43 protein-coding genes (1 of these 43 running past the window's edge) are annotated in these 57671 nt (G+C 71.5%); 12 read left to right on the forward strand and 31 right to left on the reverse strand.

Going from position 1 to position 57671, the window contains the following annotated elements; genetic code table 11:
• Positions 1–593: 593 nt before the first annotated feature.
• The 3 genes from ACIBD9_RS24005 to ACIBD9_RS24015 form a co-directional block, all read right to left on the reverse strand.
• Entirely contained in the window at positions 594–1223 is a 630-nt protein-coding gene (locus tag ACIBD9_RS24005; RefSeq protein ID WP_396721016.1) for a hypothetical protein, read from the reverse strand.
• Positions 1224–1237: 14 nt separating this feature from the next.
• Positions 1238–3016: a DUF4012 domain-containing protein gene (locus ACIBD9_RS24010; protein ID WP_396721017.1), complete on the reverse strand. Its 1779-nt coding sequence runs from the start codon at positions 3014–3016 to the stop codon at positions 1238–1240.
• A gap of 94 nt (positions 3017–3110) precedes the next feature.
• Positions 3111–4367: a glycosyltransferase family 4 protein gene (locus ACIBD9_RS24015; protein ID WP_396721019.1), complete on the reverse strand. Its 1257-nt coding sequence runs from the start codon at positions 4365–4367 to the stop codon at positions 3111–3113.
• A gap of 168 nt (positions 4368–4535) precedes the next feature.
• Here ACIBD9_RS24015 and ACIBD9_RS24020 point away from each other — a divergent pair, with 168 nt between their 5' ends.
• A complete protein-coding gene (locus ACIBD9_RS24020; protein ID WP_396721020.1) occupies positions 4536–5090 on the forward strand; it encodes a low molecular weight phosphatase family protein in 555 nt (184 codons plus the stop codon).
• On the opposite strand, the gene ACIBD9_RS24025 is transcribed toward ACIBD9_RS24020, so the two are convergent.
• Entirely contained in the window at positions 5071–6534 is a 1464-nt protein-coding gene (locus tag ACIBD9_RS24025) for a polysaccharide biosynthesis tyrosine autokinase (RefSeq protein WP_396721022.1), read from the reverse strand. The two genes, ACIBD9_RS24020 and ACIBD9_RS24025, sit on opposite strands and share 20 nt — an antisense overlap.
• Positions 6535–6872: 338 nt before the next feature.
• On the opposite strand from ACIBD9_RS24025, the gene nhaA reads away from it, so the two are divergent.
• Positions 6873–8240, forward strand: a complete 1368-nt coding sequence (nhaA, locus tag ACIBD9_RS24030; RefSeq protein WP_396721024.1) for a Na+/H+ antiporter NhaA — start codon at positions 6873–6875, stop codon at positions 8238–8240.
• A gap of 69 nt (positions 8241–8309) precedes the next feature.
• Here nhaA and ACIBD9_RS24035 read toward each other — a convergent pair whose 3' ends face one another.
• From ACIBD9_RS24035 to ACIBD9_RS24080, 10 genes are all read right to left on the reverse strand, one after another.
• Positions 8310–8507, reverse strand: coding sequence for a hypothetical protein (locus ACIBD9_RS24035; RefSeq protein WP_396721026.1), 198 nt, complete (start codon positions 8505–8507; stop codon positions 8310–8312).
• A gap of 4 nt (positions 8508–8511) precedes the next feature.
• A complete protein-coding gene (locus ACIBD9_RS24040) occupies positions 8512–8835 on the reverse strand; it encodes a hypothetical protein (protein WP_396721028.1) in 324 nt (107 codons plus the stop codon).
• Positions 8832–9194 (reverse strand): DUF1622 domain-containing protein, encoded by a 363-nt coding sequence (locus tag ACIBD9_RS24045; protein ID WP_387169570.1) that lies wholly within the window; start codon positions 9192–9194, stop codon positions 8832–8834. The genes ACIBD9_RS24040 and ACIBD9_RS24045 overlap by 4 nt, the downstream gene beginning before the upstream one ends.
• A 39-nt stretch (positions 9195–9233) precedes the next feature.
• Complete coding sequence (locus ACIBD9_RS24050; RefSeq protein WP_091397848.1) at positions 9234–9821, reverse strand: TMEM165/GDT1 family protein; 588 nt, start codon at positions 9819–9821, stop codon at positions 9234–9236.
• A 217-nt stretch (positions 9822–10038) separates the two neighbouring features.
• Positions 10039–11004 (reverse strand): L-histidine N(alpha)-methyltransferase, encoded by a 966-nt coding sequence (gene egtD, locus ACIBD9_RS24055; RefSeq protein WP_396721031.1) that lies wholly within the window; start codon positions 11002–11004, stop codon positions 10039–10041.
• A complete protein-coding gene (gene egtC, locus ACIBD9_RS24060; RefSeq protein WP_396721032.1) occupies positions 11001–11801 on the reverse strand; it encodes an ergothioneine biosynthesis protein EgtC in 801 nt (266 codons plus the stop codon). The genes egtD and egtC overlap by 4 nt, the downstream gene beginning before the upstream one ends.
• A gap of 43 nt (positions 11802–11844) precedes the next feature.
• Positions 11845–13191, reverse strand: a complete 1347-nt coding sequence (gene egtB, locus ACIBD9_RS24065; protein ID WP_396721202.1) for an ergothioneine biosynthesis protein EgtB — start codon at positions 13189–13191, stop codon at positions 11845–11847.
• Positions 13192–13271: 80 nt separating this feature from the next.
• The gene (gene egtA, locus ACIBD9_RS24070) at positions 13272–14507 is read right to left on the reverse strand and encodes an ergothioneine biosynthesis glutamate--cysteine ligase EgtA (protein WP_396721034.1); all 1236 of its coding nucleotides are present in this window, start codon (positions 14505–14507) and stop codon (positions 13272–13274) included.
• A 159-nt stretch (positions 14508–14666) separates the two neighbouring features.
• A complete protein-coding gene (locus tag ACIBD9_RS24075) occupies positions 14667–15491 on the reverse strand; it encodes a hypothetical protein (protein WP_396721035.1) in 825 nt (274 codons plus the stop codon).
• 16 nt (positions 15492–15507) lie between these two features.
• Positions 15508–16155, reverse strand: coding sequence for an RNA polymerase sigma factor (locus ACIBD9_RS24080; protein WP_396721036.1), 648 nt, complete (start codon positions 16153–16155; stop codon positions 15508–15510).
• Between the two features lie 517 nt (positions 16156–16672).
• Here ACIBD9_RS24080 and ACIBD9_RS24085 point away from each other — a divergent pair.
• Positions 16673–18037, forward strand: a complete 1365-nt coding sequence (locus ACIBD9_RS24085; RefSeq protein ID WP_396721038.1) for a protein kinase — start codon at positions 16673–16675, stop codon at positions 18035–18037.
• Positions 18038–18161: 124 nt separating this feature from the next.
• Complete coding sequence (locus ACIBD9_RS24090; RefSeq protein WP_396721040.1) at positions 18162–19424, forward strand: nucleotide sugar dehydrogenase; 1263 nt, start codon at positions 18162–18164, stop codon at positions 19422–19424.
• Positions 19425–19532: 108 nt separating this feature from the next.
• On the opposite strand, the gene ACIBD9_RS24095 is transcribed toward ACIBD9_RS24090, so the two are convergent.
• The 4 genes from ACIBD9_RS24095 to ACIBD9_RS24110 form a co-directional block, all read right to left on the reverse strand.
• The gene (locus ACIBD9_RS24095) at positions 19533–22007 is read right to left on the reverse strand and encodes an ABC transporter permease (protein WP_396721042.1); all 2475 of its coding nucleotides are present in this window, start codon (positions 22005–22007) and stop codon (positions 19533–19535) included.
• 147 nt (positions 22008–22154) lie between these two features.
• Positions 22155–22820, reverse strand: a complete 666-nt coding sequence (locus ACIBD9_RS24100) for a response regulator transcription factor (protein ID WP_124815676.1) — start codon at positions 22818–22820, stop codon at positions 22155–22157.
• Positions 22817–24037: a sensor histidine kinase gene (locus tag ACIBD9_RS24105; RefSeq protein WP_396721044.1), complete on the reverse strand. Its 1221-nt coding sequence runs from the start codon at positions 24035–24037 to the stop codon at positions 22817–22819. Before ACIBD9_RS24105 ends, ACIBD9_RS24100 begins: the two co-directional genes overlap by 4 nt.
• 47 nt (positions 24038–24084) lie before the next feature.
• On the reverse strand, positions 24085–24792 hold the full coding sequence (locus ACIBD9_RS24110; RefSeq protein ID WP_396721046.1) for a DUF305 domain-containing protein: 708 nt from the start codon (positions 24790–24792) through the stop codon (positions 24085–24087).
• Positions 24793–24931: 139 nt separating this feature from the next.
• Between ACIBD9_RS24110 and ACIBD9_RS24115 the strand changes: the two genes are divergently transcribed.
• The 7 genes from ACIBD9_RS24115 to ACIBD9_RS24145 all read left to right on the forward strand — a co-directional run bounded on the left by ACIBD9_RS24115 (position 24932) and on the right by ACIBD9_RS24145 (position 31058).
• Positions 24932–26377, forward strand: coding sequence for an LVIVD repeat-containing protein (locus ACIBD9_RS24115; protein ID WP_396721047.1), 1446 nt, complete (start codon positions 24932–24934; stop codon positions 26375–26377).
• A 170-nt stretch (positions 26378–26547) separates the two neighbouring features.
• Positions 26548–27759, forward strand: a complete 1212-nt coding sequence (locus ACIBD9_RS24120) for an SLC13 family permease (protein ID WP_396721049.1) — start codon at positions 26548–26550, stop codon at positions 27757–27759.
• A 162-nt stretch (positions 27760–27921) separates the two neighbouring features.
• Complete coding sequence (locus ACIBD9_RS24125; RefSeq protein ID WP_396721051.1) at positions 27922–28077, forward strand: lasso RiPP family leader peptide-containing protein; 156 nt, start codon at positions 27922–27924, stop codon at positions 28075–28077.
• Positions 28078–28104: 27 nt separating this feature from the next.
• Positions 28105–28719, forward strand: coding sequence for an ATP-binding cassette domain-containing protein (locus ACIBD9_RS24130; RefSeq protein ID WP_396721053.1), 615 nt, complete (start codon positions 28105–28107; stop codon positions 28717–28719).
• Positions 28716–29582 carry an ABC transporter permease gene (locus tag ACIBD9_RS24135; RefSeq protein ID WP_396721055.1) on the forward strand — a complete coding sequence of 289 codons (867 nt, stop codon included), beginning with the start codon at positions 28716–28718 and terminating at the stop codon, positions 29580–29582. Before ACIBD9_RS24130 ends, ACIBD9_RS24135 begins: the two co-directional genes overlap by 4 nt.
• 1 nt (position 29583) lies before the next feature.
• Positions 29584–30780 carry an asparagine synthase-related protein gene (locus ACIBD9_RS24140; RefSeq protein WP_396721056.1) on the forward strand — a complete coding sequence of 399 codons (1197 nt, stop codon included), beginning with the start codon at positions 29584–29586 and terminating at the stop codon, positions 30778–30780.
• Positions 30777–31058, forward strand: coding sequence for a PqqD family protein (locus tag ACIBD9_RS24145; protein ID WP_396721058.1), 282 nt, complete (start codon positions 30777–30779; stop codon positions 31056–31058). The genes ACIBD9_RS24140 and ACIBD9_RS24145 overlap by 4 nt, the downstream gene beginning before the upstream one ends.
• Here the strand turns inward: ACIBD9_RS24145 and ACIBD9_RS24150 are convergent.
• The 11 genes from ACIBD9_RS24150 to ACIBD9_RS24200 all read right to left on the reverse strand — a co-directional run bounded on the left by ACIBD9_RS24150 (position 31046) and on the right by ACIBD9_RS24200 (position 54122).
• Positions 31046–31507 (reverse strand): lasso peptide biosynthesis B2 protein, encoded by a 462-nt coding sequence (locus ACIBD9_RS24150; protein WP_396721060.1) that lies wholly within the window; start codon positions 31505–31507, stop codon positions 31046–31048. The two genes, ACIBD9_RS24145 and ACIBD9_RS24150, sit on opposite strands and share 13 nt — an antisense overlap.
• Complete coding sequence (locus tag ACIBD9_RS24155) at positions 31500–32441, reverse strand: nucleotidyltransferase family protein (RefSeq protein ID WP_396721062.1); 942 nt, start codon at positions 32439–32441, stop codon at positions 31500–31502. Before ACIBD9_RS24155 ends, ACIBD9_RS24150 begins: the two co-directional genes overlap by 8 nt.
• Positions 32438–33316: a hypothetical protein gene (locus tag ACIBD9_RS24160; RefSeq protein ID WP_396721064.1), complete on the reverse strand. Its 879-nt coding sequence runs from the start codon at positions 33314–33316 to the stop codon at positions 32438–32440. Before ACIBD9_RS24160 ends, ACIBD9_RS24155 begins: the two co-directional genes overlap by 4 nt.
• A gap of 65 nt (positions 33317–33381) precedes the next feature.
• The gene (locus ACIBD9_RS24165) at positions 33382–36009 is read right to left on the reverse strand and encodes a fibronectin type III domain-containing protein (RefSeq protein ID WP_396721065.1); all 2628 of its coding nucleotides are present in this window, start codon (positions 36007–36009) and stop codon (positions 33382–33384) included.
• A 341-nt stretch (positions 36010–36350) separates the two neighbouring features.
• Entirely contained in the window at positions 36351–37940 is a 1590-nt protein-coding gene (locus ACIBD9_RS24170; protein WP_396721067.1) for an asparagine synthetase B family protein, read from the reverse strand.
• A gap of 4 nt (positions 37941–37944) precedes the next feature.
• Positions 37945–38913 (reverse strand): DUF5715 family protein, encoded by a 969-nt coding sequence (locus ACIBD9_RS24175; protein ID WP_396721069.1) that lies wholly within the window; start codon positions 38911–38913, stop codon positions 37945–37947.
• 217 nt (positions 38914–39130) lie between these two features.
• On the reverse strand, positions 39131–39928 hold the full coding sequence (locus ACIBD9_RS24180) for an isocitrate lyase/phosphoenolpyruvate mutase family protein (protein WP_396721071.1): 798 nt from the start codon (positions 39926–39928) through the stop codon (positions 39131–39133).
• The gene (locus ACIBD9_RS24185) at positions 39925–40959 is read right to left on the reverse strand and encodes a cytochrome P450 (RefSeq protein ID WP_396721073.1); all 1035 of its coding nucleotides are present in this window, start codon (positions 40957–40959) and stop codon (positions 39925–39927) included. Before ACIBD9_RS24185 ends, ACIBD9_RS24180 begins: the two co-directional genes overlap by 4 nt.
• 92 nt (positions 40960–41051) lie before the next feature.
• A complete protein-coding gene (locus tag ACIBD9_RS24190; RefSeq protein ID WP_396721075.1) occupies positions 41052–41795 on the reverse strand; it encodes an ArsR/SmtB family transcription factor in 744 nt (247 codons plus the stop codon).
• 97 nt (positions 41796–41892) lie between these two features.
• Complete coding sequence (locus ACIBD9_RS24195) at positions 41893–44289, reverse strand: hypothetical protein (protein WP_396721077.1); 2397 nt, start codon at positions 44287–44289, stop codon at positions 41893–41895.
• Positions 44290–44678: 389 nt separating this feature from the next.
• The gene (locus ACIBD9_RS24200) at positions 44679–54122 is read right to left on the reverse strand and encodes a DNRLRE domain-containing protein (protein WP_396721078.1); all 9444 of its coding nucleotides are present in this window, start codon (positions 54120–54122) and stop codon (positions 44679–44681) included.
• Positions 54123–54839: 717 nt separating this feature from the next.
• Between ACIBD9_RS24200 and ACIBD9_RS24205 the strand changes: the two genes are divergently transcribed.
• Positions 54840–56807 carry a tachylectin-related carbohydrate-binding protein gene (locus tag ACIBD9_RS24205; protein ID WP_396721079.1) on the forward strand — a complete coding sequence of 656 codons (1968 nt, stop codon included), beginning with the start codon at positions 54840–54842 and terminating at the stop codon, positions 56805–56807.
• 96 nt (positions 56808–56903) lie between these two features.
• On the opposite strand, the gene ACIBD9_RS24210 is transcribed toward ACIBD9_RS24205, so the two are convergent.
• Both ACIBD9_RS24210 and ACIBD9_RS24215 read right to left on the reverse strand, forming a co-directional pair.
• Positions 56904–57290: a hypothetical protein gene (locus ACIBD9_RS24210; RefSeq protein ID WP_396721081.1), complete on the reverse strand. Its 387-nt coding sequence runs from the start codon at positions 57288–57290 to the stop codon at positions 56904–56906.
• A gap of 248 nt (positions 57291–57538) precedes the next feature.
• Positions 57539–57671, reverse strand: partial view of a 2'-5' RNA ligase family protein gene (locus tag ACIBD9_RS24215; RefSeq protein ID WP_396721082.1) — the end only. The gene runs 386 nt beyond the window's last position; 133 of the gene's 519 nt are visible here — the last part of the coding sequence; its start codon lies beyond the right edge, outside the window; it ends in the stop codon at positions 57539–57541.

The raw sequence follows: 57671 nt of genomic DNA on the forward strand, positions 1-57671 counted from the left end.
TAACGACCGGGGGCCGGGGGTCATTCCGGGGTTGGCCCACCTGCCGGGCACTCTCGTCGAGGCTGCGGCTGCGGTCGTTCGTGGGGACTACAACGACCCGGGGGCCGGGGCCATTCCGAGGCTGGCCCACCTGCCGGCACCCTCGTCGAGGCGGTGCCCGTCGGTCGTTCGTGGGACTGCAACGACCGGCGGCTGGCTCGCATTCCAACCTGCGCGACCACGCCCCCAGGGGTCGGTGGTGCTGCGATCGTCAGGGTATGTAACGACCCCGGCCCGGCCATGATTCCAGCCCACGAGTGCACCCGGCCACACCCCACAAACACCCACCAACCGACAAACCGCCTACGCCCGCCAGGACCCACAGCGCCGAACCCGCCTCACCCGCGTGATCCACTCGGGTTCACGGAAGTCGGGGCATCCCGAACTCCCGGACACCACGACTTCAGGAAACCCGAGTCGATCACGAGCGGACCGACCGCTTGAAAGCCCGCAAGACGGACATGACCCCTCGGCTCTGGACGGGCTGGCGCCCGCCGGAGTGTTCCGACGGGCGCCAGCTTCAGTGCGATCCGGGCGCAGCCCGGTGGTGTGGACTAGAGCGCCGCACCACCGAAGCGCTGGCGGCGACGCCAGGCCAGGGTCAGCAGCAGCATGATCGCTCCGGCGCCGACCAGGCCGCCGCCGAGCTTCATGGGTGTGCCGAGGCTGTCACCCGTGACGGGCAGCGGCTGCTTCTTGTGCAGCACCCGCAGCTGGGTGCTGGCGGTACGACCGGACTCCCGGCCCGTGGCGGTGAAGGTCAGCAGACCCGTCACCGACGGCGTGTAGCTCTTGGTGAAGTGGCCCTGGGCGTCGGTCTGCGCCGTGAAGTGCAGGGGCGCGCTCGCCTGGTAGGCCACCGGGGCCATGGCCACGGTGCTGCCGTCGCTGCGGCGAGCCGGAGCCGCACCGCCGGCCGGAGCGGCCTGCGGAGTGACCGTCACGTTGATGTCGACGGTCTCGTTCGGGCCGAAGTTGGTACCGGTCAGCACGACCGTCTCGCCGAGGTAGATCGTCGGACGGTTGACGGTCAGCGACGCGTTGGTCGGCGGGTACGGCGGCGGTTGCGGCGGGTCGGTGGTCGCGCTGGGCGTCGGCTGCGGCTGTGCCGCCCCCGCTGCCGTCGGCACGGCCACCACGGCCAGGCCGACCGTGAGCGCCAGGATGATGCGGGATAGCCGCATGATTTGGTTCCCTCCTACTGATCACAGCTTGGTGCGGAATGAACTTGGGTGGTCCAGGGGCTGGCGGTGGGGGTCAGCCACAGCTCGGCCTGCCCGACGCCGGTCTTGGCCGTCAGCACGGTGACTTCCAGTGCCCTCTCGGCGCCGGGGCCGACGTCGACGCTGGCCATCGCCACCTGACGGCGGCGTTCGGTGCCGCTGCCGAGCGCCGTTTCGGCCCCGTCCAGTCGGGCCTCAAGCACCGCTCCACCTGCCGGACTGAAGACCGACACCAACGTGCGGGCGGTGTACGGGTCGCCAGCCAGACCGAGGCCGAGCACGGATTCGCTAAGTCCGGACTTCGGCGCCGTTGAGCGCAGGGTCACCCGCAGCCGAAGCTCACGGCGGCCGTCCGACCGGCATTCGCCGACCGTCAGGTTCGCCGTCGGCCGCAGGTAGTAGCCGAGCTTCGCGCCGCTGCCGTCGTTGAGGAACACGCCGACAGTCGGCACGGTGTCCTGTTCCGGAAGCGTCCCGGCCATCCGGCTCTCGCCGAATGTCCGCTGTTCCTCAGGTCGGGCACTCCAGAACAATATCCGGCGTTCGGTGATAGCACGGTCAAATGCGGACAACAACACCCGCGGGTTGACATTCTTCTTGAAGAAGGCGTCGAAGACCGAGGCGGCCGACGCCGCGAAGAAGTCGTCCTGCTGTTTGACGTCGAGGCGCTGGTAGCTGTCGTTGAGCAGGGTCTGCACGACCTTCTCGCTGGCAAGCGGGACACCGCCGGGCACCAGCACCGGACCGGTCGCCTTGAGCAGGTAGGACAGCACCACCGGGTCGACGGCGAGCACACCGTCGACCGTGGTGCCGGTCTTGCGGCGGAACATCTCGCGGTACAGCGTCGCGGCCGTCGGGAAATGCGGGGACAGGTTGACGTCGGCGGGATAGATGCCGGGCAGGTCCGTCCAGAGGGCCCGGGTCTCGGCGGGCACCTTCACCGCCGGGGTGAACCGGCCGAGCGAGGCACTGGTGCCCTGCTTGCCCATCTGCACCTTGCCGTTCTCCGCCTCGATCATCGCGTACGCGCCGAAAATGCCGCCGGTGGCGCGCAGCTCGGCGAGGTTCTGCGAGACGAGCAGGTAGCGGCGCGGGCCGTTCGCCCCGAGCAGCGGCGGAAGCAGGCGGGCTCCCTGGTCGGCCGCCGTGGTGAGGCTGGCCAGCCGGTCGATCTCGTCGCGGAGGTCGGTCAGCGCCTGCCGGACCTGGCTGACCAGGCGGTCGGCGGGCACCGCCGCGAGATTCTGGCGCGTACGTCGCACCGACTCGTCGGCCCGGGACAGCTCGCCGGAGACGGCGGTGAGCCGGGCAAGGTCCAGTCGACCGCCGGCCGGCACCAAACTGGTCAGATCCGTCCGGAGCAGAGTCGGGAACGCCTGCCGTGCCAGCTCGTCGATGGCGACAGCGATCTGCTGGACGGCGTCGAGGTCGTCGCCAGCGACCGGGGTGTGCCGGCCGAGCCGCCAGCTCGGGTCCGCCGTCGCGGACCGGGCCGCGCGAGACTGCTCCTGAAGGGCGGCGAGGGTCCGCAGTGCACGGTCCGTGTCGCCGCCGACCACTTGGGCGCTCAGCTCCCGGGCCAGGCCAGCGGCGTTGAGCAGGTGAGCGCGCGCCTGCCACCCGCGGAAGCCGACCCACCCGCCAGCGGCCAGCAGCAGCGAGCCGACCACCAGGGCGCCGAGGAGGGCCCGTCGCAGTCGGGCACGCCGACGACGCCGGGACCGGCTTCTCCGCCGGATCGGTCGTTCGCTCACCGTCACACCACACTCCCGATCATGGAACCGGACAGAAGGTTAATTTCCTAGACGTTCTTAGCACACGCCAGGAAACTTCATGCTGTTCTTCCATTTATGGTCTTTTAGACGAGATTCCCTCGTGATTACGCGAAGGCTCCACAATTCGTCCGGCCGCCTCGTGCAGCAGGCGCTCAATCTGGTCAACTCCCGCGGGGAGCGACATCTCCCGCAGGTACGCGGCCCGCCCCCGGCGACCCATCTCCGTGCGGGTCGGCGGCGGAATGGTGGCGGCCAACCAGAACCGGTCGGCCAGCGCCGCCCAGTCCTCCGGTGGGCAGGACAGCCCAGCCCGAGCCCGTTCGACCAGCTCGGCGGTGTCCCCGCCGGCCGACGCGATCACCGGTGCCGCACAGGAGAGCGCGGCCTGGAGCTTGCCGGGCACCGTGCCGCGCAGCTCCGGGAGGTCGCGCAGCATGACCAGTTGGTATTCGGCGGCGGCGTACAGCTCGGGCATGTCGACCGGCGACCGCCGCTCCAGGAAGCGGACATTGTTCGCGCCCAGCTCGGCGGCGAGCCCCCGCACCCGCCGCTCCGCCGTTCCCGAACCGACCAGGACCAGATCCATGGTCCGGTCCAGCGCCGCGGCCGCCCGGACCGCGGTCTCCAGCCCCTGCCGCGCGCCGATGGTCCCGGCGTGCATCACCACGCACCGACCGTCTCGACGGACCAGCTGGCGGGCCGCCGCGCCGGGCGTCGTCGGATGGAAGATCCGCTCGTCGGTCCAGTTCAGCACCAACCGGACCCGGGCCGGGTCGGCGCCGGCGGCCACCACCAGGTCCCGCATCGACGGCGCGGCGACCGCGATGCGCGCCGCGGTCCGGTAGATCCGCGTCATCGTGCTGCCCATCCGCGCCGCCCAGCGCCCCTCGCCTCCCTCGTCGGCGCCGTCGCGGGCCCAGACGTCCTGCACGTGCAGCACCGCCGGCACCCGCCCGAGCAACCGGAGCACCGCGGCGGCGGCGAACGTCGTAGCCGGCAGTTGGAAGACGTAGAGCGCGTCCACGTCGCCGAGGAACCGGCGTGCGACAAGCCCGGCGCTGCCGGCGAAGGAGAGGTAGCTCGCCATCCGCCCGCCGACGGACGCGGCGCCTCCGGGGTACCGGGGCACCCGTCGGACGCTCAGCCGTTGGCTGTGCGTCTCGTGGTGCCACCGCTGTCGCCAGCCGGGATAGACATGCCCGCCGGGATAGTCCGGAAAGCCGGTGAGGACACGCACCTCGTGCCCTCGCGCGGCCAACTCCTCGGCGAGGCTCCCGGGGATGAACGCCGGCTCGGGCGGAAAGTGGTAGGACAGGATGCCGATCTTCACCGGTGCGCCCCCGTCCCGCAGGGATCGCAGGCGGCCGGCGCGGCACCACGACCGGCGCGCGTCCGGCCCGCGTACGATGCCGACAACCCCTCTCCGCACGACCACCGGCGTCGACGCACCGCCCTCGCGATGCGAGCGCCCGTGTCCGTACCGATGAGAGGGGCACCGATGGCTGATCGCGTGTTGTTCGTCTGCCACGCCAACCTGTGCCGGTCGCCGATGGCCGAGTACCTGGCCCGTCGATTGCTGGCCGACCGATCCGTCGAGGTGGCCAGCGCCGGCACCGACGCGATCGACGGGTTGGCCATGCACCCGTACGCCATGGAGCTCGCGACCGAGAACGGCGCGGACCCGGCGGCGTTCCGAACCCGGGGGTTGCGCCCCGAGTATCTGGTCGACGCGACGCTGGTGCTGACCGCGACCCGACGCCAACGCTCGGTCTGCACCGCGTTGGCGCCGGGGGTGCTGCACCGGACGTTCACGCTGCGCCAGTTCGGCCGGCTGGCCGCGGCGGCCGAGCCGCCCGCCGACTCGGCGGACGACCCGTTACGGGCCGCGATCGCCGCCGCCGCCCAGGCCCGGGGACGGCTGCAACCCGCCGCCCCGGACGAGGACGACCTGCGGGACCCGATCGGCGGTACCGCGGCCGACTTCCGACGCTGCGCCGAGGAGATCGAACGGTCGCTGCGACCCCTCGCCGCGCTCATCGGGGCAGCCGGGTGAGTTCCTGGGTGTGGTCGGGGACACCGTTGACCCCGTCGGCGGTCGCGCTGTGCCGGCCGGACGCCGCCCGGTCGGCCGGCACCGAAGCCCCGGCCGTCGAAGCGACCACCCGGTAGGCCTCGTACTGGTACGCCTCGGCCTTGGCCACCTTGGCCATGTTGAGCACGCAGCCGAGCAGCCGGACCGAGACCGAGTGCAGCGACCGGGCCGCCGCGGCGACCTGGGTACGCGAGGTACGGCCCTGTTGGGTCACGAGCAGCGCGCCGTCGGCCTGCACGGCCACCACCACGCCGTCGGTCACCGCGAGCAGCGGCGCGGTGTCGATGATCACGATGTCCGCCGACTCGCGCAGCGCCAGCAGCAGGTCCGACATGGCCTTGGAGCCGAGCAGTTCGCTCGGGTTCGGCGGCGCGGAACCGCTGGGAAGCACCAGCAGCGACTTGTCCCCCCAGCGCTGGACGACGTCGCCGACCTTGACGTCGCCGACCAGCACGTCAGTGAGGCCGACACCGGCGTCCAGGCCCAGGTAGTCGTCGACCTTCGGGCGGCGTAGGTCCGCGTCGACCAGCAGCACCCGCCACCCTGCCTCGGCCAGCGCGATGGCCAGGTTGCAGGAGAGCGTGGTCTTGCCCTCTCCCTGCAGGGCGCTGGTCACGGCGATGACCCGGGCCGGCTCGTGGACGTCCACGAAGCGCAGGTTGGTTCGCAGCTTGCGAACCGCCTCGGCCCGCGCAGAGGTCGCGGCGTCGCCCACGATCAGCGGCGCCGTGCGGGCGCTGGCCTCGAACGGAATCTCACCGAGCAGTGGGCTTCCGGTGGCGCGTTGCAGGCCGGCGGCGTCGCGGAGCCGCACGTCGGCGATGCCGCGCAGGATCGCCAGGCCGACGCCGAGGAGCAGGCCGACCAGGCCACCGAGGGTGAGGTTGCGAACCGGCAGCGGCGAGACGGGGTTGGCGCTCACCCGTGGGCCACTGACCACTTCGATCTTGATGGGCGTCTTGCCCTCGGGCGCCGCCTCGACCTTCTGCACGAGTTCGACGAACTTCGCGGCGAGGATCTCCGCGACGCGTAGAGCGCGGGTCTGGTCGGTGTCGTTGATCGACGCCCGCAGCAGAACGGTGCCCGTCTCGGTGGAGGTGCTCACCATGCGCTGCATCTCGTCCGCGGTGATGCCCAACGGGGAGTCGGCCACGACGCTCTGCGCCAGCCGGTCGCTGCTGAGCAGGTCGGCGTACGACTTGACACGCTGCTGGAGGAAGAGGCCACCCTGGTAGGCGTCGCTGATGCCAGAGTTGGGGGCGGTGACGAAGAAGGTCACCGAGGCGACGTAGCGGGGTTGGGCCCGTACGGTCACGAACGCCGAGACGCCGAGCGCCACCATGACCGTGATCAGCGGGATCCACCAGTGCCGACGCACGTGGCGCAATTGGCGGAGCAGGTCCATCAGGAGCGCCTCCGTGCCGGTCCGGTTAAGCCAAAGAACTTCACGAAAACCCCCAAGGTCGTCTCTAAACTCGTGAAACCATTAAAGCGGTTCATGCGGCTTATGTCCGGAGTTACGCCTTTTCTGATGGCAAGATGCGCGCCCCCATGACCAACCCGACAAACGTCCATTCGGCAGCGGCGACAACGGGAAAAAGTCGAAGGCCGATCCGATGGCCATCCGATCGGCCAGCGGTCGCCGCCGAACCCGAAGCTGGGTAAGGTCAACATCGGTGTGCCGGGAAGTCTGGTCGGCGAGTGGATTCCTGCCGTCCCGATTCCCGTAGGTGAGCCCCGCAGATGACCTCCCGCACCCCGCAGTCCGACCCGCGTCCGCCGAAGAGCCGGCTGTTCTCCCGCACCTCCTGGCCGGAGGCCCGGCACCTGGCCGACGTGCTGCGTACCGAGACCGTCGGCGGCGCGCTGCTGCTGGCGGGTGCCGTGATCGCGCTGCTCTGGGCCAACTCGCCGTGGTCCGACTCGTACACCCGGCTCGGCGACGTCGTGCCCTGGCCCGGCGCGCCCTGGCACCTCGACCTGAATCTGGCCACCTGGGCGGCGGACGGCCTGTTGGCCATCTTCTTCTTCGTGGTGGGCCTGGAGCTCAAGCGGGAGTTCGTCGCCGGTGACCTCCGCGACCCGCGGCGGGCCGCCCTGCCGGTGGCGGCCGCACTCGGCGGGATGCTGCTGCCGGCGCTGATCTACGTGGCGGTGGTGCTGAGCGCGGGCGGGGACGGCCTGCGCGGGTGGGCCATTCCGACCGCCACCGACATCGCATTCGCGCTCGCCGTGCTCGCGGTGGTCAGCTCACACCTGCCCCAGGGCCTGCGCGCATTCCTGCTCACCCTCGCGGTGGTCGACGACCTGTTCGCGATCACCATCATCGCGATCTTCTACACCGCCGACTTCCATCCCGTTCCGCTGCTCGCCGCGTTGGCGCCGATCGGGCTCTTCGCGGTGCTGGTGCAGCGGGGGCGTACCTGGTGGTGGGCACTGATCCCCCTCGCGATCGCCGCCTGGACACTGATGCACGCCTCGGGTGTGCACGCCACGGTGGCCGGCGTCCTGCTCGGCTTCACCGTCCCGGTGCTCGCCCGCCGACCGGTGGGCGGCGACCAGGCGGCCACCGGCGACGCGGGGGCGGGCGACGCGGGCGAGGGTGGGCTCGCCGCGCGCCTGGAGCATCGCTGGCGGCCGGTGTCGGCCGGCGTCGCGGTGCCGATCTTCGCCCTGTTCGCCGCCGGGGTCACGCTGCGCGGCACCGACCTGGGCGCCCTGTTGAGCGACCCGATGGTGATCGCCATCGTCGCCGGCCTGGTGTTCGGCAAGAGCATCGGCATCTTCGGATCGACCTACCTGCTGGCCCGCTTCACCCGCGCCGAGCTGGACGAGGACATCACCTGGGCCGACCTGCTCGGGATCGCCCTGCTGGCCGGCGTCGGGTTCACCGTCTCGCTGCTGATCGGCGACCTGGCCTTCGGGGCGGGCAGCACGGCCGACGACCGGGTCAAGGCGGCTGTGCTGCTCGGCTCGGTGATCTCCGCCGGGCTGGCCGCGACGGTGCTCGCCCGCCGCAACGCGGTGTACCGGAGGGTGGAGGAGCGGGAGCGGCTGGACGCCGACGGGGACGGCGTACCCGACGTCTACCAGCGCCCCGACGCCCGCTGAACGCGGCGGCGTGGCCCGACGAGCGCGGCGGCGGCGCGCCACGCCGGCGCACCGACCACGGGCCTACGCTCAGTGGCGACGTTCGGCGGGCGGCAGGTCCTCGGTCTCCTCGGCCAGCGCCTCGGCCGCCGGTCCGGTGAGGTCGTCGCCCGGCACCGCCACCGCCTCGGCGCGATCCTGCTCGTCGGCCTTCCCTCCGGGAGGCGGCTCCGGAGCGGTGGCAGCGCCGGAGTAGCCGTACTCGTTCGGTTCGTCGTGCCGGGCCATGTGGTCAACCTCCCGCTTTTCCCGTTTCACCTGTTGACGCCAACGGTAGGTGGTGATCGTCGTCGGCGCAGCGCGCCGGGGATTGTCGGCCGGACCACGGTGGTGGGCGGCTCAGCGCCGCCCCGAGCAGCTGACGCAGGGCGATGATCGCCACCGCGCCGGCCAGGCCGTTCCAACCCGGCTCGCCGGCGAGCCGGAGCAGACCGGCCGCGGTGAGCAGGTCCAGCAGCACCCGGACGCCGCCGCGCAGCGCCCCGGTGCTGATCGTGGTGAGCACCCCGGCGACCAGCGCCAGGGCGGTGACCGCCGTGGCCAGGGCGCCCGTCACGGGCGACGCTCCCCGTCGGCCACCTGAGACTGCTCCTGGCGGATCTCACGGCCCAGGAAGTAGTTCAACGCCGTTCGGATCGTCGCGATGGCGGCCAGTTGGCCGATCTGCGTGAACGACGGGGAGACCGCCGTACGCAGCACGTCGGCCGCCAGCTGGAACTCCAGGCCGAGGGTCAGAAAGCGACCCAGCGACAGCCGGATCGACGTGAAGCGGGCGGCGCTGCGGTGTCGCAGCCCCTCGACCACGAACCGCACCGCCGCCCACACCGCGCCAACGAAGATCACCAGCGCGCCGGCCACCTCCACCACGGCAACCAGCACCTGGTCGCCGCGGTGCAACAACTCGGCCGGCTCCACGCCGGGCCGTTACCCGCCCACGGGGCGGCTACTCGGCGCTCAGGTCAGCTCGTTCACCGCCTCCAGGATCAGCCAGAGACCGGAGATGGCGAAGAGGATCGCGGCACCGTACTTGATGGCCTTCTCCGGCAGCCGCCGACCGAGCATCCGGCCGACCAGGATGGCCAGCGCGTCCGCGGCCACCATGCCGATGGTGGAGCCGAGCCAGGTGCCGAACCAGCCGTACTTGGTGGCGAGCGTGATCGTGGCGAGCATCGTCTTGTCGCCCAGCTCGGCGAGGAAGAACGCCACCGACACCGCCACCAGCGCGGTCTTGTTGGTCTTCTCGGCCTTGCGCTTCTCCTCCTCGGTGAGCTTGTCCCCGCGCAGCGTCCACGCGCCGAACCCGAGGAACGCCACACCGGCCACCAGGGAGATCCACTCGGTCGGCAGCACCGCCCCGAGACCCGCGCCGATGGCGACCGACGCCAGGTGCACCACCGCGGTGGCGACCGTGATGCCGATCAGCACCGGGATCGGTTTGAACCGCGTGGCGAAGGTCAGCGCCATCAGCTGGGACTTGTCCCCCAGCTCGGCGACGAAGATGACGCCGAAGCTGACGACCAGCGCGGCGAAAAATCCCTCCATGACGTCCTTCCCGTTCAGGCCGGGAGGAGGTACAGGGGCGCCCTCGACCCGGCTGCAACAGCCTGAGTCGAAGGTCTCGCCCGCCCCGAGAGAACCGGGGCCGCGTGGCCGGATGCGAAACGCACCAGTATGTCGACCACGACATTGGGGGCTACTCCCCTTCGCGTGATCAGCCTATCGGATCACCGCCCAGCCCGACCGAGGCGGGTGAACAGGCTCACCGCGCCCGCGCCAGCGTGACGCCGAAGAGCGCCTCCGGATCGGTCCAGAACTCAGCCGTGGCGAAGCCGGCCCCGGCCAACTCCGCGGCGATCCCCTCCGGGCGGAACTTCGCCGAAACCTCGGTCCGCAGATCCTCGCCCGCCGCGAAATCGACGGTCAGCCCCAACACCCGCACGCTCATCGGCCGGGTCGCCCGCAACCGCATCTCGATCCACTCGTGCTCGGGATCCCAGACGGCGACGTGCGCGAACGCGGCCGGGTCGAAGTCGGCGCCCAACTCCCGATTGATCACGTGCAGCACGTTGCGGTTGAACTCGGCGGTGACCCCGGCGGCGTCGTCGTACGCGGGCACGATCACCGACGGGTCCTTCACCAGGTCCGTACCGAGCAACAACCAGTCGCCGACCTCCAACGCGGCGCGCATCGCGGTGAGGAATTCGCCCCGCTCCGCAGGCAGCAGGTTGCCGATGGTGCCGCCGAGGAACACCACCAACCGCCGACCGCCGGTGGGCAGCCGGTCCAGTTGCCGAGTGAAGTCCCCCACGATGCCCCGGACCCGTAGGCGGGGATAGTCGGCGGCGATCTGGGCGGTGGACCCGCGCAGCGCGCTGACCGACACGTCCAGGGGGACGAACGTGCCCAGCCCACCCCGGCGGGTGAAGGCGTCCAGCAGCAGCCGGGTCTTCTCCGACGATCCGGAGCCCAACTCGATGAGCGTCTTCGCCCCGGTCAGCGCCGCGATGTCGGGAGCGTGCGCGGCAAGCACGGCCCGCTCGGCCCGGGTCGGGTAGTACTCGGGCAGTCGGGTGATCTCCTCGAAGAGTTCGCTGCCCCGGGCGTCGTAGAACCACTTCGGCGGCAGCCACTTCTGCCCGGCGCTCAGCCCGGCCCGGACGTCGTCGCGCAGGCCGCGCTCCAGGTCACCCTCTTCGAGGTAGATCTCCAGGGGTTCCGCGGTCATCGGTTCGCTCCTCTGTTCGACCAACCGTTGCGTGCCTGCCCGGCCTGGTGCGCCGGGACCGGCAGTGGACGTACCCGCACCTCGCCCGCGGTGGCGACGACGAGGTGCCCCTCCGGCACCGACCGCCACCCCGGATCGTCGTCGTGTGGCTCGGAGGCGAGCAGCACCGCACCCGGCGTCTCGCGGACCGACAACGCGTGCCCCGCCACGCTGGCCACCACCCGGTGCCCGTCGGTGAGCAGCAGATTGAGCCGCGAACCGGGTGCGGCGGAGGCGACGTCGGTCACCGTCCGCCCGACCGCCTCGGCCGGGTCAGCGCCAGCGCGTAACCGATGCCGCACCAGCGCCCAGAGCAGCGCCGAGTCGGTGCTGGCATCCAGGGTGAGCAGGTCACGCACCGGCAGACCGGCGGCGAGCGGCACCACGGCGTCCGGCCAGCCGCGCACCACACCGTTGTGGCTGAACAGCCAGCGCCCCTCGGCGAAGGGCGCCGCAGCGCCGTCGATCACCGCCATCCCGACCGTGGCCGAACGCACCGCCGCCAGCACCGCCGCGCTGCGGGTCACCGCCGCGAGCTGGGCGATCGTCGGGTCGCTCCAGATCGGCTGCGCCCGCCGGTACCGCACCGGCTCCCCCTCGCCCGGGTACCAGCCGACACCGAACCCGTCCGCGTTGATCGTGCCGCCGCCCCGCATGTCCCTCGGCGCCCAGGACTGCCGCACCAACGAGTGCGGAGGGTCCAACAACAGCTCGGCGAGGGTGACCGGCGGCCCCAGGTAGGCCAGGTGACGACACATCAACGCCCCCGGCCCGCCGCCGGGCCGCCGGTCATGCGGCCCCTCACCGGTACGACTCGTCCGGTCGCACGTCCCGGGCGCAGCGGAAACCGCTGAAGATCTGCCGGCGGATCGGATAGTCCCAGTTCCGGAAGGTGCCCCGACAGGCAGAACGGTCGGTGCCGAACGAGCCGCCGCGCAGCACCCGGTAGTCGTCGCCGAAGAAGACCTCCGAGTATTCGCGGTACGGGAACGGGGCGAACCCCGGATGCCCGCCGAACGTCGTCGACGTCCACTCCCAGACGTCACCGATGAGCTGGTGCACACCCAACGGCGAGGCGCCGGCCGGGTACGCGCCCACCGGCGCCGGCCGCAGATGGCACTGGTCGAGGTTGGCGTGCGCCTCGGTCGGGTCGTCGTCCCCCCAGGGATAACGACGCGACCGCCCGGTCGTCGGATCCCACCGGGCCGCCTTCTCCCACTCCGCCTCGGTCGGCAGCCGCTTGCCGGCCCACGCCGCGTACGCCTGCGCCTCGTACCAGCACACATGCACCACCGGCTCGTCGGCGCGGACCCGCGCCCACTGGCCGAAGCGCCGGTACGACCAGCCGTCGCCGTCGGAACGCCAGTGCATCGGCGCGCTGAGCTGCTCCCGGACCCGATGGGCCCAGCCGGCCGGGCTCCACCAGCGCTGCTCGGTGTAGCCGCCGTCGGCGATGAAAGCCGCGTACTGGCCGTTGGTCACCGGGGCGGCGTCGATGACGTACGCCGGCAGGTCGACCCGGTGCGCCGGACGTTCGTTGTCCAACGCCCACGGATCGGTGTCGGTGCCCATGGTGAACTCGCCGGCCGGCACCAGCACCTCCGTACCGACCCGGACCGACGGCTCGGGTGGCGCCGGGGCGTGCAGCACCGCCGGCCCCGAGCGCAGCTGATGGGTGGCGAGCATCGTCTCGTCGTGCTGCTGCTCGTGCTGCACGATCATGCCGAAGGCGAACCCGTCGGCGACCAGCGGCCGCTCGGTGAAGGCCACCGCGTCGAGCAGGTCGTGCACCTTGTCCCGGACAGTGGCCAGGTAGGCGCGCGCCTCCGCGGGCGGCAACAGGGGCAGGGCAGGGCGGTCCCGGCGCGGCTGCTTGAACGCGTCGTACAGCTCGTCGATGTCACACCGGACCGGCTCCCGGCCCCCGACGTCCCGGACCAACCAGAGCTCCTCCTGATTGCCCACGTGGGCAAGGTCCCAGACCAGCGGCGACATCAACGGCGAGTGCTGGCGCGTCAGGTCGGCGTCGTCGACCACCTCGGTCAACAACGTCGTGCGGGCGCGAGCCCGCGCCAACTCCACCGCGATACGGTCGCGCAACTGCTCCCCGTCGACCCGACCCTCCGTACGCGACTGCGAGGCTCGCAACCCCGGCTCACTCCTCGCGCTCACCGAGCCGCCTTCCGTTCGCGACTGCGAGGCTCGCAACCCCGGCTCACTCCTCGCGCTCACTGGTCTCTCCTCTCTGCGGCGGTCCGCCGCCGCCGTACGCCTCGCTGGATCTCGTCGTGGGTGCTGGCCGGCAGCTCCAGTCGGGGCAGGGCGGTCAGCGCCAGGTCGAGCAGGGCCGCCGCGGCGGCGGCCAACGCCGGGTCGGCCAGACCGTGTCGGGCGGCGGCCGACCAGCGGTGCGCCACCGGTGTGGCGATCGTGTACGCCTCGCGCACGGTGCCCGGGTCGTCGAACAGGGCGGTCAGCACCGCCAGCGGCAGCCGCCAGTCCCGGTCCGGTTGGGCGTCCAGGTAACGCAGCTCCAGGTAGCCGCGCGGCCGCACCGGCGGAAAGAGGGTGCTGACGTGGTAGTCGAGGTCATCGGTGGTGGGTGGATGTGGCAGCGCGCCGTCGAGCCAGTCGGCGAAGGTCACCCCGGGCGGTGCGGCCCAGTCGGCGTTGTGGCGGCGCAGACAGAGCAGCGGCGCGGCGAGCACGTAGCTGATCCAGGCGCCGGTCGGGTCGTCCCCGGCGCGGGCCGGTGACCAGACCGGACGGGTCCGGGTCGGGTCGATGGCCAGCCAGGCGGCCATCCGGGCGGAGGCCCAACCGGTGCGCCGCCCGGCGTGTCGAGCGGCGGAGGCGAACGCGGCGAGCAGTGGGGGCCCGACCGCGTGGGCCGCGGCCCAGCGGTCGGCGACCTGGTCCGGTTCGCCGGCGTCGAGGCAGATCTGCAGGCCGGCGGTGCTGTACATCATCGTGCGGCCGGCCGGGCCACGACGGTCGAAGGCTCCGCGCATCGCGCGGTAGCGGGGGGTTTCCACCACCGGGCGGGGCCGTCGGTGGGGGTCGATGCCGCTGCGGCCGAGGATCAGCCCGGCGGCGGCCAGCAGGTCGGTGACCTGGGCGATGTCGGCCTCGGTGGCGCGGATCAAGGCGGCGACCGAGGGGCGGGGCGGGGTGGAGATCTCCAACTGGCCACCCGGCTCCAGGGTGACCATGCCGCCGTGTCGCAGCGGCTCGGCCGGGCTGGTGGCATCCAGCGTGGCGGGGCTGTGCCGCCCCAGCGCCGCTCGCAGCCGCGTCGCGTCGACGGGGCGGGCGGGATCGGCGGCGTCGTGCACGGTCCATTCCAGTTCGACGCCGGTGTGGGTGGGTGGGCCGGTCTTGAAGCAGATCCGAGCGAGGTGTCGGACTGCGGCTGCGGACTCGCTCAGAATGGCGCTGCGGTCCAGCTCGGGTGACGTCACCAAGGGTCGTGCCCCCCTCTCCATGCGCCGGTTCCGGCACACTGTGCCACCGTAAACGCACCCACCGACACTGTCGGAGGGCGTGCACGGCGCCACCAACCTCTGTCTAACAGACGAATTTCCGATGCAGGGCGGAACCAAACCGCCGCAGCCGCCGACCGTTCAGCCGGCGGCGGGGCGGCCCGGTCGCGACGGCGACGGCGGGGCCTTCGCCGACGGGGACGGCTTGATCTTCGCCGACTCGGAGGGCGTGACCTGCGCCGGCTCGGTCGGCTTCGTATCGGGCACCAGCCGCTGGCAGTACGCCTCGACCTCGGCGGGGCCGCCGGCGGCGTTCACCAGCCTCTCGAAGGCGGGCGTGCGCAGCGCCTTCTCCCGCTGGTCGGGCTTCTTGGCCCGCCACGCGCGGCACAGTCCGTCCAGCTGGTCGGCGGGGGTCGGACCGGCCGACGGCGTGGCGGTGACGGGCGACGGCGCGCCCGGCGACGGGGCGCCGGGGGCCACCGACCGACCGGGCTCGGCCGACCGGTGGGCGCTCTGGTGGGGCGAGGTTGACGAGCGCGACGGCGCCGGTGCGACCGGGTCGGGCGCTCGGTCCCGGGTGACCGCGGCGAAGGCGGCCCCCGCGGTGGCGGTAGCTGCCACCGCGCCGATCCAGGCCACCGCGCCGGTGGTCACCCGGCGACGGCGGGGCCGCTGCGACACGGCCGGCGTGGGGTCGGCCCGGGCGGCCCGGAACGCGGCCAGCGCGGCCTCCTCGCCGGCCAACTCGCCCGGCCGGACGGGGCCGGCCGCCGCGGCGAGCAACGCGGCCACCGGCTCGACAGCCGGCACGCTCGGGGTGGCCAGGTGCACCTGAGGTGGTGTCACGTCCGCTTCCCCGGGCGTGCCGGGGTGACCCTGATCCAGCCTGGCATCCATCCGGGCGTGGGCCGAGTCGAGCAGCCGCTCGGTGTCGGCGTGGTCGGCCCGCCGGAACGGGTTCATCGGGAGTCCCCTCACGTCAGCCGTCCGCCGGTTCGGCGTGCGGTGCCCGCAGGGTGGAGCCGCTCCCCGTGCGCGGCGGCGGCACCCCCTCGACCCCGACTGGTGACCCGGCTGGGCGCTGCCGCTCCAACAGGACCGCGAGCCGGCGTAGGCCTCGGTGGGCGGCCGTCCGCACGGCGCCGGCCCGGCGGCCCAGCACCCGGCCGGCGGATCCCGCGTCCAGCCCGATGACGGCCCGCAGCAGGACCGCCTCGGCCTCCCGGGGCGGGAGGGTCGCGATCAGCGCGAGGGCTGACTCGGTACCGATCGTCTCGCTGGCTCGCTCGGCGGTGTCCGCGTCACTGGCCAGATCGACGAGCGCCTGCACCGGGACCGGGAGTGCGGGGCGGCGGCGCATCCGGCGCAGGTGGTCCATCGCGCGGTTGCGGGCGATGGTGACCGTCCAGGCCCGGAACTCGCCACCGCTGAAGCCGGGCAGGTCACGAGAGATCTGGAGCCAGGTCTCGGAGGCGACGTCCTCGGCGTCCGCCCCGACGAGGGCGGTCAGATACCGCAGCAGGCCGGGCTGGAGGCTGCGGTAGAGGAAGCGGAACGCCTCCTCGTCTCCGGCCTGCGCGGCGCGCACCGCCTCCGACAGGTCGGCGGTCATTCGCGGCCCACGCATCGCCCGGGGCGTGCTGGCCCGACCCGGCGTGCCGGGGCAGGCCACGAGGCACGAGTCGTCCGCCCGATCAGCACCCGCACCGCCCTCCCCCGCTCTGATTGTGCCCGCGACCACGATTGTCGGGGCGGCACGTCCGGGGGCCGACGCCAGGGTGGTCGATCGGCGCGCTGCCCGCCGGGGTAGCCGGGAGAGCCCGAGCCGGGCTAACGCTAAAAGGGGGGTCACGACGCGACAAGTCGGCACCGTGTCACGGAAGAGTGACAATTATCAACCCTGCGGGCGGCGCGTCGCCGTAACGGCCCGTGAGCAGGAGACGCCAACCGCCCCTGGAGGCGGTTTCTTGCCACCGTCGCGGACCTGGATGACGAAAATTGTCGCTTTTCGTGACACCGCACATCCGCTGCGTCACCGAAGTCGAGCGTCCACACAGGTCAGGCCGGATCAGCCAGGCTGAACCAGCCGCCCGGCCCCCCTGCCACGGCGCGCCGCCCCGCGCCACTCTAGGTACGGTAATGCGGTGTTGTCATCGGAGGTCGTACTCAGCGGTCGCTACCGCTTGGACGAACGTGTCGCCACGGGCGGCATGGGCGACGTTTGGCGTGCCTCCGACCTGATCCTCGGCCGGCAGGTCGCGGTCAAGGTTCTGCTGCCGGCGCTGGTCTCCGATCCCGACTTCATCGCCCGGTTCCGCGCTGAGGCCCGGATCATGGCGGCGCTGCGGCACCCCGGCATCGTGCAGGTCTTCGACTGCGGCGAGGACGACCTCCCCGACGGCGGTCGGGCGGACTACCTCGTCATGGAGTTCGTCGCCGGCGAGCCGCTGTCCAAGCGGATCGAGGCGGCCGGGCGGCTCGACGTGGCCGAGACGATGTCGATCGTGGCCCAGGCGGCCGCTGCGCTCAACGCGGCGCACCGCGGCGGCATCGTGCACCGCGACGTCAAGCCCAGCAACCTGCTGGTGCAGGAGGACGGCACGGTCGTCCTGGTCGACTTCGGTGTGGCCCGCTCCACCGACATCACCAGCATCACCAGCACCAACGCGGTGCCGGGCACCGCCCTCTACATGGCTCCCGAGCAGGCCGCCGGCCGGCCGGTCAGCGGTGCCACCGACATCTACGCCCTGGGCGCGGTCACCTACTGCTGCCTCACCGGCAGTCCGCCGTTCACGGGTGACAATCCGCTCCAGGTCGCCGTGCGGCACCTGGACGACGAGCCGCCGGAGCTGCCGCACGAGATTCCGGAGGCGGTCCGCGTCCTGGTGTCGCGCGCCCTGGCCAAGGATCCACTGGAGCGGTTCACCAGCGGTGCGGCGATGGCCGAGGCCGCTCGGACGGCGGTCACCGGCGGCGAGCCGCCGACGGCGATGGCCACACCGGTCGCGCTGCGCGACGCCGGGCCGAACACCCGCACGGACGTGCCGGCCGGCGCGGCGGTGGCGGACCGGCGCCAGCGACGGCGGGGTCCGCTGGTCGGCGCGGCGGCGGCCATGCTGGTCGCTCTGGTCGGGCTCGGCGCGGCACTGGCCGCGGCGCGTAACGCCGGCGAGAACCCGGCCGTCCACCTGCCGACCAACTCGCCGACGGTGGCTCCGAGCGGCCCCGTCGACCTGCCCGCGGCGAACGAACAGATCACCAGCGTCGATCCGGGCCGGCCCGACCGGCCGCACGTCCCCGGCAACGCCCCGTCGGCCTCGGTCACCGCCACGCCGAGCACGCAACCCAGCCAGACGGTCGGCCCGCCGACGCCGACGACGGGCGTCACCACGGCGCCGCCGACCAGCGCGGCGCCCACGACGGGCGCGCCGCCGACCAGCGCGGCGCCGTCTGATCCACCCCCCACCTCCACTGCGCCGGTCGATCCGGAGGTGCCGGCGGGCGGCTGAACCGCCCGCTCGCGCCAACCCCGGCGGTCCCACCAGCACCGATATCCCCAAAACGGACTTACGTCGCCGAAGACGCCTCTAGGCTCTCAGCAGGCCATTTACACCATCTGCTGCGGGAGCCTGGGTGAGCGCTGAAAAGCTGGTCGTGATCGGTCAGGGGTACGTCGGACTGCCACTGGCCATGCGGGCCGTCGAGGCGGGGCTCGACGTGGTCGGTCTCGACGTCGACGCCGACCGGGTGAAGCGTCTCGCCTCCGGCGAGTCGTTCGTCGAGGACATCCCGGCCGATCGGCTGGGCCGGGCGTTGGGCGGCGGCCGCTACCACCCCAGCACGGAGTACACCGACGCCGACGGGTTCGACATCTGCGTCATCACGGTGCCGACCCCGCTGCGCGACGGCACCCCGGACCTGAGCTTCGTCGAGCAGGCCGGCATCGGCATCGGCCCGTACGTACGCCCGGGCTGCACGGTGATCCTGGAGTCGACCACGTACCCGGGCACCACCGAGGAGCTGCTGCGCCCGCTGTTGGAGTCGGCCAGCGGGCTGACCAGCCCCGGCGACTTCCACCTCGGCTACAGCCCGGAGCGGATCGACCCGGGCAACCCGACCTGGCGACTGGAGAACACCCCGAAGGTGGTCTCCGGTGTGGACGCGGCGTCGCTGGCGCGGGTGGACGAGTTCTACCAGCGCCTCGTGGAACGCACCGTACCGGTGGACTCGACCCGCGTCGCCGAGCTGACCAAGCTGATCGAGAACACCTTCCGCCAGGTCAACATCGCGCTGATCAACGAGCTGACCATGCTCTCTCACCACCTCGACATCGACGTCTGGCAGGCGATCGACGCCGCCTCGACCAAACCGTTCGGCTTCCTGCCGTTCCGGCCCGGCCCCGGCGTCGGCGGGCACTGTCTGCCGATCGACCCGTGCTACCTGTCGTGGCAGGTCAAGCGCCGCCTCGGACGGCAGTTCCGGTTCATCGAGCTGGCCAACGACGTCAACCACGAGATGCCCGAACACGTCACACAGCGGATCATGGGAGGGCTGAACCGGGACGGCCGGGCCGTCAGCGGCGCCCGACTGCTGCTGCTCGGTCTGGCGTACAAGAAGAACACCGGCGACATGCGCGACTCCCCCGCCGTCGACGTGGCCCGCCGGTTGCAGGCGCTCGGCGCCGAGGTGCACGCCGTCGAGCCGTACGCGGAGGCGCACCAGATCCCCGACGGGGTCACCGTGGTCGGGCTCACCGAGCGGGAGGTCCGCGCGGCCGACGCGGTGGTGGTGGTCACCGACCACGACGCCTTCGACTACGACCTCGTGGTCAAGCACGCCCGTTACGTCTTCGACACCCGCAACCGGTGCGTCGGCCCGATGGTCGAGCGCCTGTAGACCCGGCACCGCTGGCCGGTCCCGCCGCCGGGGAAGATGGCGGGACCGGCCGGCGGATGTCCGTCCGGTCTCCCGGGTCGGCCCCGGCCGGTCCGGCCGCCACGGGGGTCACTGGTCGGCGAGCGCCTCGACGACCGGGCGGGACAGCGCCCGGCGGGCCGGCAACACCGAGGCGAGCAGGGCGGCCAGCACCGCGACACCGAGGATCAGCCCGAGCTGGCCGAGCGGCAGCACCACGTGGAAATCGCCGCCGAGGCGGTCCAGCAGGGCCATCGTGGACGCGCTGACCCCGGTGCCGAGCCCGATCCCGAGCACCGCGCCGACGAGCGCCATCAGCACCGCCTCGACGGCGAGCACCGCCCGCATCCGCCCCCGGGTGAGCCCGACCGCCCGCAGCACGGCGTTCTCCCTGGTCCGTTCGACCACCGACAGGCTCAGGGTGTTCGCCACGCCGACCAGGGCGATCACCACGGCCAGGCCGAGGAGCGCGGTGACGAAGGCGAGCAGCATGTCCACCGTGCCGGTGAGCATCTTCTTGTACGCGCCCTGGTCCATCAGGTTCACGGTCGGGTAGCGGCCCAGCACCGCGGTGATCGCGTCGCGGGCCCGCTCGGGGCTCACCCCGGCGGCGGGGTCGATCTCGGCCAGGTAGCCCCGCTGGGCCGGGAAGAGCGCGGCGAAGTCCTGGTCGGACAGGTCGATGACATGACCGGCGGGCACCTCGCCGCCGGGGGTGTCGTCGGTGACCACGGCGGCCACCCGGAACGACCTGCCCCGGAGGGTCACCGGGGAGCCGACCTGCCAGCCGCGGGCCCGTGCCAGCTCGCGGTGCACCAGCACCTGCCCCGGGCCGACCCGGTCGGCGTCGCCGGCCAGTACCCCGCTCAGCGTCCGGCCGACAAGCGCCGGGTGGGCCGCGCGGATCTCGACGTCGTCGACGACAGTGCTGCTCTGCTCGTGCACCACACCCAGCTCGGGGCGGGCGGCGAGTTCACCCACGAGCGCGGCCGGCAGGTCCTGACCGATTCCGCTGACCACGAAGTCGGTGCCGATCTGGGCGTCCACACTGCGTTCGATGCCGTCCTTGGTGCTGCGCGCGCCGACCATGAACGCCGAGACCAGTCCGATCCCGATCACGAGTGCGGTGGCGGTCGCGGCGACCCGCCGCGGATTGCGCACCGTGTTGGCGACCGCCAGCTCACCGGTGGCGCCGAGCACGCGTCGTACCGGCCAGCCGAACACCCGGGCCAGCGCCGGGACGAGCACCGGCCCGAACAGCACGATCCCGAAGAAGGTGAGGACCCCGCCGACCGCCACCAGCAGCAGCTGACCGGCGCTGGCGGCACCGGCCAGCGCGGCCACACCGATGGCGAGCACCACCGCGCCGATGCCCAGCCGCACCCGGCCAGCACCCTGGCTGGGCTGCACCGCGGCGTCGGTGAGCGCGGCCACCGGGGCGATCCGCGTCCCCCGCCAGGCCGGCAGCAGAGCGGCGCACACGGTCAGCCCGGTGCCCAGCAGCAGGCCGGTCAGCACCGTCGAACCGGTCACGGTCAGGCCGCCGGTGACCGGCACGTCCAGCCGGGACAGCAGCAGCCGCAACCCGGCCGCGAGAGCCACCCCGAACAGCACCCCGAGCGCGGAGGCGACCAGCCCCAGCACGGCCGACTCCAGCAGGGTGGACCGGAAGACCTGTCCCCGGGTGGCGCCGATCAGGCGTAGCAGCGCGGTCCGTCGGGTGCGCTGGGCCAGCACGATCGCGAAGGTGTTGGCGATCACGAAGCCGGCCACCACGATCGCGACCCCCACGAAGATCAACAACAGCATGCGGAACTGGTCCACGTTGCGGACCGCGTCCTCCACGGCCTCGTCGAGGATCTGCTGCCGACTCTTCACGGTGGCTTCGGCACCGGCCACGGCGCGTACCTTCTCGGTCAGCGCCGCCACGTCGGCGCCCGGGCGGGCCGCCACCATGATGCGTCCGTAGCCCCGCTCGCCGGTGAGGGCCAACGCGTCCGGCCCGACCAGGCCGACGAACGGACCGCCGACGTCGCGGGAGGTCCCGGCCACATCGACGGTGCCGACCAGGGTGTACGGGCGGGCTGCCCCGCCGGTGGCGCCGATCCGGACCGCCGTGCCGAGCCCGAAGCCCTGCTCGGCCGCCGTCGGCGCGTCGAGCACCACCTCCCCGGCCCGGTCGGGCAACCGGCCGGCCACCACGTCGTACGAGCGCAGCGCGTCCTCGGTGGGGATGGCCACGAGCATGGTGAAGCCGAGCACCGGGCGGCCGTCGGCACCGACGATCCCGGCGGTGTTGGTCAGCTCACCGCCAGCGGCGGCCACCCCGTCGACCGCCCGCACCCGGTCGACCAGGGCCGGCGGCAACACCTTGCGGCCGGCCGAGTAGACACCCAGGTCGGTGTGGCGGTCGAAGGTGCCGGCCCGCTCGTAGGCCCCGGTCCGCATCCCGTCGACGAAGATCATCGTGCCGGCGACGAACGCGACGCCGAGCACGACGGCGAGCGCCGAGAGCAGCATGCGCAGCGCCTCGGCACGCAACGAGCGCAGGGTCAGGCGGATCATGCGGGGCTCCCGGTGCAGGTGGCGGATCGGACCCCTCCGACGCTAGGGCCGGCACCGGTCTGTCGATCTCCACCTGCGCGCTCGACCTGCGTGCGCCCCGGGTCGTGGTGCGCCCACCAGCCGCTACGACCCAGGTCGTACGCGCTGTCATCCGCCGGGAGTGACCAGCCCGCTCTCGTACGCCAGGACGACCGCCTGAACCCGGTCGCGCAGCTGGAGCTTGGCCAGGATCCGCCCGACGTGGGTCTTCACCGTCGCCTCGGCCACGTGCACCCGGGCGGCGATCTCCGCGTTGGACAGCCCCTGGGCGACCAGCAGCAGCACCTCCCGCTCCCGTTCGGTGAGCTGCGCGAGTCGGGGGTCGGCGCTCGGGGCGGCACCGAGCTGGCCGGCGAACCGGTCCAGGAGGCGTCGGGTGATCGACGGAGCCACCACCGAGTCGCCTTGGGCCACCACCCGGATCGCGGCGAGCAGCTCCTCCGGCGGGACGTTCTTGAGCAGGAAGCCACTCGCCCCCGCCTGCAACGCCGCGAACGCATCCGCCTCGGTGTCGAAGGTGGTCAGCACCAGCACCCGGGGGCCGCCGGCGGGCCGCTCGGCGCAGAGCCGCCGGGTCGCCTCCACCCCGTCCATGGTGGGCATCCGGATGTCCATGACGACGACGTCGGCCTCGGTGCGGGCGAGCACCCGCAGGGCGTCCGCGCCGTCGATCGCCTCCCCGACGACCTCCAGGTCGGGCTGGGAGTCCAGCACCATCCGGAACCCGGCGCGGACCAGCGCCTGGTCGTCCACGATCACTACCCGGACCGTCATGCCGCGATCACCTCCGTTGCCGGCTCTGACGGTAGCGGCAGCCGGACCTCGACCTGCCAGCCCCCGGCCAGCCGGGGACCGGCGGTGAGGCTGCCGTCGTACACCGTCACCCGCTCCCGCATGCCGAGCAGGCCGTGACCCCCGGACGGCGCCGGGCTGACCAGCGGGCGGCCGCGACCGTCGTCGACCACCCGGACCACGACGGCCTCGGCGGTGTACGACAGGACGACCTCGACGCCGGCGCCGACCCCGGCGTGCTTGAGCGCGTTGGTCAGCGCCTCCTGCACCACCCGGTAGACGGTCAGCTCCAGGCCCGGCGGCAGGGCCGGTGGCTCACCGGTGACGGTGCTGCGGACGTGCAGGCCCGCGTCGTCGAACCGGGCCAGCAGGTCGGGCAACTCGGCCAGGGCGAGGCGCCGGTGCTCGGGATCGGCCGCCACCGCCAGCCCGTCGGCCCCGTCCGCGCCGGTCGGGCCGGCGTCGCGCAGGACGCCGACGAGCCGGCGCATCTCCTCCAGCGCCTGCCGGCCGGTGTCCGCGACCACCTTGACGGCGGTACGCGCCTGGGCGGGGTCACGGTCGAGCATGAACCGGGCCCCGTCCGCCTGGACGATCATCACGGCCATGCTGTGCGCAACCACGTCGTGCAGCTCACGGGCGATCCGGGTGCGCTCCTCGGCGACCGCCGCCCGGGACTCGGCCTCCCGCTCGCGTTCCAGGGTGGTGGCGCGCTCCTCCAGGCTGAGCACGTAGAGCCGGCGGGTGCGCACGTTCAACGCGACCAGCCACACCGCGCCGGTGACCAGCCCGTACCACAGCGCCATGACCCACCACTGGATGACGTTGGGGGTCTGCGCGGCGGCCAACAGCACGCCGACGGCCGCGACCACGCCGGCCAGCACACCGTCGCGCAACCGCCGGCCGTACTTCACCACGCTGTAGAGCGCGATCAGGACGGCCACGTCGTAGATGAGCGGCCCCCACCGGGCGATCACCTGGACCAGGGCAAGTACCGCGACCGCCACCGTCACCGCGCTCGGGTGGGTGCGGCGGAACAGCAGCGCCACCGACATGCCCAGGCCGACCGCAGTGGCCGCCCAGCCGCCTGGCTGGTTCACCGCCGCGGCCAGGGAGACGAGCACCACCAGGGCGGCGACGGCCACGTCGAAGGCGACGCCACGCAGCGGGCGACCGAACAGGGTGCGTCTCACGGTCACCCAGCGTACGTGCCGGAAGGCTCGGCCCCCGCGCCCCGCGCTCGGGCTCAGCGGCCGAGGACCTCACGCATGCGGTCGATCTCGACGGTCTGCTCGGTGGCGACGGAGTTGGCGAACTCGTTGAGCGTCAGGTCGGAGCCGACCTTGAGCAGGTCGGTGGCCATCTCGATGGCCCCCTGGTGGTGCTCGGTCATCATCCGGACGAAGAGCCTGTCGAAGTCCGCGCCACGGGTCGCGGCGAGCTGCCGCATCGCCTCGGGCGACTGCATGCCGCGCATGGCGCCGTGGTCGTGCCCCTGGACCTCCGCCGGGAGGCCCCGGGTCTGCAGCCAGCCGCGCATCATGCCCATCTCCGGCCCCTGGCTGGCCCGGATGCGCTCGGCGATGGCCCGGACGACAGGGTCGGCGGCCCGCTCGGGGGCGAGCTCCGCCATCGCCAGGGCCTGCGCGTGGTGCGGGATCATCATCCGGACGAACCAGACGTCCAGCGAGTTGTGCGGGGCGGGGCCGGCGTCGCGGACCTCGTGGGCCGCGCGGGTGGCCGCCGTCTCGCCGGGGCGGCCGGGCGCGATGACGGTCAGGTCGGTGGGGACCGGGCTGGCCGTCGGCGACGGGGCGGAGGTGGCGGGCGCGGAGACCGGCTGCGCGGCGCCCGTGCCGGCGTCGTCACCGAGGCGGATCATGAGGAACGCCACCAGCGGCACCACGAGGGCCGCTGTGACGATCGCCAGGGTTCGTGCGCGCCGGTTGGTCATGGGCCACTCCCTGGAGTCGAGGTCACCGCGATGCTATCCATTGAAGAAGCCACTGTGATGTGAACCAGCTCACATCGACGTTCTTCGCGGAACTGTAACGTGTCAACCATCGTCTCCCCCTTGCGAAGGGCCCCCGCCGATGATCAGACTCCACAAGCCACGGTTACGACAACTGCGTGTCGTGGCGCTCGCCACGACCGGCCTCCTCGTCGCCAGCGTGCTCATCTCCCCGGCGAGCAACGCCCAGGCGCTGCCGCAGGCGGCGCCTGCTCCCGCGCTCACCAACACGATCCCCGGCGTCGACGAGATCGTGAGCAGCCCCAACCTGCGCCAGATCGCCAACGTGCCCAAGGTCGCCCCACTGGACGCGACCAACAGCGACATCGCCTTCCAGGGCAAGTACGCGTTCGCCGGTAACTACAACGGCTTTGTCATCTACGACATCTCGCGGCCCAGCGCCCCGACGGTCAAGGCCCGGGTGCTCTGCCCGGGGTCGCAGAACGACATCTCCGTCCACGGTGACCTGCTCTTCCTCTCCACCGACTCGTCCCGCAGCGACGACTCCTGCAACAGCACCGCGCAGGGAGCCGACGTGAAGGGCTCGTGGGAGGGCATCAAGGTCTTCGACATCAAGGACAAGGCCAACCCGCGCTACATCAAGTCCGTCGAGACGGCCTGCGGCTCACACACCCACACCCTGGTGCCGGGCAAGGACCGCAAGGCCATCTACCTGTACGTCTCGTCGTACAGCCCGCGGGCCGAATTCCCGGACTGCCAGCCGCCGCACGACTCCATCTCCATCATCAAGGTGCCGGTGAAGAAGCCGACCGACGCGGCCGTGGTCGCGACGCCAAACCTCTTCCCGGACGGCGGCTTCCCCGGCAGCCCGACCGGCTCGGCGACCACCGGTTGCCACGACATCACCGCCTACCCGTCGAAGGACCTGGCCGCCGGCGCCTGCATGGGTGACGGCATCCTGCTCGACATCAAGAACCGCGAGGCGCCCCGCGTCATCAACCGGGTCCGGGACGAGGTCAACTTCGCGTTCTGGCACTCGGCCACCTTCAACAACTCCGGCACCAAGGTGATCTTCACCGACGAGCTGGGTGGTGGCGGGGCGGCGACCTGCAACGAGGCCGTCGGCCCGAACCGGGGCGCGGACGCCATCTACGACATCGCCGGCCGCGGCGACGCCCGGACGATGACCTTCCGCAGCTACTACAAGATCCCCCGGGCGAACGCCGACACCGAGAACTGCGTGGCGCACAACGGCTCGCTGATCCCGGTGCTCGGCAAGGACATCATGGTCCAGGCGTGGTACCAGGGTGGCATCTCGGTCTGGGACTTCACCGACTCGGCCAACCCGAAGGAGATCGCCTTCTGGGAGCGCGGTCCGCTCTCGGCCGACACCTTCGTCGGCGGTGGCACCTGGTCCGCGTACTACTACAACGGCCACATCTACTCCAACGACATGGTCAAGGGCCTGGACGTCCTGGAGCTGAACGACTGGCGCACCTGGACGGCCAAGCTGACCCGCTACCAGGAGCTCAACGTGCAGACCCAGCCCAGCTACCTGGGCTGGTAGGCACCGCACACGACGCCGGGCCCGGCCTCCGATCTTCGGGGGCCGGGCCCGGCCCGTTGCGACGCCAGGCTCGTCGGGGGCGGGCACGGTCGGGGCGGGCACGGTGGGGCCCGTCACCAGGACGGGGGTTGCGAACCGGCTGGCCAGACGCTGTGCCAACGTGATCAGACGTGACCCTCGCCGCCCCTCCCGAACCGACCACGCGCTGGCGGCCCCACCCGCTGGACCTGGTGGCGGGTGTCCTCGCCGTGGTCGGGGCGGCCTGCGCGCTGAGTGGGCTGCTCCCCCGCGCGGAGACCACCGCCACCCTGCACCGCATCCTGCCGCTGCTGCTGTTCCTCGGCACCGTGATCGTGCTCGCCGAGCTGACCGCCGTGGCCGGTGTCTTCGACGTGCTGGCCAGCCGACTGGCCATAGCCTCCCGGGGCAGTTGGGCCCTGCTGTTCCTGCTCTGCGGCGGTCTCGCCACGCTGACCACCCTCGTGCTCAACCTCGACACCACCGCCGTGCTGCTCACCCCGGTATTGCTCGCACTGGCCCGGAACCTGCGGATCCCCGCCGCCCCGCTCGCCGTCACCACGGTCTGGCTGGCGAACACCGCGAGCCTGCTGCTGCCGGTCTCCAACCTGACCAATCTGCTCGCCGCCGACCGGGTCGGGCTGGCGCCCCTGGCGTACGCGGACCGAATGGCGTTGCCGCAGCTCGCCGCCGTGACGGTCACCATGGCCCTGCTCTGGTTCGGGTGGTGGCGGCGGGAGCGGCCGGCCGGTGGGCGTTTCGTCCCGCCGACCCGACACGTGCCGGCCGACCCGGTGCTGCACCGCACGGCGCTCGTCGGTTGCCTGCTCTTCGTCGCCGGCATCCTCGCCGGCGTGGAGATCGGGCTCGCCTCCACCGTCGCGGTCGCGCTGGTGTTGGTCGGGTTCCTCGTCCGCTCCCCCGCCACGCTGCGCCCGGGGCTGGTCCCGGTGCGCCTGCTGTTCTTCGTCACCGGCCTGTTCCTGGTGGTGCAGACCCTCGGCCGGCACGGGCTGGACGACCTGGTCGGCGCCCTGCTCGGCGCCGACGGTGGCGCGCTGGGCGCCCTGCGCGCCGGCGGCACCGGAGCCCTGCTCGCCAATGCGGTGAACAACCTGCCCGCCTACCTGGCCGGTGAGTCGGTGCTGCCGACCGGTGACCACACCCGCCTGCTGGCCCTGCTGATCGGTACCAACGTCGGCCCGCTGGCCGCCCCCTGGGCGTCGCTGGCCACCCTGCTGTGGTTCGAGCGCTGCCGAGCGGCCGGGGTGGCGGTGCCGGTGACCCGGTTCGTGCTGACCAGCACCCTGCTCGCGGTCACCGCGACGCTCACCGCGGTCGGCGCGCTGCTGCTGGTGACCTGAGCACCGCGCGCTCCAGGACCCGGCCACACGCCGCCGAGCCACACACCGGTCGAATGAATTTCGGACTTCTGCGAGTTTAAACCTACACGTCGTGTTATAGCCAAGCCGGGGTAGATGACCGCTTATGCTGGCCAAGACACCGATATGAGCAGGGGAGAACCGATGATTTCGCATCGCGAGCTGGACACAGCAGAGACGACCGTCCCGGACTATCGGCCGCCGACGATCCAACGCCTGGGCACCCTCGCCGAACTGACCAAGGGCGGCACGGTGGGCCCCGACGACGGCCTCGGCGGCGGGGGCGACGGCTCGCTCTGACCGGCCTCACCAGTGGGATCACCGCCGATGCTGGCGATCCGTCGGGCCCAGCGTCGGTTCGGCCGTCGGGTGATTTTCGCCGACCTCGACCTCGACGTCCCGGTGGGTGCCCGCCTCTTTCTGGGCGGCAGCAACGGATCCGGCAAGACCACTCTTCTGCGGTGCCTGTCCGGCACGCTGACTCTCAGCGCCGGGCAGGCCACCGTCGGCGGCCACCCGGTCGGCTCGCTACCCGCCCGCCGCCTGACCGGCGTCTGCCTCGCCCCGGAGCAGGGCCTCTACGAGAAGCTGTCGGCACGGGAGAACCTGGCTCTCATCGCCCGGCTCCGCCTGCCGCGCCGAGCCGTCGCCCCGGCTGTCGCCACGATGGAGCAGGAGCTCGACCTGACCGGCTATGCCACCCTGCCGATGGAACGCTGCTCGGCGGGGATGCGGGCACGGGTGAGCATCGCGCGATCCCTCGTGGCCGCGCCCGCTCTGCTGCTGCTCGACGAGCCTGGCCGGTCGCTGGACGACAGGGCACGGCTGCTGCTGTGGGAGGCCCTGGACCGACGACCCGAGCTGACCTGCGTGATCGCGTCACACCACGCCGACGACCGGCGCCGGTGCGATTCCGCCGTGACGCTCGCGGTGGCGCCATGACGCCGACCGCCTCGGCCGCGACCGCCAGCCGCGCCACCGACCGCCGGGCCGGCAGAGCGGGCCGGGCCACCGCGCTCGGCATGGTCCTCGCCCTGGTCCGCCGTGACCTCGGCGACCCGCAGCAGTTCCGGCTCCCCCTCCTGCTGGACCTGGCGTTCGGGGTGGTGAACCTGGTCGTCTTCCTGTTCATCTCACGGGTGTTGACCCCGTCCGCCGGCACCGACCTTGCCCGCTCGCCCAGCTACTTCGACTTCGTGGCGGTCGGCATCACCTTCCTGCTCGTCCTGCAGGCGGCCAGCACACAGTTGACCAGTCGGGTGATCCGGGAACAGCGCAGTGGGACGCTGGAGTTACTGGCCGCCCAACCCGTCCCGGTCTCGGCGCTGGCCATCGGGACCGCCGGCTACCCGTTCCTGTTCGTCCTGCTGCGCTCCGGCGTCTACCTGGCGATCCTCGGCACCGTGCTCGGCCTGCGTACCGAGGATGCCGACTGGTGGGGCGTGCTGGTGGTGCTGGTCGCCGGCACCGCGGCCATGATGGGCGTCGGCATCGCCCTGGCAGCGTTCACCGTCGCTGTCGGGCACGGCGACGGTGCCGCTCGACTCTTCGTCGTCGGGCTCGCCTTCGTCTCCGGCACGTACTTCCCGGTCTCCGAGCTGCCCAGCCCGGTGCCCGAGCTGACCATGGTGCTGCCCAGCCGGATCGCCCTGGACGGGCTGCGGTCCGCGCTGGCCGGCGGAGAGTGGGCCGGGACGGCCAGCGCGCTGCTCGCGACCACCGCGCTGTTGCTGCCGGCGTCAAGCTGGGCGTTCGGTCGGGCGCTGCGGATCGCCGCCCGCCGCGGCGTCCTGAAGCGGGATTGAGGTGACCGTGCTCCGCCCTACCTCGTTCGACATCTGCACCGGAACGGTGCTGGGCGTCGACCCGCCGGCACCGCGCCAGCACCTGCCGACCGGTCTGCCCGACCCACTCGGCGCGCTCGACGCCGCGATGCTCGCCGGTCTGTCCCGGCCGCCGTGCGTGGTCAGCTTTTCCGGCGGATTGGACTCGTCGCTGGTCCTGGCGGTGGCCGTCCGGGCCGCTCGCCGGGAAGGGCTGCCGGACCCGGTGCCGGTCACCTGGCGGTTCACCGGGGCGCCCCGGGCCGACGAGTCGGACTGGCAGGATCGGGTGATCCGAGCGTTACGGGTCGGCGGGTCGTGGCAGATCCTGCGGGCCGACGACGAGCTGGATCTGGTCGGGCCGGTGGCCCGCCGGCTGCTGCGCCGGTACGGGGTGGTCCATCCGGTCAACCTGCACCTGCACCTGCCCCTCGCCGAACTGGCCACCGGTGGCTCGCTGCTCACCGGTGGGGGCGGTGACCAGGTACTGGCTGGGTGGCGCCGCTCACCAGCCACATCGCTTCGTGCCCGCCTCTCGTGGCTGCGGCACACGGTGCGTGCCCGGCGGCGGCCGACCGAGTTGTTCGGCTGGCTGCGCCCGGAGGTGGCCCGGAGTGTGCACCAGGCGTTCCGCGCGGAGGAGCGCGCCGAGCCGCGCCGGCTGCGGCAGCGGATCGCCTGGCACACCCGGCGCCGGGACCTGAAGATGACCTGCTCGGCGCTGGCCGCCCTGGCCGGTGATCATCAGGCCACGGCTATCCAACCGCTGCTCGACGAGAGATTTCTGGCCGCACTGGCGCTGCACCGCGGCTATCGCCGGGGTGTCAGCCGGGACGAGCTGCTCGCGGAGATCGTCCGGGATGCCCTGCCGGCCGTAGTCACCGCGCCGCGCCGGAAGGCCCGGTTCCGTGAGGTGTTTCTCCGGGAGCCCACGCGGGAGTTCGTGCGCTCCTGGGACGGCACCGGCGCCGACGCGGATCTGGTGGACCCGAACGCGCTGCGCGCCCTGTGGGCCCGCTGGCCGATCCCCGGGGGCACTGCCAGCCTGGTGCAACAGCTCTGGCTGGCCACGAACCCGGGCGGCGCCACCGAGGCCGGCCAGCCCAACCGGCTGACCGGTCCACTGACCCGCCCGGTTCGTTCGGCGGGTCCCGACACCGACGTGGAGGTCAGGTCGTGACGCAGCAGGAGATCGTGCATCGGGTCGACCCGGATCGAGTGGCCTGGCGGGTGGCCGGCGACGAGGTGGTCGTGCTGGACACCGGGAACTCCGTCTACTTCGGGTTGGCGTCCTCCGGCGCGCTGCTCTGGCAGCGTCTGGTGGCCGGCGCCACCAGCACCGAGCTGGTCAGCACGCTGGTGGACGCCACCGCGGTGGACCGGGAGCGGGCCCGTGCCGACGTGGCCGCCTTCCTGGACGATCTGCGCGGGCACGGGCTGCTGCTTCAGCGCACCTGACCCGGCCCCGCCAGCCAGTGCTCGGGCGTCGGGCGACGCAGGATCTCCGTCATCTCCTCCCGCTCGGCGTCGGTCTCGCCGTCCAGCCAGGCATGGGCGTGGAAGCCGGTGCTGGGCGGTGTTACACCGATCACCACGGCGCGGCTGATCCGCTGGCCGGCGTACCAGCGTTGCAGCACGAGCGACCGTTGCAGGCAGTTGGCTTCGGTGCGGCGCAGCACGCCGAGCACGACCTGACGGTGGGCCGCCGCGCCGGGCGGTGCGGCCGGCAGCCGAACGGACGCCAGGTCGCCCCGGGTGAGCTGGCGGCGAACCGAGCGCACCGCGCGGGCCGTCCACAGTGCGGTCCACACCGCCGACAGCCCGCCCCGCCGGACCAGGCGCACCACGGCGCGCAGCGGTGATCCCGTCCGACCGGCCGCCGTGGGTGCCCTGCTGCCGTTAGTCACCGCCGCTCCCCTGCTGCCGAAGGCGCTCCGCGCCGCGCAGCTCGGCCAACGCGGCCGGGAGCCGCCCGGCCTTGCGGGCCAGCCGGGCCAGGTACGCCAGCAGCAGCCCGATCGGGCCGTGGCGGGCCACCCGGCTGCCGTGCCGCATCGACGCCGACGTCGGGAACACTCGCGGACCGAGGTGGCGCAACCGACCGCGCAGGGTCGGCAACTCGGCGAGCTCGGCCATCACCACTGCCTCGGGTGATGCTCGGTGGGCCCGAAGCCACACCGCCGCCGGGCTGACCCGGGGCAGGCCCAGCGCCGCACCCAGCGCCGCGCCGGCCGGTGCCAGGCTCAGGCCGAGCGCGTACGACGGGACGGCGCCGGTCCGTGCGGCCAGGGTGGCCGCGGCCCGCCAGACGTCGGCGGGAAAGACGTCCAGGGCCCGCAACAGATCGGTGCGTGGCCGGTCGGACCGCCCCGGCGCGGCGGCGTGCAGCGCCACCAGCAGTGCGGTTCCCGCCTCGTCCGGTACGGCGACGGTGCCGCCGGCCAACGCGATGCGCTCTGTCGAGCCGGCCAGCGCGGTCCACAGCGCCTCGGGGTCGGCCACTCCGTGGAACCCCCGGTGCAGGTCGACGGTGAGTGGCAGCGCGCCGGGCAGCCGCCAGGGTCGCTCGTACCACTGCGACCGGCGGTCGGGGCGTCCCTCCGGGAGTGCGCTGCGGCAGCCCAGGTCAGCAAGCGCCCGCTGGGCCCGATCGAACGTCGCGGGGGCGACGAGCAGGTCGACGTCGGTGTAGACCCGGTGCCGCTCCTGGCCCAGCCGCTGGGCCAGGCCGGCGCCCTTGAGCAGGATGGCTTCGATGCCCCGCTCGGCCAGCGCCGCGCTCACGGTCACGGCGGCCCTGTCGAGGTTGAGGCAGCGGATCGCCTGCGGCAGCGCGGTCACCGGGGCGCCCCCACGGTCTGGCCGGCGAGAATGGTGTCGGCGAGCAGCCGATGGGTGTGGTCGAGAGCGGCCCAGTCGCGCGGGCGGGTCAGGTCCCACGCCGGCAGGGCGGCGATCGACAGCAGCGCGGCTGGATCGGAGCGCAACTGACCGAAGGACCGTTGCCCGGCAAGCCGGGCCAGCAGGGCGGTCCCGGACAGTCGGGTCAGGGTGACCGCTTCACCCCAGTGCAGGAAGAGCCAGCCGCCCAGTGGGACGCGGGGCTGGATCGGGGGCAGCCCGACGCGCAGCCGGTCGCCGGCCCGGACCGGCCAGGTGGGCAGCGCCACGCCCGGCACGGGCCGCCGCAGGTCGACGCAACGGGGTCCGGCGAACGCTTCGGCGCCATCGACGACCAGGATGTCGTCGGTCAGGATCGGCACGCCCCGGGCGGCCAGGGCGGCGAGCAGGCTGCTCTTGCCCGCGGTACGCGGGCCAAGCAGCGCCCAGGCCCGACCGGCGAGGACGAAGCCTCCACTGTGGAACGCTTCCCGCCCGGCCCACCGGTTGACGGTCGTCGCCACCGGCGCGAGGTACGGGTGGGCCAGCACGTCCGGGGTGAGCGCAGGGCCATAGAAGGTGGCGGTGCCCTCCAGCCGGTCGAGGGCGAGGGTCCGCCCGTCGGCGAGGACCCGGGTGCCCCGTTGGTTGTCGAGCGGCACCGGCGGCGGTGGCGGCGCGTCGAGTTGGCGGACCCGCACGGTGGGCCACCCGAGCGCGGCACCCTCGGCCGGCAGCAACTCGGACACCTTGTCCAGGCCGTGCACCCTCAGCCCGTAGACGCCTCGTCCGGGTGTCGACATGGTCTCCCCGCTCATCGACTGCTCAACGATCATGGACAGCGGCACGGTGCGGGTGGCGCTCGTGGTGACGCGCCACCCGCACCCTTGAGCGACGAGCGTCAGCGCAGAGTGCCGCTGTCGACGCTCAACCTGCGCGACTCCGCCAGCCGCTTGGCGTCCGCCGCGCGCTGCTTCGTCGCCTTGGCACCCTTCGCGGACGCCGCGACGGTGGGGACGACTCCCCCGCCGATCGCGTCCACGTCGTACGCCACCCACCACGATCCGGGTGTGTCCACCGCGAAGGTCAACGCGATGTGGATCGACGCACCCGGAGCCAGACCACCCAGGTCGAACGGAATCGTCAGCGTCGTGCCCAGCCCACCACCTGGCGGGGTGGTCGCCGGTGAATCCATGGACAGATTCCGGGACAGGAGCGTCCGACCGTCACTGATGATGATCGGCGTGGTCGGGTTGACCGGGTTGACCAGCCGGAGGTTGGAGTGCACCACCGGCGACGGAGCACCGGGGTACGGCGCTCCGTTCTCCGCGCTCAGTGAGGTGATCCGGATCCGGGCCTGAGTGATGGCGGCGTTGGACCGGTTGGTCAGGGTCCGCCGGATCACCAGGCTGTTCCCGGTGCGAACCCGGTTGGGAGCGGCCGACACGGCCACGTTCGGGTCGAACAACGTCGACTGGAGGGAGGCGTTCTGCTGGTAGGTGCCGAGGGTGTTCTGTGGGGACGGGCTGCCAAGCGTGGACGGGACCCCGTTGATCGGCCCGAGCACGGTGGCGACCAGCCGGAAGTCGGCCACGTTGTTGGCGGTGTCCTGGAGGTTGCTGGCGACCCGGAGTCGGTTCCAGGCGTGGGGGACGAACGGCGGGGCGTTGAAGGCGGGCAGTGGCGGGCCCTCGGAGAAGCCCGGCGTCGAGCCCGCCCGGTCGGTGATCGTGCTCGCCGCGTCCGGGGCGACCAGCCGTAGCCCACCCTGGCCGAGGCTGGGGACGATGAGGTCGGGTTGGATGTTGTACAGCGAATAGTTGGCTGCCGCGATCAGATAGCCCCGTCGGGGCGCCAACGGCCGCGCCGAGCCCGGGATGGTAACGGACAAGCCGCCCGGCGCCTCGACCTTGAAACCGGCAATCGGCAGGTTGATCGAGGTGCTGTTGACCACCGAGACGAACTGGTCGGTGAGGCCGCTGATGCCGGACTGTGCGAACTGGTCGATGACCACCTGTCGGGGCGCCGCCGAGACCTCGATAGTGACCTCGTTGGACACCGCTTCACCCAGCGGAGCGGTCCCGTCGTACTGCGCCCGGAATCGATTGTGCCCGAACGCCGGCACGTATAGATCGAAGGAAGCTGTGTTGAGCACCACGGGGAAGGTACCGAGCGGGGTCTCCACCCCGTTGGGCAGCTCGTCGATCAGGGTGACGCTCCCCTCCGCGACACCCGGGCCGACGACGACCTCGAAGTGCACCGGCGTGCCGAAGGTGGTGACGTTCGTCGACGCGGTCAGGGTGGCCACGCTGGCCGCCTGGACCAGGATGCGGATCGCCCGGGTGGCAGTTTGGCCGTTGGCGTCGGTCACCCGGACCGTCGCCGGGTAGGCACCCACCTGGGTCGGCCGGCCGGACAGCAGACCGCTGGCCGAGTCGAGGGTCAACCCGGGCGGCAGTGCGCCCGTGGCCAGCGACCAGGTGAACGGCGCGGTGCCGCCGATCACGTTGAGCTGCTCCGCGTAGGGAGCATTGACCTCGCCCAGCGGTGGCGGCGGGAAGCTCAGGACGGGCGCCTTGTTGACCACCAAATTGATCAGGCGGGTGCCGGTCTGGCCGTTCGAGTCGTTCACGCGGACCACCACGGGATAGACCCCTGCGGTGGTCGGGACGCCCGAGATGCCGTTGGTGACCGGGTTGAGCAGGAGACCGGGCGGCAGAGTGCCCGAGTCGACGCTCCAGACATACGGCGGCACCCCGTGGGTGACGTTCAGGGTGGCGACGTACGCGATCCCGACGGTCGCCTCGGCAGGGTGGTCGAACAGCAGCGTGGGCGACAGGTTCGCGGTCACCGAATCGGACAGCGCGGATTCGGGGCCGGTGCCCTCGGCGGTGCGGGCGGCCACCGTGAACCGGTAGGTGGTGGTGGGGGTCAGCCCGGTGACGGTGTTAACGGTGGACGACCCGAATGTCTGCGCGGGCTGACGAATCCCGCCGACCCAGGGTGTGACGATGTAGTTGGTGATCGGTGAGCCGCCGTTGGGGCCGGGCGTCCAGCTCAGCAGGGCGGTGGCGGTGTCGGCGGTGACCGCGGTGATGGTGGGCGCGCCCGGCAACGCCATGATCTTGGCGCCCGCTGAGGGCTTGCTGGCCGGGCCGGTCCCCTCCGCGTTCTTCGCGGCGACGGTGAAGGTGTAGGTGCCCTTGGCGGTCAGACCCTCGATCTTCTGGGTGGTCTTCGACTCGTCGAAGGTGACCGTCTTCGCCTTCTTACCGTTGCGGTAGGCGGTGACCACGTAGCCGGTGAGGGCGGAACCGCGATTGGCCGGCGCCTTCCACGTCACGGTTGCCGTACCGGCACGCCAGGATGCCTTCGGCTTGGCCGGGGCGGACGGTGGCTGCGCCGGGATGGCCGCCTGGGCGACGCGCTCCATGGTGACGGCCGGCGCTGTCACCGGCGCCGCCACGGGTGTGGGGGTACGACTCGGGGCGCGGGCCGAGGCCGTCGTGGGCGTGATCAGCAGGCTCATGATCAGCGCCAGGATTGCGGCGCATGCCATGACGGCCCGTGGACGGGCACGGAGCACTGGAGACATGGATGTTTTCTCCCTCTTCCGGGGATGAGGACCACCGCGGGTGGAGGAAGGAGACGGGCGACCGGCTGATAGTCCTGGGCCACTCGCCTGATGCCTCCGGCCGCAGGGCGACTGGCGGAAATCCGACCGTCGCTCACAGAATCGCTTTCACGTATTGAGCGACGATGCTCTATCTACATCTACCAGTTATCCCAGGTCAGAAGGTATATGGGGGGATGGGAATTTCTTCTCGTGGGCGGGGGCTGTCCGGAAGCCGACTGTGGTCGTGCCGGTGGTCAGCGGCGGGCCGGGCGCGGGCCGACCAGCCGGCGGACCATCGGAGCCGCGTTCCACTTGGCCGCGCCGACGAGGTCGCGGGCGTGCTCCAGGACGGTGTAGTCGGGTCGGGTCTGCCCGTCGGCGATGGCCCGGTCCAGGTCGTTGCCGCAGCGGCTCAGGACGGTGTCGAAGTCGCGACGCACCGGCTCCTGAAGGTCGTAGCCGAACGAGCGGTGCAGCCGGGCGAAGAGCGGCTTGTACAGCCGCACCCGCTCGTGCAACCCCGACGAGTACGACATCGGGTTCTTCGCACGGCGGAGGATGTAGTCGGGCAGCACGTCGGCGAACGCCCGCCGGACGATCCACTTCTCCTGCCCGTGGCGCAGCTTCAGATCGACCGGCAGCCGCATCGCCAGCTCCACCACGCTGAGGTCGAGGAACGGCACCCGGGCCTCCACGCCGTGCGCCATGGCGGCCCGGTCGACCCGCTGCAACTCGGTGCGGCACAGGTTGCGGATCCGGTGCAGGAACAGCCTGCGGGCCGCGGTCGGGTCGACCTGGTGGTACATCGGGTAGCCGCCGAACAGCTCGTCGGAGCCGTCACCGGTCAGCACCACCTTGATGCCCAGGTCGCGGAGTCGCCGGAAGATCGGCACCGAGACGACCGCGTTGATGATGTCGCCGTACTCGGTCAGCTCGGAGATCCGGATGGCCTCCCGGACGTCGGCGAGCCGGATGTCGCGCGGACGCAGCTCGACCACCACGTGCGGCACGTCGAGGTCGGCGGCGAGCCGCCGGGCGTACGCCACGTCGGGGCTGTCCGCCACGCCGACGGTCACCGCGACGCAATCCGGGTGGATGTCGCGCACCTGCCGCAGGGTCAGCGAGCTGTCCAGGCCACCGGAGAGCACCACCCCGACGGTCAGGTCGGTCTCCACCCGCATCCGGATCGCGTCGCTGAGCGCGGCGCGGACCAGCAGCGCGGCCTCGTCCGGGTCGTCGATGACCGGTAGGCCGTCGCCGATGGTGAGCAGGTCCACGTACGGGCTCAGTCGTACGTGCCCGTCCGCGTCCGCCCAGCCGTGGTGCCCGGGCGGCACCTCGGCGATCGGGGCGCCGTGCCCGACGAGCGCCTTGACCTCGGAGGCGAGGTGCAGGCAGCCGGGCCGACGGGACCAGTACAGCGGCTTGACCCCGAGCGGGTCGCGGGCCAGGTACGCCCGGCCGGTGGCCCGCTCGACGACCGCGAAGGCGTACTCACCGCGGAGCCGGGTCACCGCCGCCTCGCCCCACTGGTGGAACGCGGCGAGCAGCACCTCGGTGTCGCTCTCGGTACGGAAGGCCTGCCCCAGGCGGGTCAGCTGCGCCCGCAACTCGCGGTAGTTGAAGATCTCGCCGTTGAAGCAGAGCAGCCACCGCTCGTCGGTCGAGGTCCACGGCTGCACGGCCCGGTCCCGGTCGACGACCCGCAGCCGGCGGGTGCCGGCGAGCAGCCCGTTCTCGGAACGGGTCTCGGTGACCTCACCGCGCGGGGCCAGGACGGCGAGCATCCGCCGGAAGGTCGCCGGGTCGGCCTCGGGCCCGATGCTCAACGCGATGCCGCACACCGGCTCAGACCCCCATCTCGGCCTCGTACGCCCGGCGCAGTCGACGCCGGGCGGTGGGCGCGAGACACAGGTGCCAGGCCTGTCCCTCGTCGATCACGTTCAGCTCGCCGGCCTCCTGCCGGCTCAGCAGCAGCTCCGCCAGGGCGTCCCGCGCGCCGAAACGCTCGAACCAGGCCAGCTCGACGTCGACGGAGTAGCCGAGGCAGTGCCCGCTGGGCAGCATCGCCGCGTAGCCCAGGCGGCGCAGCCGGTACTGGTGCTCGGCGCTGCGGACCAGGCTGGTCACCCACAGCGGCGGGGTGGCCGTCGGCGCGACGGCGGTGAACTCCCGTCCGATGTCGTTGAGCAGCGCCACCACCTCGCGCCGGGCGCGGCGGAACAGCAGGCCCGCGGTGTGCGGGGTGGAGTCGGGTCGCAGCCGGCGACGCAGCCCGCGCGCGGCCCGGCCCAGCATCGTGGCGGGCTGCTCCTGGTAGCGGAAGCGCAGCAGGTCACGGCGGCGCAGCCACTCCAGGTCGACCAGCTCGGCGCTGCCGTTGACCTGGTCGTCGGTGACGAAGGTCGGCGCGTCCTGCCACCACAGCACGTCGATGCGGGAGAGCAGGTAGATCCGGACCAGCGCGCCGAGGTCACGCGCCGAGGTGCGGTCGTTCGGCTGGTAGCGGGCCATCTCCAGCAGCAGCGTCTCGCGCGCGCCGATCAGCCCCTGCGGGGTGGCGTCGAGGACTGCCGCGAGTGCCGGCTCCCGCAGCCGCTCGTCGATGAGCACCTGCCGGGCCCGGGTGCTGGCCGCGTCGGCCAACGCCCCGACCTCGACCAGCAGTTCGGCGACGGCGGCCCGGTACGCGGCCAGGTCGGGCGCGGGGGCGGGAACACGGCGGGGGGTTGTGCCGGAGGGTCGACGGCGGGCCGGAGCGGTGGGCGACGCAGGCGAACCGGGCTGCTGTCCCGGGCTACGGCTGGGCACTCGCATGACGGGGTCCCTTTCTCCGGTCACGGCGCTGGGTGACTCGCCCTGAAACACACCGTAATCATCGGGAAGGGAACGGACCGAACATTCCTCCTATTCCCCCCGAACGGAGCGTGGACGGTGCACCACCCGCCGGTGTGTGTGGTCCTGGGTTGGGGCGCTTTGGAGCTGATGTCGTCAACGAATCAGGGCCCGCCGGCTTGGCATGGGGCCGCCACCGTCACTCGCCGTCCGTCGGCACCAGAGCCTGCACCTCGGCGTACGACGGCAGTCCCGCCGGTGTGGTGGGCCCGCCGAGGCGGACGGCGTCGGCGGCGGCGAGCGCGGCGCCCAGCGCGGCCCGGAACAGCAGCGAGCCGGTGCTGACCCGGGCTACCCCGGCCCTGCCCAACTCGGTCAGCCCCGGCCCGCCGGGCTGGTAAAGCGCGTTCACCGGCGCGTCGATCCGCTCGGTGAGCACCCGCAGTGTCGCGCCGTCGACGGTACCCGGCACGAAGATCCCGTCCGCCCCGGCCGCCCGGTAGGCCCGGGCTCGGGCGAGGGCCTGCGGCAGCGGGTCGGCCACCGGCAGCCACCACGTGTCGGTGCGCGCGTTGACGAACAGGTCCGGCACCGCGGCCTTCACCGCCGCGACCTTGTCGGCGACGCACTCGGGTTCGGCCAGGGTGCCGTCCGAGCGCCCGTCCTCCAGGTTGATCCCGACCACGCCGAGCCCGGCCAACTCCGCCACGTACTCGGCTACCTCGGCCGGGTCGTCGCTGAACCCGGCCTCCACGTCCACGCTGAGCAGCACCGGCAGTCGGGCCAGCCGGCGGGCCAGGGCGAGGGTCTCCGCCGCGGTGGCCGCCGCGCCGTCGGGAAGGCCGGCGGTCGCGGCGACCCCGAGGCTGGTGGTGCCGACGGCCGGATGCCCCCGCGCGGCGAGGGCCGCCGCCGAGGCGTGGTCCCACGCGTTGGGCAACAGCAGAGGGCGGCCGGCGTGGTGCAGGGCGTGGAAGGCGGCACGACGTTCGATCATCGGACGATCACCTCCAGATTCGTTGGCACACGCAGGGTCGGGTGTGGCGCGTGGCGCAACGGGGTCGGGCTGCGCCGGCACCGTTCCCGCAGCACGTCGAGCACCCCGGTGGCCAGCGCCAGGGCGTGTCGGTCGCCGGGGCAACCCCGCTCCCCCGTCCCGAACGTCAACAGACCGGCACCGGGCCGACCGGGCTGGAACCGCGCGGGCTCGGTGAACGCCTGCGCGTCACGGTTGGCGGCGTCGAAGCGCAACAGCACGCGACTTCCCGCTGGCAGGTCCTGCCCGCCCAGCCGTACCCCGTCGACGGTGACCCGTCGGGTGGCCCGGACCGGCGGGTCGAGGCGCAGCACCTCGGCCAGCAGGTCGGCGGTCCCTGCCGTGGTCGGCACTGGGAGAGCGGCCGGGGGGAGCAGGTGATGGGCGGCGGCGCCGATCAGGCCGGCGGTCGCGTCGCTCGCCTGGACCAGCAGACCGATCAGGTTGGCCCGTACCGCCGGCGGACCCTGCGGCGCGAGCGCCAGCAGCGCCGCCACCGCCCGGTCGGCCCGCGCGGTCAGGGCCAGGTCCACCCCCGGGTGGTACGCCGCCGCGACGACCGCGACCGCCGTCCCGGCGGCTGCCGGATCCGCGAAGCCGAGGCGATCGGCCAACGCCCGCAGCGGCACCGGCCGGGCCAGTTCCCGCATCACGTCGAAGCGGTCGCCGACGCGGTCGAGGACGTCCATGGTCAGTCGCGCCGCATCGTGTCGGAGGTCGTCGGGGTTCAGCGGGGCCAACGCCGCCACGACGACGGCCCGACGCTCACCGTGCCGTTCCGGTGGACTGAACCGGCTGACGGTGGCGCGCAGCCAGGCGAGGGTGCCGGGTTGACCGGTGCCGACGGCCGGCACCTGGAACGCCGGGTCGGTCAGCGCGGCGCGCAGGTCGGCGTGGCGCGTCACCGTCCAGCCGCGCTGCGGTTCGAACGAGGGCGGCCCACACGCCGGTGTTCCCGGGGCGGGCGCGATGACGGGCCAGTTGTCGGTCATCGCCCGACCGTAGGGCGGGAACGTTTCGCCCCGCACCGAACGATTCCGCCGCTGTCACCTGTGGGTCGCCGCTGTCACCTGCGGGTCGCCCGTCAGGCGCGGCCGCTGGTGGGCGGCGGGGCTACCGGCGGGTCGAGGGTGTGTTCGGGGATGGCCAGGGCAGCGGCCAGGCCAGGGCGGCCGGTGGGAGTGAGACGGACGGCGCGGCCGGCGCCCCGGCTGACCCAGCCAAGGTCGGTGAAGCGGCGGCAGAGCGCCGCGCCGAGCGCTCCGGCCAGGTGTGGGCGGCGTTCGGTCCAGTCCAGGCAGTCGCGGACCACCGGGCGGCGGGCGGCGCGCAGCACGTCCACGGGTACGCCCAACCCGGCCGCCCAGGCCCACCCGTCGGGCGTCAGCGTCAGCCCGCTGGACCGGTCGAGTCGACGCTCGCTGAGCAGCGCGTCGTACATCAGCACTCCGAGCCGTCCGGCGAGGTGGTCGTAGCAGGTTCGGGCGTACGCCAGGGAGGCGGTGGCGGTCGCCGCGCGCAGCGACCCGGTCGGTGTGGGCGCGGCCGGGGCGTGCCCGGCCAGGTCCTCGATCAGCTGGGCCACCGACGGCCCGGCCAGCCGCAGGTAGCGGTGCCGGCCCTGCCGTTCCTCGACGAGGAGCCCACCACGGACGAGTCGGGTGAGGTGGTCGCTGGCCGTCGACGGGGCGACCCCGGCGCGCCGGGCCAGCTCACCGGCCGTCCACGCCCGCCCGTCGAGCAGCGCCAGGCACATTCCGGCGCGGGTGCCGTCGGCCAGCAGGGCCGCCAGCTCGGCCATCCCCCGGCCCTCGGTGCCAACGCTCATCGCCCCAGTCTAGGAAGGCAGACGCCGAGCCGGTGAACAGCGACCCGGGGGCCTCCGTCACGTGGACGAAGGCCCCCGGGGCTGGTGATGCCGAGAATCAGGCCGGCGGCGTCGGGATGAGGTGCGCGGCGAAGCTGACCGCGGACGGGCTCACCTTCGCTGCCGCCATCCCGCCGGGGGCGGCGAACCGCCGGTCCAGCGCGATGGTGGTGTTGTTCCGGTTGCGGTAGACCACCACGAAACCGGGTCCGCCGGAGTTCTGGATCGGCACGATCGTGGGATCGGTGGCGGCGGTGGCGGCGGTCGGGTCGCCAGGGTTCTCGTACAGGCGCAGCCACTCACCCCAGGTGCCCGAGCCCTGCTCGGTCTCGTACACCCGGTACATCTCGTTGTCGGACCCGCGGGCGACAACAGCGATCCGGCCCAACGCCGGGTCGAGGATCGCTGCCGGGGATCCGGCCGCGGTGAACGTACCCACCGTCTGCCAGGTGGCCGGCCAGGCCCCACCCAGTTCCTGCTTCTTCAACAGCAGCGAACCGTCGGCCGCACGCGCCACCACCGCGGTGCGCGGGCCCTGGATGAGGAAGGCAGCCGGCAGCCCGGTCACGTTCCCGCCCAGGTCGGTCCAACCGGTGAGGGCGCCATCGGTCGAGTAGACCGCCGTCTTGATGGTGCCGGTGCTGGTGGTGGCGACCAACTGAATCCCGGTGCCGAGCGCCACAGTGGCGAGGCCACCGGCGAGGTCGACGTCACCCAGGCTCTTCCACGACGCGGTCGTCCCGGTCTGACGGTAGTGCCAGAGGCGGCCGTCGACGTCCACGCCGAAGAGCACGCTCGTGCCGTTGGCGAGGGTGACCGCGACCGGAGGGGCCGCCAGGGTCGCGCCGAGGTTTCCGGTGGTCGCCCAGGTCGCGGCGTTCGCCGCCGTCTGGGCGCCGGCCCAGACCGTACCCGTGGTGTGCAGGGCGCTGATCTGCGTCTGCTTGCTGGCACCCAACACGTTGAGCGCCGGTTGCCCGGTGAAGGCCTCCGCGCCGAACAGCGGGATGTGCTGGACGTTACTGAAGTCGTCGGGGTTCTGCTGGTGCACGACCCGCACCTGACCGGTGTTGTCAGTGTGCGCGTAAACGATGGTCCCAAGCGCGCTGCCTCCGCTCGGCTCTCCCTGCAACGCAGACGAGCGAGAGAAGGACGCCACCGGCAGGAACGGCATCGGGTCGGCGAACCAGCCTTGCAGGTCGACCAGGATGTGCGCAGTACCGCCGCTGACGTTCTTGATCCGAACTTTCCCCTCGGTGCCCAGCTTGGTCACCACGAGGCTCGATCGGGTGTTGTTGGCCCCGGCGGGGAAGTCGGCCGTCGAGGCGGAGTTCGGAGTGCCGTCAAGCGGCGTGACGGTGAGATACCCGGCGGCCGCGGGGCCGACCACGTGCACGTTGAGGACGGCGGCGGCGATGCCGCGAGTCGGCAGGCCGTTGGTGCCGCCGACCGCGACGTCGACGGAGCCGCTCGCGGGCAACGGCTGGGCGCCGGTGGGCAAGCGGCTGTCGTACAGCCGTGTCGCCGGGATCGGACGCAGACCCGCGCCGGTGGTCGGGCTGTTGGTCCAGTACCCCTGGACCGTGATGGCGACGTGCACGGCGGGCCCGCGAGCCTCCAGTTGCACGTTGCGGCTGCCATCGGAGCTGAGCTTGACCGCCATCACCATAGACGTGGTGGCCTTGACGTAGTCGATGGCGACCTTCGCGGTCGCGCTCGACCCGACCGTCACCCAACCGCTGCCGGTCGAACCTGTCACGACCACGTCGAGCATGATCGCCTTCGCGGTGCTGGGCACCAGCCCGCCACCGGAAAGGTTGGCAGTGCGGGTCCCGCTGGTGGGTAGCGTGCCGGTGGCGATCCCCAGTCCTACTCGGCTGTCGACCACCCGCGTGTGGTTCACCGGCACGAAGCCAGAGCCGACGCTGCCCGTGGCTGTGGTGTAGTAGCCCGCCACGTCCACTCTGATGTGCAGACTGCCGGCCAGGTTGTAAACCGCAATCTTGCCGTTCGCGCCCGGCTTGACCACCGTCGAGTTGGTGATCACCTCGCCGGCGGCGGCATTCAGCTCCGAGGTCGTCCGGCTTGTCTGGTCAGGATAAACGGACAGGAACGTGTTGGCGGTCGGGCTGATCGCCGTCACGTCCACCATCAGCGCGCTGACACCCGTGGCCGGAACGCCGCCGATTCCCAGGGCAGTGAACGACGTGACCGATCCGGCGCCTCGGGTGCCGGCGGTGCTGCCGATACCCGTGCGGGTGTCGAGCAGGGCGACGGTGTCGATCGGTACATAGTCACCACCCCTGCCAGCGGCGTCGGCGCTGGCCCCCGACGGCGCGACGAGGACAGCCGCAGCCGCGACAAGACTTATGACGAGCGTCTTGACGGCCAATTTCTGCAACGACAAAGCTCGGGCAGATCTCAAATTATCAGCCTCCAGGCAGTAAGGGATCACCCCGGCAGCGAATTATCCGCGTATAGCCGGCGAGGTTAACGGTCGAACTTCTGCGGCAGAAGGCCGCTGTCCCACAACTCATCCAACGTCCGGAAGAACTCCGCGCCCTTACGCTCCAGTGCTTTCCGATCGTCGCGAGACATATGGCTCAATGGATCATTGAAACGAAGCCTGTCGGGGCGAGGGCCGACCGAGCCGTGGTAACGCCGACAGGAGGCGCACCACGTATAACTAATAATCGTCGGCCTGCCCTGGCGGTCAGAACCGTACATGTACGTTCTGACTCCTTTGTTTCCACAAGCTGGGCACAGCCGTTCCACTGGCTGATCCACGAAGCGCGGCCCCGCAGCCAGCGCCTGCACCTCAGCTGCGTCAAACACTCGCATGGGTCAATTGCCTCTCGTCCGAGCATTAAACCTGTCCAACATCCGCCTACCATACGCCTCGGCCGCTTCCTCAAAACCGAGCGCACCCTTCGTTCGATGATGGAAGATTTCGTGGAAGACCGTCGTGACGGCCTCATCCATATCTCTCAGCCCAAGGTCCGAGATCTGAATCAGAGGTTTCCCTGTGGCGCCCAGTTCTGGAACGCCATTGATATGAGGGCTGTTACCAAAAGCCAGGCCACCGTCCGGTTGCAAGATCTCCGGTACGCGCTCGACGTCGTATTTCCGGACGCTCATGCCAGCCCGGCCGAGGCTCCTCTTGAGCTGGCCGACCGTAACCGCAGCACCATTCCGTCCGCCAGGGAAACTCTGTGACAAGCCACGGAAGGGTCCTATTTGAACGCCACGGCCAGCGGAAGTCAGCAGACCGCGTGCTTCTCCGATACCTGCGCTGAGCGCCTTGCTACCCGCCGACTGGAGACCCCCGCTCAGCCCGCGGATGCCCGCTCCCAGCGCCTGGCCCGCGATGGAGCCGAGCGCACCGCCAGCAGCACCGAACAGGCCGCCCATGGCGGTGGCGCCGGCGAGGTCCCAGCCACGCTTGCCGTCCATGTAGCCGGTGACCGCCGAGCCGACCGCGCCGGCGAGCGCCCCGCAGGCCACCGCACCGACACCGGTCCAACCGATGGCCGCGCCGCAGCCCAGGCCGACGACGGCACCGACGGCGAAGCCGGCGATCTCGGCGGCGTGCTCGTCGACGAACTGGGTCGCCTTGTCCCACATCTTCTCGGCGCCCTCGACGAGCGGCGCCAGCTTCTGTGCGGCCGCCAGCCAGAGGTTCTGTTTGAACTTCTGTGGGTCCTGAATCGCCATTGTGGTGAGCGCGACGACGCTCGCCGCCATCTTGAAGCCGGTGGAGACCACCTTGCCGAGCGCGATGAGCGGCTTCGTCAGGGCCTGGATCACCGGCAGCTTGGTGAATTTGACCGCCTGTTTGATGGCCGACTTCGCGGCGGCGGTCACCGCGACCTTTGCCTGGTAGATGCGTTGAGCGACGACCTTGGCCTGTTGTTTCGCCCAGTCGGCGGCGCGGGCCAACTGGTTGTAACCGCTCCGAAGCGCACTGCCAACGATCTTGACCGCGTTCACGGCCTTGTTGGCGATCCACTTCGCGCCGTCGGAGATCACCCGGCCGACCGCCTTGATGCCGGACCAGGCGTAGTGGACGGCGGTGGACACGAAGTTCCGGGCGTAGTTGAACGCCGTGGTCGCGCCACTGACGACGTTGGAGACGGTGTTGCTCACCGCGCTCGCGGCCCGCTTCATCCAGCGCGGCCAGTGGCCGTCCGGGTCGTCGAAGTCCAGCGGGGCGCCAGCACCGTAGGTGTAGCGGTTGGCCAGGATCGAGTCGCCGGAGGTGTAGTTGACGCTGTCCCGCGAGGTGAAGGTGCCGGTGCCGGGCTGGTACCAGCGGGCGCCCATGTCGACCTGCCCGGTGTCCGGGTCGGTCCAGTCCCCCTGGAAGCCCAGCCGGCCGGTGCTGCCGGTGCTGCTCACCTTCTTGCCGAACGGGTCGTACGCGGTGGAGTCGTTGAGGGTGGACAGTTGGGTGTCGGCCGGGTTGATGGCCGCCACCACGTCACCGTGGGCATCGGTCAGCGACAGCCGCTTGTTGGCGGCCTGGGCGGTGGCGAGCAGTTCGTCGTTCGGGCCGCGGCCGTAGTACTCGTACCCGTCGTGCACCACCTCGTCGCCCAGGCCGGCGTAGACGAAGGAGTTGCCGGTTCGGGACGCCACCCGGTCCAGACCGTCGTAGTTGTAGGTCTGGTCCTGCGCTCCGGTGAGTCGGTCGAAGGCGTCGAAGGAGAACTGCTCGGCCAGGCCTGAGCTGGTGCGGGTTCGCAGGGTGCCCCGTGCGGTGTACGCATAGGTGTAGTCGCCGTCGGAGAGCAACCGGTTGCGCTCGTCGAAGGTCGCGGTCTTGGAGCCGGCCCGAACCCGGTTGCCGCTGGCGTCCCAGGCGTACGTGACGGTCCCGGCCGGGCTGGTCCAGGAGATCAGCCGGCCGGCCTTGTCGTAGTCGTAGGTGTTGGCGCCGGCGCCGGCGGTGCCGGTGGTGTTCTTACTGGTGAGGTGGCCGTTCAGGTCAAAGCCGTAGGTGACCGAGGCCACCGTCTGGCCACCCGCGTTGCGCAGCACGTCGCTGGCGACCCGCCCGTAGTCGTCGTAGCCGAAGGTGCGGACGCGGCCGGCGCCGTAGTCGACGGTCTTGACGTCACCGGCGGCGTCGTAGTCAAGCTTCTGCTGCTGGCCGGTGATGCTGTCGGTGAGCGTGTCGAGGCGACCCTTGATGTAGCCGAAGGTGGCCGTGCCGGTCAGGTCGGTGCGGCTGGTCACCCGGCCGTCGTCGTTGTAGTCGAAGCTCGCCGTGCCGGACGGGCCGGCGGTGGACAGCAGCCCGCCCCGGTCGTTCCAGCTGTAGGTGTTGCTGCCACCGGGAGCGTTGACACTGGTCAAGCGGCCGTCCTGGTCGTAGTCCAGGGTCCGGGTCGCGGTCGGCGTGTCACCCCCGGAACCGGTCTCCACGGTCAGTCGACCGGCCGCGTCGTAGGTCCGCGTGCGGCTCACCCCACCGGGGGCGCTGAGCCGCACCGCGTTGCCGTCGGCGTCGTACGCGACGGTCCAGGTGCGGTCCGCGGCGGCCGGGTGGTTCGCCGTGGACGGCTCGATCGCCGACTCCGGGAGGCCCAGCGTGTTGTACGTGTAGATGGTGGAGTTGTTGCGGCCGTCGGTGTAGCGGGTGCGGTTACCGGCGGCGTCGTACCCGAACGTGGTGGTGATCGGGTCGGTGTCGGTCGGCTCGACCTGCTTGACGAGCTGGTCCGCCGCGTCGTACTCGAAGGTGGTGACGGTGTTGTAGGGGTCCTTCGACGACGTCATGTTGCCGGCCACGTCGTAGCCGTAGGTCTGGGTGCGCAGGACGGTGCCGTCGGCCTTGAGGTTGAGGGTGCTGACCCGGTTGCCGAACTGGTCGTACCCGCTCCGGGTGGTGCGGCCGAGGCCGTCGGAGACGCGGACCTGGCGACCGGCGAAGTCGTACCCGAAGATCGTGGCCTCGCCGGTCGGCGCGGTGCTGCGGGTGATGTCGCCGGCCCCGTTGAAGGTGTTGACAGTGGTCGCCCCGGTCGGGGACGACGACGAGGTCAGGTTGCCCGCGTCGTCGTAGGCGAGCTTGCTGACCAGGTTGCGGGTGGTCGGCCGACGCTCGACGACGGTCTGGGTGACCTGCCGGTCGAGGTCGTCGTAGGTCGACTCGACCCGGGCGCCGGTCGGGCCGGTGACCGAGAGGACCTCACCGGTGCGGGTGTAGGTGTAGCGGGTGAGGGCGCGGTCGTCGTTGGTCTTCGACGGTTCGTCCCGTACGGTCAGCCGGTTGAGCTGGTCGTAGGTGTAGCTGGTGACGCCCGCCGGGTCGGTCTCCTCCAACACGTTGCCCACGGCGTCGTAGCGGCGCTTGTGCTCCGGGGTGACCGTCTGGGACACCCCGGGAGCCTGGTACGTCGGCGCGAGGCTGCGCACCACCCGGCCGAGCTTGTCGTACTCGGAGGTGGAGACCCGGCCGAGCGGGTCCTTGACCGCGACCTGCTCGCCGAAGGTGTTGTAGCCGATCGAGCTGGTCGGGTTGGTGGGTACGGCCGGGTTGCCGTCGCTCTCGGCGAGGACGGTCGGGCCGCTCTGCCCGATCTGACGGCCGAGTTCGTCGTACCGGAAGGTGCTGGTGTACTTCGCCTTGTCGGCGCCGCTGACGTTGCCGCGCGGGTCGGTGACCGAGGTACGCAGGCCGCGACGGTCGTACGTGTAGCTGGTCACCCTGGTCTCGCTGCCGGCGGTGACCTTTTCGGTGAGCACGTTCCCGGCGTCGTCGTAGGTGTAGTCGACGACCTCGGAGGTGGCCAGCACCTCCCAGTTCAGGTTCGACGGGTTGCCGGTGCGGACGGTCTGGGTGACGTTGCCGTTGAGGTCGTAGGTGAAGGTGTTGGTGCGGCGCACCCCGCTCGGGTCCAGCACGGTGCTCTTCACCTTGCCGGTCTTGTCCGGCGTGTGGTCGGTGATCTGGGTGCCGTTGGCGCCGACCTTGCGGGTCACGTTGCCGGCGCCGTCGTAGGTGTTCTCCTCGACGACGTAGTCGCGCTTGGAGCCGTCGGGGTTACGGAAGTCCTTGAGGGTGATCTTCTCCAGCAGGTCGTCGCGGTAGTACTTGTACTCCAGTCGCCGACCCATGGCGTCGGTGTCGCTGGCCAGCCGCCCCGCGAAGTCGTACGAGTAGGAGTGCAGGACCAGGTAGTCGCCGGTGCCGGTGCCCGGGGTACCGGCCGGGTCACTGCGCCAGTCCCGCAGCCGCACCTCGGCCACCTTGTTCTGCGCGGTGTACGCCCAGTCGTAGCGGTTGCCGTTGGCGTCGGTCATGGTCGTCTTGTTGCCGAACCGGTCGTAGCCGTAGCTGGTCTCGTTGCCCTCGGGGTCGACGACCCGGACCGGCCGGCCCTCGTCGTCGTAGTCGGTGCTGGTGACCCGCTCGGGGTCACCACCGAGCAGGTCGGAGACGGTGACCTTGGTGGGGTTGCCGTCGGCGTCGTACTCGTTGACCGTCCGGCTCTGGTGCTGCTTGCCGGTGACGGCGTCGGTGGTGACCGGGCCGGTGACGGTGGCGACCCGCGAGTGTCCGTCATAGGTGATCGTGGTGGTGACACCCGCGGGATAGGTGTCGGAGATGACCTTCTCGGTGATCCGTCGGCCGAGCGCGTCGTAGGTGTACTCGGTCACCAGCCCGGATGGCTCGGTCACCTTGTACAGGTCACCGTTCGTGTAATAGGCGTAGCGGGTCACCTTGGAGCGCCCGTCGGAGCTGGTGGCCAACAACCCGGACGGAGAGATGCCGTTGATGCCGGCTTCCGCGCCAGTGGTGTAGGTGTGGGTGACCGTGCTGCCGTCGGGGTTGCCCTGGCTGAGGAGCTGACCGGTGTAGTGGTACGAGAAGGTGGTCCGGTAGTTGTTGTCGGTCGGTCCGCTGGAGCGGCCGTCGCGCTGCTCCACCGCCAGGTCGACGCGCGGGTCGAACTGGTCGGTGATGGTGGTCGAGTAGGTGTAGTAGTTCGTGAAGCACTGCGTGGAGGTACGGCAGCTCTTGCGGGTGGCGAGACGACCCTTGCTGTCGTACGTCATCTCGACCGTGTCACCGTTCTCGTTGGTGACCTTGCTCTGCTGGCCGTCCTCGTTGTAGGAGAACGAGCGGATGGCCATGCCGTCCAACGGGTGCCGCACGAAGATCGGCCCACCGGCGTCACCGGGGATCACCGTGCAGAAGGCCGGGTCGTTCGGGTCGGGCTGGGTGCAGACCTCGGTCGGCGGCGGGGTCGGGGTCGGGCTGGTCTGCCCGGGGCGGTCCTCCTCGCGGGTCTCCAGGCCGAGCGGGGTGCCCGAGCGCAGCAGCCGACCGGCGAGCGCGTCGTACTCGTACAGGTAGGGTCGGTTGGCCGGGTCGAGGACCTGGACGCTGCGCCGCAGGTCGGTGTCACCGCCGTAGACGGTGGGCTGGCCCACCTTCCAGGTGCCGCCGTTGTCGTCGGTGTACTCCTTGACCCGGTCGGTGGCCGTGTCGTACTCGACCTCGGTGGCGACCCGGCCGCTGGGCAGGGTGACCCGGGTCAGCTGCTGGGCGGCCGGCTTGGCGTACTGGAAGTGCGCCTTGGCCGTGTCCGGGCCGATCGGGTGGGAGTAGACGGCGACCTCGTCGATCGTGCCGGCGAAGTTGCGCTGGGCGGTGCTGCCCCAGGCCGGCCAGGAACTGGGCGTGGTCGCCGACGCGAGGCCGACCTGGTTGAACGTCAGCAGCGAGTGCTCGATCGGCTGCCCGGCCAGGTCACCGACCTTGACGCCGTCGAGGTACATGGTCTGGGTGTTGGCCATCGCGGAGAGCACCACGTGGTGCCACGTGTTGTCGTTGACGGTCTTGCCCGAGGTGATCGGCGCGATCGTGCCGGTGGCGAACTGGCCGCGCAGTTTGCCGTCGGTGCCGGTGTAGAGCAGCGGAACGCCGCTGGTGGCGGCGGTGCCGACGGCCTTGTCCTGGTAGCCGATGAGCGGGCCACCGGTCTGGGTCAGGCCGATCTTGAACCACAGCTCGACGGAGACGTCCCGGCTCTTCTTGACCAGCCCCTTGGGCAGCTCCAGGTAGGCCGAGGTGCCGTTGAAGGCGGCGGCGGTGCCGTTGGTGCCCTCCAGCACACCGGGCTGACCCAGCGTGACGTTGTTGCGGTACGTGCCGGCGTCCTTGCCGAGGTTGATCGCCACGTCGCTGGCCGCGCCGGTGCCCTCGGCCTCGCCGAGGTGGTAGTACGAGTCGGGCTTGGCGTCGAGAACGGCGGTGCGGTAGTGCGAACCGGCCGCATAGTCGTAGTTGGTGCAGGCGGACTCCGGGCCGCAGACCTTCGTCAGCAGGTCACCGTTGTACGTGTAGTTCCACGTCAACCTCGCGCCGTTGACCTGGTCGGTGCTGACCGTGGCGATGTGGTTGCCGTTCCACGTGAAGGTCAGCGAGCGGCCGGCGGTGTTGGTCTGGCTGTTGGAGACCTGGGCCTTGGCGAGCTTGCCGGTCATCGGGTCGAGGATCAGGTTGACCGAGTGCCCGGAGTTGTCGGTGATCTTCTGGAGTTTGTTGAGCAGGGAGAACTGGTAGGTGCTGCCGGAACGGTCGATCAGCTTCCAGTTGCTGCTGTCGACGGTGAGTTTCGCGACCCGGCCCGGTGGCGGCGCGTACGTGCCGTCCGGGTTCTTGCCGAACCGCACCTCCTGGCCGTCCGGGTAGCGGACCACCACGTTGCCGGTGCCGTCGTTGTCCGGGACCAGCGTCATGTCGTACCGGCTCGACCAGCCGGCGCCGAAGACACCGGACGTGCGGGGGTCGAGGCTGTTGTAGGTGCGGACCAGGTTCAGCTCCGGACCGACGGTCACCACCGTGGCGTCCACCGCGGAGGTGGCGAAGTTGCCGGTCTGAGCGTCGAACTCGCGGCCCTGCTCGGCGTTGGGTGAGGTGGCGATGCGGGACAGCAGGTCCGGTTGTGGCACTGAGCTGATCATCGTCGAGTACGGCGAGATGACCTCGTTGGCGCTGTCCTTGACGAAGGACCGCCACAGGTAGCTCTTGCCCCAGACCATCCGGCCGGCGGGCACCACCCAGGACTGCTTGGCCTGGTAGCCGGAGTTGGTGCAGTTGGTCGCCGCGCCGGCGTCGGTGCGGTCGCAGATCTCGAACTTGAACGACAGGGTGGCACCGGGTGCGGCGTCGGTGTCCACGGCCCGGGCCCAGAGCAACGGGGTGAGCGTCGGGGCCTGGTAGCCGTTCTCCGGGTAGAGCTCCTGCACCACCGGCGGCACGTCGAAGACCTGGAGCACGATCCGACCGGGTGGCACCTGGTGGTCGGTGAAGACCGCCCCACCGGTACGCACCATGGTGAAGTCGAGGAAGTAGGAGCCGGGCTCCAACCGCTTCACGGTCGCGTCGAGGGTGACCTTCGCGCCACGGGCCAGGGTGGAGGGCAGGTTGGCCGCCCGCTGCTGGGTCACCGCGGCGCCGGTCTGCGCGTTGTAGACCCGGTACGCGAGGTAGTAGTTGGCCGGCGTCCATGCCTCGGCGCCGAGGTTGGTGACGGTCACCTTCACCTTGCCGTCCTGGTTACGCAGGACGGGCGGCTCCGGGGTGGGCTTCGGGATCGCGTACCCGGCGTTGTACGGGCTGTGCGTGACGTAGAGCGCCGGGGGGTTGGCCGTGCCGGTACCCGCGAACTTCTTCCACGCCGAGGTGTCGGTCGTGGACGCGCGCAGCGAGAGACCGTTGTTGGCCTGCTGGCCGTTGACCCAGCGCTGCACCAGATTGCGGCCGGCGGCACCGAGGTCGAACATCTCCCCCGCCGCCGGGCAGGCGGACTGGGACTGGCCGAGGGCGACGTACCCGTGGGCGAACGAGCGGCTGACCAGCGAGCCACCCACCGCCGGCCCGGGATACGAGTAGCCGGTGCCGGCCGACCACGACCCGGTGACCGGGTGGACGGTGACCGCGCGTGCCTTACAGGAGGCCGCGTCGAAGTTGACCGCCGAGAGGGCCGCGCCGTGGATGGTGTGGTTCTGGAGTCGGCTGACCAGGTCGCCGAACTTGAGGTAGGCCGCCGCGTTGGACCCACCGGAGCGGCCGACGAGCAGCTCGCTGCTGCCGGACGTGGAGCTGTCTCCGTGCACGTACATGCTGCTGTCGGCCTTGACCGCGTCGACCGGCGGGCCGACGGTCGGGTCGGCGGCCACCGGGTACCGCCGGTCGGGGTCGGACAACCAGGCCCGGTCGAGGGTGACCTTCAGCGCCGTCTGCCCACCCGTGGTGACCAGTTCGTAGGCGACCTTGGTCGAGGTGGCGGGACCAGCCGTTCCCGAGCCGGCGTCCATCATGTAACCCGGCGGGATGACCCCGCGCTGGTGCCCGTCCCGGTCGCTGAGGACGACCTGACCGTCGACCAGCTTCGCGGTGAGGTTGCGCAGGCTCAGCGGGAACACGTACGAGGTGGGCGCCTTGGCCGAGTGCAGGACCAGGGTTTCCTTCACCCCACCGGCCCGGGGCTCCAGGCGAAGGTCGACGTCGGGGCGTACGCCGGGGTAGGTGACGGCGTTGCCGTCCACCCGGCCCGGTGCGTTGGTCGCCTCGGCCAGACCGAAGCCGAACTCGGTGTCACCGTCGAAGCTCACCCGGGCCACCTGGCTCGCGGCCCCGTTGCTGGCGAGGTGCAGACCGACCGAGTCGGCGGCGGTCCCCCACCCGTCGGCGGCCGGCACCAGAGTGTGGTCGATAGGCGCCCAGGTGCCGTCCGGCTTGCGGTAGTTGATCGGGGCGGAGGAGAACTCGGTGGTCTGGGTGCCGTCGGCGTTGTCGAACACCCGCTGGTTGACGCCGCGCTCGGCCGGCCGTTCCCGGCTGGTCCGCTTGTCGAAGCCCTTGGTGTCGTCGACGGGTGCGGTCGCCACCGACGCCTTGTTGCGGCCGGGGGCGGGCTTGTCGGCGAGCTTGTGCAGCGGGTACTGCCCGCGCTGCGACTTCGGGAGGTCCCGGTTGGGTCGTCCGGGCGTCACGTGTGCCTTGCCCGCCGCCGAGCCCCATGCCTGGGTCGGCTTCGTGCCGCCACCCCGACCGGTGGAGGCGACACCGTCGCGGTCCCGAGCACCGCCCGCGGGCAGCGCGGTCACTCCACTGCCGCCCAGGTTGAGCATCAGCACGCCGGCCAGGGCGGCCACCAGGACGGACCGGGTGGTGCCGGAGCCGAACACCGAGCGTTGCCGGGGTAGCCGACCACGCAGATCGGTCAGCCGACCGCGCGGGTCGGGCAGACGCCGAATGCTGAAGGACATGGTCACCCCTGGATCGAGGACGGGCGGAGAGGCGGAGGGAGGCACGCGAGAGCCGCGGAACCGGCTACGGTCACGCGGAGCTGTGGGCGATCGCCGTTTCCCTCACGGGCACGGCGGTACCACGTCGACCCATCGGTCGACGGAAATTTCAGGAGAATCGAAGAGGCAGATCGGGTGGACGGAACTCACGTCGGAACGGATCGCCCAACAAATCCGGTATCGCCTCGGCACGGCAGAAAGCCGCCAGCTTCGCGGTCACAGCTTCACACCCCCGTGTGCTGCTACTTGTCGATATGCCGCTGTAGGTTGCAGCACGCCCAATCGGCTGTCAAGCCGCAGCGGCGGAGGTCTTCCTGATCAGCACTACGACCTGGGACGATTACTTTCCGTCAAGATCCGGGTCGTTTGGCGGCTTAAGTCCGTTTACTGCTCGCGTCGACCGACTCCCGGATGTCCATCATGGACGCTGGCGAAGTTCACGGGTCGGACCGAGACTCCACGCTTGGCAGGCGACCCACGGTCGTGCATGATGGGCCGCGACCGTGGTGGATGAATCACTCGCCGCACACAGTGGATTCTTTGCAGATGCGGCGATAACCGCAGACCAATCAATTCACTACGGTCGTTCTATTATTCTCGGGGGAGGATGACACAATCGTGTCCCAGTTGACCAAAAAATCCGCACCACGGACGCCTTCTCGGCGTCGATCGTTTGCGTTGACCGCCGCGGCGCTCATCGGCGCCGCCGGCCTCGTGGCACCGCTGCCGGCGTCTCCCGCACAGGCGGCGACCGACGCCTTCAGCTGCACCGGAGCGGCGGCGTTCTTCAACTCGACCACGACCGGCACGCTCGTCCGTCGCCAGTACAGCACCCCGGGCCGCGACGGCGGAGCCTTCACCGCCGCCACCACCATCGGCCCCGCCGGTTGGCAGAACTTCGGTCGCATTCTGGGTGGGCCGGACGGCCGGGTCTACGGCATCAACTCGACCGGCCTGAACCGCTACCGATGGACGGGCAGCACCTGGGAAACCGTCGACGGCAAGCAGAGCTGGATCATCAGTACGAGCTTCACGAACTACGCGACGGCCAGCTTCCGTGACAAGATCACTGTGGACCAGATCGGCGACTTCTACGCCGTCGACGCCCAGGGCAAACTGCGCTGGTACCGGTTCGACGAGCCGACGCGGACGTGGACCATCAACGCGCGCGTCATCGACACCGGCTGGGACCGGTACAACCTGATCGTGGCCGGCGCCCCCGGCGTCCTCTACGCCCGAGCGGCCGACGGCAGGCTCTACCGACACCGGTTCGACCCGGCGAGCCAGCGGTGGCTGCTCCGTGACCGCCTGGTTGGTTCGAGCGGCTGGCAGGGGTTCACCAAGGGGCTCTTCTCCGCCGGCGGAGACACGCTCTTCGGCATCCAGGCCGACGGCGACCTGCTCCAGTACCGCTACCGCGAGGACAACCTGTCCTGGGCGCTGACCGCCGACCCGATCGGCACGGGTTGGGCCGGCTTCCCGAACGTCTTCACCACCACCAACACCTGCCGGCAGGGGGCGATCACCAGCCCCGCGCTGCCCGCCGCTCCGGTGCAGCAGAACGCCCCGTTGGCGGTCGCGCAGGCCCCGGCCGCCGGCACCGCGCTGGGCAGCCTGGAGATCGCCTACAGCGACAACATCGGCCAACTGCGGCACGGGCGCGCGAACCCGGACTCGCTGTCTTCGATCCAGTGGTCACCGGTGCCCGGCACGGAGGCGTACACCGGCAAGCCGTCCGTGGTCTCGGACGCTCAGAACCGGGTCACCATCGTCGCCCACGAGACCACCAGCAACGTGGGTTCGTTGACCCAGAAGACGCCGGCCATGCCGGACTGGAACCCGTGGCTCGCCCTCGGTGGGGCGATGCGCTCGGAGCCAACCGCTGTCCGTCTCTCGGACGACACGCGCGCGGTCTTCGCCCTGGATGCCGATGGCGGGCTGTGGCACCGCCGACAGGACGGCACCGCCGGAGATCTGCTTCCCTGGACGCCGCTGGGCGGCGCCGGCCTGACCGGTACGCCGGTCGTCGTGCCGGGCACGGACGGCACGGCCACCCTCCTGGTGGCCAACGCGGCCGGCACCCTGCAGACCGCCACCTACAAGGGCGGTGCGCTGACCTCCGCCTGGGCGGGGTTGGGTGACGTCGGCTTCGTGGACACGCCGAGCGTGGTGACACTGCCCGGCCGTCGCCTGATGGTGTTCGCCCGACACAGCGACGGAGTGGTCAAGAGCCAGTTGCAGAACACCGACGGCACCTGGCCCGGCACCTGGAACGCGGTCGCAGACAGCGGCATCACTCCGGTGGGCTCCCCGGCCGCCGTCCTGAGCCCCAACACCGGGCGCATCTCGGTCTTCACCCGTACGGCCGACGACACCATCCACCACAGCCGACAGACGGCCGCGGGCTCCACCGCCTGGGGCAACTGGGCCAGCGCGACCATCCCGGACGAGACCTATCCGACCGACCCGACGGCATTCGTCTTCCAGAACTCCAGCGGCACTCGACTCGGGTTCGTGAGCCGCACCGCCAACGGTTCGGTCCGGCTCTACGACATGGACGAGTCGGCCGCCTCGCTCACCACCCGGAACGCCACGGCTCCGGACGTGTCCTTCACCAAGCGGGAGATCCCGCAGCCCCGCGACTGACCAGCACCGGGCCGTCGGCCGTCGGGGTGACCCACCCCGGCGGCCGACGGCCGCGAGGGCGCCTGGCGGGCGACCACCCCCGCCAGGAGAGGCGGCCTAGGCGAACGCCATGACAACGCCCACCACCGTGGCGGCGATCGTGAGCCCGCCGACCAGATAGACCCACCCGGCGTTGAGCCCGACCCCCTTGCCCTCGATCTTGTCCAGCCGACTGGCCAGATCGGCGAGATGCACGGAGTGGCTGTCCCGCACCACCTCAAACTCGACCCTGGCGATGAACGTCTTGGTCTGGTCGGAGAGAGTCTGCCGGAACTCGTTGACGCTCTCGAAGCGCTTCTCGGTGGCGGTCTCCGCCTTCGAAACCGCCTTGTCGGCCCCCGCGAGAGCCAGCTCGACCTGCGCGGCCTGCGATTCAATCTTGGTGGTGATGTTCGCCAGCTTGGCGTCGATCAGCCGTTCGAGAGCATTGAGGCGCAGCTCCATACGCCACTCCACCGCGTGATGCAGAACATCGGCCGGGTCGAGGTTCCTCGGGGTCGACTGTTCGCTGTTCACCGATCACAGCTCCTCCCCCTTCCGGCGAACTGATCGACGCAGCGACGCCCGGAAGATGCGCTCCTGCTCAGGTCAGCGATGAAACGAATCCACTCCGCGACGCTGAGGCAAGCCCACCATAAGCCGGACGGCTAGCAAAAGGCCAGGTCAGGACCCATACGCGACACACCAATGACCTACCGTAGTCGGGTCAGCGGGGTCACTGACCGGTCCGTGCCGTCGTAGCTGCGGGCGGCGTCGAAGTCGCCCGTCGGGCGCTGCCCACCGGTGACGGCGCGGGCCAGCCGCAGATCCGCGTTGCGGAACCGC

Source organism: Micromonospora sp. NPDC050784 (genome assembly GCF_044456765.1).
Classification (GTDB): domain Bacteria; phylum Actinomycetota; class Actinomycetes; order Mycobacteriales; family Micromonosporaceae; genus Micromonospora; species Micromonospora foliorum.

Coding starts and splice junctions, on each gene's coding strand:
- ACIBD9_RS24005 (WP_396721016.1), bottom strand. CDS start 1,223: ATGCGGCTATCCCGCATCATCCTGGCGCTCACGGTCGGCCTGGCCGTG.
- ACIBD9_RS24020 (WP_396721020.1), top strand. CDS start 4,536: ATGGCTGATCGCGTGTTGTTCGTCTGCCACGCCAACCTGTGCCGGTCG.
- ACIBD9_RS24025 (WP_396721022.1), bottom strand. CDS start 6,534: ATGGACCTGCTCCGCCAATTGCGCCACGTGCGTCGGCACTGGTGGATC.
- nhaA (WP_396721024.1), top strand. CDS start 6,873: ATGACCTCCCGCACCCCGCAGTCCGACCCGCGTCCGCCGAAGAGCCGG.
- ACIBD9_RS24035 (WP_396721026.1), bottom strand. CDS start 8,507: ATGGCCCGGCACGACGAACCGAACGAGTACGGCTACTCCGGCGCTGCC.
- ACIBD9_RS24050 (WP_091397848.1), bottom strand. CDS start 9,821: ATGGAGGGATTTTTCGCCGCGCTGGTCGTCAGCTTCGGCGTCATCTTC.
- egtD (WP_396721031.1), bottom strand. CDS start 11,004: ATGACCGCGGAACCCCTGGAGATCTACCTCGAAGAGGGTGACCTGGAG.
- egtC (WP_396721032.1), bottom strand. CDS start 11,801: ATGTGTCGTCACCTGGCCTACCTGGGGCCGCCGGTCACCCTCGCCGAG.
- ACIBD9_RS24075 (WP_396721035.1), bottom strand. CDS start 15,491: ATGAACCCGTTCCGGCGGGCCGACCACGCCGACACCGAGCGGCTGCTC.
- ACIBD9_RS24080 (WP_396721036.1), bottom strand. CDS start 16,155: ATGCGTGGGCCGCGAATGACCGCCGACCTGTCGGAGGCGGTGCGCGCC.
- ACIBD9_RS24095 (WP_396721042.1), bottom strand. CDS start 22,007: ATGATCCGCCTGACCCTGCGCTCGTTGCGTGCCGAGGCGCTGCGCATG.
- ACIBD9_RS24100 (WP_124815676.1), bottom strand. CDS start 22,820: ATGACGGTCCGGGTAGTGATCGTGGACGACCAGGCGCTGGTCCGCGCC.
- ACIBD9_RS24110 (WP_396721046.1), bottom strand. CDS start 24,792: ATGACCAACCGGCGCGCACGAACCCTGGCGATCGTCACAGCGGCCCTC.
- ACIBD9_RS24115 (WP_396721047.1), top strand. CDS start 24,932: ATGATCAGACTCCACAAGCCACGGTTACGACAACTGCGTGTCGTGGCG.
- ACIBD9_RS24125 (WP_396721051.1), top strand. CDS start 27,922: ATGATTTCGCATCGCGAGCTGGACACAGCAGAGACGACCGTCCCGGAC.
- ACIBD9_RS24130 (WP_396721053.1), top strand. CDS start 28,105: ATGCTGGCGATCCGTCGGGCCCAGCGTCGGTTCGGCCGTCGGGTGATT.
- ACIBD9_RS24135 (WP_396721055.1), top strand. CDS start 28,716: ATGACGCCGACCGCCTCGGCCGCGACCGCCAGCCGCGCCACCGACCGC.
- ACIBD9_RS24160 (WP_396721064.1), bottom strand. CDS start 33,316: ATGATCGTTGAGCAGTCGATGAGCGGGGAGACCATGTCGACACCCGGA.
- ACIBD9_RS24165 (WP_396721065.1), bottom strand. CDS start 36,009: ATGAGCCTGCTGATCACGCCCACGACGGCCTCGGCCCGCGCCCCGAGT.
- ACIBD9_RS24175 (WP_396721069.1), bottom strand. CDS start 38,913: ATGCGAGTGCCCAGCCGTAGCCCGGGACAGCAGCCCGGTTCGCCTGCG.
- ACIBD9_RS24180 (WP_396721071.1), bottom strand. CDS start 39,928: ATGATCGAACGTCGTGCCGCCTTCCACGCCCTGCACCACGCCGGCCGC.
- ACIBD9_RS24185 (WP_396721073.1), bottom strand. CDS start 40,959: ATGACCGACAACTGGCCCGTCATCGCGCCCGCCCCGGGAACACCGGCG.
- ACIBD9_RS24190 (WP_396721075.1), bottom strand. CDS start 41,795: ATGAGCGTTGGCACCGAGGGCCGGGGGATGGCCGAGCTGGCGGCCCTG.
- ACIBD9_RS24200 (WP_396721078.1), bottom strand. CDS start 54,122: ATGTCCTTCAGCATTCGGCGTCTGCCCGACCCGCGCGGTCGGCTGACC.
- ACIBD9_RS24210 (WP_396721081.1), bottom strand. CDS start 57,290: ATGGAGCTGCGCCTCAATGCTCTCGAACGGCTGATCGACGCCAAGCTG.